Annotated in this window: 57 protein-coding genes and 4 tRNA genes (2 of these 61 only partly in view); 16 read left to right on the top strand and 45 right to left on the bottom strand. The window is 64.6% G+C overall.

The genetic code is table 11. The features are described 5' to 3' along the window. From secY to hrpB, 40 genes are all read right to left on the bottom strand, one after another. A protein-coding gene (gene secY / locus ACOOFO_RS05865; protein ID WP_420428892.1) for a preprotein translocase subunit SecY crosses the window boundary here: on the bottom strand, positions 1-739 show its 5' portion. The gene continues 617 nt to the left of window position 1, outside the view; only the first 739 of its 1,356 coding nucleotides appear in the window; it begins with the start codon at positions 737-739; the stop codon falls past the left edge of the window. Positions 740-778: 39 nt separating this feature from the next. Next, entirely contained in the window at positions 779-1,225 is a 447-nt protein-coding gene (rplO, locus tag ACOOFO_RS05860; RefSeq protein ID WP_420428890.1) for a 50S ribosomal protein L15, read from the bottom strand. Between the two features lie 42 nt (positions 1,226-1,267). Further along, positions 1,268-1,456, bottom strand: coding sequence for a 50S ribosomal protein L30 (gene rpmD, locus ACOOFO_RS05855; protein WP_420428888.1), 189 nt, complete (start codon positions 1,454-1,456; stop codon positions 1,268-1,270). After that, positions 1,449-1,985 carry a 30S ribosomal protein S5 gene (rpsE, locus tag ACOOFO_RS05850; RefSeq protein ID WP_420428886.1) on the bottom strand — a complete coding sequence of 179 codons (537 nt, stop codon included), beginning with the start codon at positions 1,983-1,985 and terminating at the stop codon, positions 1,449-1,451. The genes rpmD and rpsE overlap by 8 nt, the downstream gene beginning before the upstream one ends. A gap of 3 nt (positions 1,986-1,988) precedes the next feature. Next, the gene (gene rplR, locus ACOOFO_RS05845; protein ID WP_420428884.1) at positions 1,989-2,348 is read right to left on the bottom strand and encodes a 50S ribosomal protein L18; all 360 of its coding nucleotides are present in this window, start codon (positions 2,346-2,348) and stop codon (positions 1,989-1,991) included. A gap of 19 nt (positions 2,349-2,367) precedes the next feature. After that, the gene (rplF, locus tag ACOOFO_RS05840) at positions 2,368-2,898 is read right to left on the bottom strand and encodes a 50S ribosomal protein L6 (protein WP_420428882.1); all 531 of its coding nucleotides are present in this window, start codon (positions 2,896-2,898) and stop codon (positions 2,368-2,370) included. Between the two features lie 36 nt (positions 2,899-2,934). After that, positions 2,935-3,330, bottom strand: coding sequence for a 30S ribosomal protein S8 (gene rpsH / locus ACOOFO_RS05835; protein ID WP_420428880.1), 396 nt, complete (start codon positions 3,328-3,330; stop codon positions 2,935-2,937). 11 nt (positions 3,331-3,341) lie between these two features. Further along, positions 3,342-3,647, bottom strand: coding sequence for a 30S ribosomal protein S14 (gene rpsN / locus ACOOFO_RS05830; protein ID WP_420428878.1), 306 nt, complete (start codon positions 3,645-3,647; stop codon positions 3,342-3,344). An 11-nt stretch (positions 3,648-3,658) separates the two neighbouring features. Continuing rightward, complete coding sequence (rplE, locus tag ACOOFO_RS05825; protein WP_420429658.1) at positions 3,659-4,186, bottom strand: 50S ribosomal protein L5; 528 nt, start codon at positions 4,184-4,186, stop codon at positions 3,659-3,661. 28 nt (positions 4,187-4,214) lie between these two features. Then, on the bottom strand, positions 4,215-4,541 hold the full coding sequence (gene rplX / locus ACOOFO_RS05820) for a 50S ribosomal protein L24 (RefSeq protein WP_420428876.1): 327 nt from the start codon (positions 4,539-4,541) through the stop codon (positions 4,215-4,217). Between the two features lie 20 nt (positions 4,542-4,561). Then, the gene (gene rplN, locus ACOOFO_RS05815) at positions 4,562-4,927 is read right to left on the bottom strand and encodes a 50S ribosomal protein L14 (RefSeq protein ID WP_223057274.1); all 366 of its coding nucleotides are present in this window, start codon (positions 4,925-4,927) and stop codon (positions 4,562-4,564) included. 10 nt (positions 4,928-4,937) lie between these two features. Then, positions 4,938-5,228 carry a 30S ribosomal protein S17 gene (gene rpsQ / locus ACOOFO_RS05810; RefSeq protein WP_420428874.1) on the bottom strand — a complete coding sequence of 97 codons (291 nt, stop codon included), beginning with the start codon at positions 5,226-5,228 and terminating at the stop codon, positions 4,938-4,940. Positions 5,229-5,242: 14 nt separating this feature from the next. After that, a complete protein-coding gene (gene rpmC / locus ACOOFO_RS05805) occupies positions 5,243-5,443 on the bottom strand; it encodes a 50S ribosomal protein L29 (protein WP_420428872.1) in 201 nt (66 codons plus the stop codon). Further along, positions 5,443-5,856, bottom strand: coding sequence for a 50S ribosomal protein L16 (gene rplP / locus ACOOFO_RS05800; protein WP_420428870.1), 414 nt, complete (start codon positions 5,854-5,856; stop codon positions 5,443-5,445). Before rplP ends, rpmC begins: the two co-directional genes overlap by 1 nt. A 14-nt stretch (positions 5,857-5,870) precedes the next feature. Then, positions 5,871-6,548, bottom strand: a complete 678-nt coding sequence (rpsC, locus tag ACOOFO_RS05795) for a 30S ribosomal protein S3 (protein ID WP_223057278.1) — start codon at positions 6,546-6,548, stop codon at positions 5,871-5,873. A gap of 18 nt (positions 6,549-6,566) precedes the next feature. Next, positions 6,567-6,899 carry a 50S ribosomal protein L22 gene (rplV, locus tag ACOOFO_RS05790; RefSeq protein ID WP_223057279.1) on the bottom strand — a complete coding sequence of 111 codons (333 nt, stop codon included), beginning with the start codon at positions 6,897-6,899 and terminating at the stop codon, positions 6,567-6,569. A gap of 2 nt (positions 6,900-6,901) precedes the next feature. Beyond that, a complete protein-coding gene (rpsS, locus tag ACOOFO_RS05785) occupies positions 6,902-7,174 on the bottom strand; it encodes a 30S ribosomal protein S19 (RefSeq protein ID WP_043768393.1) in 273 nt (90 codons plus the stop codon). A 12-nt stretch (positions 7,175-7,186) separates the two neighbouring features. Beyond that, a complete protein-coding gene (rplB, locus tag ACOOFO_RS05780; protein ID WP_420428867.1) occupies positions 7,187-8,023 on the bottom strand; it encodes a 50S ribosomal protein L2 in 837 nt (278 codons plus the stop codon). Between the two features lie 11 nt (positions 8,024-8,034). Next, positions 8,035-8,334: a 50S ribosomal protein L23 gene (gene rplW, locus ACOOFO_RS05775; RefSeq protein ID WP_420428865.1), complete on the bottom strand. Its 300-nt coding sequence runs from the start codon at positions 8,332-8,334 to the stop codon at positions 8,035-8,037. Further along, entirely contained in the window at positions 8,331-8,933 is a 603-nt protein-coding gene (gene rplD / locus ACOOFO_RS05770; RefSeq protein ID WP_420428863.1) for a 50S ribosomal protein L4, read from the bottom strand. Before rplD ends, rplW begins: the two co-directional genes overlap by 4 nt. Before the next feature lie 22 nt (positions 8,934-8,955). Then, a complete protein-coding gene (rplC, locus tag ACOOFO_RS05765) occupies positions 8,956-9,594 on the bottom strand; it encodes a 50S ribosomal protein L3 (RefSeq protein ID WP_420428861.1) in 639 nt (212 codons plus the stop codon). Positions 9,595-9,614: 20 nt separating this feature from the next. Then, positions 9,615-9,932, bottom strand: coding sequence for a 30S ribosomal protein S10 (gene rpsJ, locus ACOOFO_RS05760; protein WP_043768409.1), 318 nt, complete (start codon positions 9,930-9,932; stop codon positions 9,615-9,617). 55 nt (positions 9,933-9,987) lie between these two features. Beyond that, on the bottom strand, positions 9,988-11,178 hold the full coding sequence (gene tuf / locus ACOOFO_RS05755; protein ID WP_420428843.1) for an elongation factor Tu: 1,191 nt from the start codon (positions 11,176-11,178) through the stop codon (positions 9,988-9,990). A gap of 64 nt (positions 11,179-11,242) precedes the next feature. Next, a complete protein-coding gene (gene fusA / locus ACOOFO_RS05750) occupies positions 11,243-13,345 on the bottom strand; it encodes an elongation factor G (protein WP_420428859.1) in 2,103 nt (700 codons plus the stop codon). Positions 13,346-13,390: 45 nt separating this feature from the next. Next, entirely contained in the window at positions 13,391-13,861 is a 471-nt protein-coding gene (gene rpsG / locus ACOOFO_RS05745) for a 30S ribosomal protein S7 (RefSeq protein WP_420428857.1), read from the bottom strand. 19 nt (positions 13,862-13,880) lie between these two features. Next, entirely contained in the window at positions 13,881-14,258 is a 378-nt protein-coding gene (rpsL, locus tag ACOOFO_RS05740) for a 30S ribosomal protein S12 (protein WP_223057754.1), read from the bottom strand. 150 nt (positions 14,259-14,408) lie between these two features. Continuing rightward, positions 14,409-18,662, bottom strand: a complete 4,254-nt coding sequence (rpoC, locus tag ACOOFO_RS05735; RefSeq protein ID WP_420428855.1) for a DNA-directed RNA polymerase subunit beta' — start codon at positions 18,660-18,662, stop codon at positions 14,409-14,411. A gap of 31 nt (positions 18,663-18,693) precedes the next feature. Continuing rightward, positions 18,694-22,854, bottom strand: a complete 4,161-nt coding sequence (rpoB, locus tag ACOOFO_RS05730) for a DNA-directed RNA polymerase subunit beta (RefSeq protein WP_420428853.1) — start codon at positions 22,852-22,854, stop codon at positions 18,694-18,696. Positions 22,855-23,328: 474 nt separating this feature from the next. Further along, positions 23,329-23,715, bottom strand: a complete 387-nt coding sequence (rplL, locus tag ACOOFO_RS05725) for a 50S ribosomal protein L7/L12 (RefSeq protein ID WP_420428851.1) — start codon at positions 23,713-23,715, stop codon at positions 23,329-23,331. 75 nt (positions 23,716-23,790) lie between these two features. After that, on the bottom strand, positions 23,791-24,318 hold the full coding sequence (gene rplJ, locus ACOOFO_RS05720; protein ID WP_223057748.1) for a 50S ribosomal protein L10: 528 nt from the start codon (positions 24,316-24,318) through the stop codon (positions 23,791-23,793). Positions 24,319-24,546: 228 nt separating this feature from the next. After that, positions 24,547-25,242, bottom strand: a complete 696-nt coding sequence (gene rplA / locus ACOOFO_RS05715) for a 50S ribosomal protein L1 (protein ID WP_420428849.1) — start codon at positions 25,240-25,242, stop codon at positions 24,547-24,549. Between the two features lie 3 nt (positions 25,243-25,245). Beyond that, positions 25,246-25,677 (bottom strand): 50S ribosomal protein L11, encoded by a 432-nt coding sequence (gene rplK / locus ACOOFO_RS05710; RefSeq protein ID WP_420428847.1) that lies wholly within the window; start codon positions 25,675-25,677, stop codon positions 25,246-25,248. Positions 25,678-25,835: 158 nt separating this feature from the next. Further along, the gene (nusG, locus tag ACOOFO_RS05705) at positions 25,836-26,369 is read right to left on the bottom strand and encodes a transcription termination/antitermination protein NusG (protein ID WP_223057745.1); all 534 of its coding nucleotides are present in this window, start codon (positions 26,367-26,369) and stop codon (positions 25,836-25,838) included. A 4-nt stretch (positions 26,370-26,373) separates the two neighbouring features. Continuing rightward, positions 26,374-26,751, bottom strand: a complete 378-nt coding sequence (gene secE / locus ACOOFO_RS05700; protein WP_420428845.1) for a preprotein translocase subunit SecE — start codon at positions 26,749-26,751, stop codon at positions 26,374-26,376. Between the two features lie 65 nt (positions 26,752-26,816). Next, positions 26,817-26,892: transfer RNA gene (locus tag ACOOFO_RS05695), tRNA-Trp, on the bottom strand. A gap of 97 nt (positions 26,893-26,989) precedes the next feature. Then, positions 26,990-28,180 carry an elongation factor Tu gene (gene tuf / locus ACOOFO_RS05690; protein WP_420428843.1) on the bottom strand — a complete coding sequence of 397 codons (1,191 nt, stop codon included), beginning with the start codon at positions 28,178-28,180 and terminating at the stop codon, positions 26,990-26,992. 1,160 nt (positions 28,181-29,340) lie between these two features. Further along, positions 29,341-29,416 (bottom strand) — tRNA-Thr (locus ACOOFO_RS05685). 160 nt (positions 29,417-29,576) lie between these two features. Next, a tRNA-Gly gene (locus tag ACOOFO_RS05680) sits at positions 29,577-29,650 on the bottom strand. Between the two features lie 206 nt (positions 29,651-29,856). Continuing rightward, positions 29,857-29,941 (bottom strand) — tRNA-Tyr (locus tag ACOOFO_RS05675). An 80-nt stretch (positions 29,942-30,021) separates the two neighbouring features. Further along, a complete protein-coding gene (hrpB, locus tag ACOOFO_RS05670) occupies positions 30,022-32,502 on the bottom strand; it encodes an ATP-dependent helicase HrpB (RefSeq protein WP_420428841.1) in 2,481 nt (826 codons plus the stop codon). Between the two features lie 56 nt (positions 32,503-32,558). Between hrpB and ACOOFO_RS05665 the strand changes: the two genes are divergently transcribed. The 4 genes from ACOOFO_RS05665 (at position 32,559) to ACOOFO_RS05650 (ending at position 35,428) form a co-directional block, all read left to right on the top strand. Next, positions 32,559-32,930, top strand: a complete 372-nt coding sequence (locus tag ACOOFO_RS05665) for a hypothetical protein (RefSeq protein WP_420428839.1) — start codon at positions 32,559-32,561, stop codon at positions 32,928-32,930. Beyond that, positions 32,930-33,367 (top strand): hypothetical protein, encoded by a 438-nt coding sequence (locus ACOOFO_RS05660; RefSeq protein ID WP_420428837.1) that lies wholly within the window; start codon positions 32,930-32,932, stop codon positions 33,365-33,367. Before ACOOFO_RS05665 ends, ACOOFO_RS05660 begins: the two co-directional genes overlap by 1 nt. Further along, positions 33,364-34,245, top strand: coding sequence for an acyl-CoA thioesterase II (gene tesB / locus ACOOFO_RS05655; RefSeq protein ID WP_420428835.1), 882 nt, complete (start codon positions 33,364-33,366; stop codon positions 34,243-34,245). The genes ACOOFO_RS05660 and tesB overlap by 4 nt, the downstream gene beginning before the upstream one ends. A gap of 205 nt (positions 34,246-34,450) precedes the next feature. Beyond that, entirely contained in the window at positions 34,451-35,428 is a 978-nt protein-coding gene (locus ACOOFO_RS05650) for an alpha/beta fold hydrolase (RefSeq protein ID WP_420428833.1), read from the top strand. 202 nt (positions 35,429-35,630) lie between these two features. On the opposite strand, the gene ACOOFO_RS05645 is transcribed toward ACOOFO_RS05650, so the two are convergent. Next, complete coding sequence (locus ACOOFO_RS05645) at positions 35,631-36,827, bottom strand: fatty acid desaturase (protein WP_420428831.1); 1,197 nt, start codon at positions 36,825-36,827, stop codon at positions 35,631-35,633. Positions 36,828-37,044: 217 nt separating this feature from the next. On the opposite strand from ACOOFO_RS05645, the gene ACOOFO_RS05640 reads away from it, so the two are divergent. From ACOOFO_RS05640 to ACOOFO_RS05610, 7 genes are read left to right on the top strand one after another with little or no spacing between them, the layout of a single operon-like run. After that, complete coding sequence (locus tag ACOOFO_RS05640) at positions 37,045-37,686, top strand: TetR/AcrR family transcriptional regulator (RefSeq protein WP_420428829.1); 642 nt, start codon at positions 37,045-37,047, stop codon at positions 37,684-37,686. Position 37,687: 1 nt separating this feature from the next. After that, entirely contained in the window at positions 37,688-39,136 is a 1,449-nt protein-coding gene (locus tag ACOOFO_RS05635; protein WP_420428827.1) for a TolC family protein, read from the top strand. Continuing rightward, complete coding sequence (locus ACOOFO_RS05630) at positions 39,123-40,193, top strand: efflux RND transporter periplasmic adaptor subunit (protein ID WP_420428825.1); 1,071 nt, start codon at positions 39,123-39,125, stop codon at positions 40,191-40,193. Before ACOOFO_RS05635 ends, ACOOFO_RS05630 begins: the two co-directional genes overlap by 14 nt. 11 nt (positions 40,194-40,204) lie before the next feature. After that, positions 40,205-43,282, top strand: a complete 3,078-nt coding sequence (locus tag ACOOFO_RS05625; protein ID WP_420428823.1) for an efflux RND transporter permease subunit — start codon at positions 40,205-40,207, stop codon at positions 43,280-43,282. Beyond that, positions 43,275-43,928 carry a class I SAM-dependent methyltransferase gene (locus ACOOFO_RS05620; RefSeq protein WP_420428821.1) on the top strand — a complete coding sequence of 218 codons (654 nt, stop codon included), beginning with the start codon at positions 43,275-43,277 and terminating at the stop codon, positions 43,926-43,928. The genes ACOOFO_RS05625 and ACOOFO_RS05620 overlap by 8 nt, the downstream gene beginning before the upstream one ends. Before the next feature lie 34 nt (positions 43,929-43,962). Continuing rightward, the gene (locus tag ACOOFO_RS05615; RefSeq protein ID WP_420428819.1) at positions 43,963-44,745 is read left to right on the top strand and encodes an ADP-ribosylglycohydrolase family protein; all 783 of its coding nucleotides are present in this window, start codon (positions 43,963-43,965) and stop codon (positions 44,743-44,745) included. Beyond that, positions 44,732-45,661, top strand: a complete 930-nt coding sequence (locus tag ACOOFO_RS05610) for an acetamidase/formamidase family protein (protein WP_420428817.1) — start codon at positions 44,732-44,734, stop codon at positions 45,659-45,661. The genes ACOOFO_RS05615 and ACOOFO_RS05610 overlap by 14 nt, the downstream gene beginning before the upstream one ends. Positions 45,662-45,898: 237 nt before the next feature. Here the strand turns inward: ACOOFO_RS05610 and ACOOFO_RS05605 are convergent, their stop codons facing one another. Then, complete coding sequence (locus tag ACOOFO_RS05605) at positions 45,899-46,549, bottom strand: lysoplasmalogenase family protein (RefSeq protein ID WP_420428815.1); 651 nt, start codon at positions 46,547-46,549, stop codon at positions 45,899-45,901. Between the two features lie 131 nt (positions 46,550-46,680). Between ACOOFO_RS05605 and ACOOFO_RS05600 the strand changes: the two genes are divergently transcribed. The 3 genes from ACOOFO_RS05600 to ACOOFO_RS05590 all read left to right on the top strand — a co-directional run bounded on the left by ACOOFO_RS05600 (position 46,681) and on the right by ACOOFO_RS05590 (position 49,237). Further along, positions 46,681-47,592, top strand: coding sequence for a hypothetical protein (locus tag ACOOFO_RS05600; RefSeq protein ID WP_420428813.1), 912 nt, complete (start codon positions 46,681-46,683; stop codon positions 47,590-47,592). Between the two features lie 5 nt (positions 47,593-47,597). After that, a complete protein-coding gene (locus ACOOFO_RS05595; RefSeq protein WP_420428811.1) occupies positions 47,598-48,260 on the top strand; it encodes a Fe2+-dependent dioxygenase in 663 nt (220 codons plus the stop codon). A 110-nt stretch (positions 48,261-48,370) separates the two neighbouring features. Further along, positions 48,371-49,237, top strand: a complete 867-nt coding sequence (locus tag ACOOFO_RS05590) for a pirin family protein (RefSeq protein ID WP_420428809.1) — start codon at positions 48,371-48,373, stop codon at positions 49,235-49,237. An 81-nt stretch (positions 49,238-49,318) separates the two neighbouring features. On the opposite strand, the gene ACOOFO_RS05585 is transcribed toward ACOOFO_RS05590, so the two are convergent. Both ACOOFO_RS05585 and ACOOFO_RS05580 read right to left on the bottom strand, forming a co-directional pair. Next, a complete protein-coding gene (locus tag ACOOFO_RS05585) occupies positions 49,319-49,762 on the bottom strand; it encodes a hypothetical protein (RefSeq protein WP_420428807.1) in 444 nt (147 codons plus the stop codon). Between the two features lie 53 nt (positions 49,763-49,815). Then, entirely contained in the window at positions 49,816-50,922 is a 1,107-nt protein-coding gene (locus tag ACOOFO_RS05580; RefSeq protein ID WP_420428805.1) for a mechanosensitive ion channel family protein, read from the bottom strand. A 137-nt stretch (positions 50,923-51,059) separates the two neighbouring features. Between ACOOFO_RS05580 and sbcB the strand changes: the two genes are divergently transcribed. Together sbcB and ACOOFO_RS05570 are read left to right on the top strand one after the other, a co-directional pair. Next, on the top strand, positions 51,060-52,496 hold the full coding sequence (gene sbcB / locus ACOOFO_RS05575; protein WP_420428803.1) for an exodeoxyribonuclease I: 1,437 nt from the start codon (positions 51,060-51,062) through the stop codon (positions 52,494-52,496). A gap of 91 nt (positions 52,497-52,587) precedes the next feature. Next, on the top strand, positions 52,588-54,489 hold the full coding sequence (locus ACOOFO_RS05570) for a propionyl-CoA synthetase (protein ID WP_420428801.1): 1,902 nt from the start codon (positions 52,588-52,590) through the stop codon (positions 54,487-54,489). Here the strand turns inward: ACOOFO_RS05570 and ACOOFO_RS05565 are convergent. Further along, on the bottom strand, positions 54,486-55,520 hold the 3' portion of the coding sequence (locus tag ACOOFO_RS05565) for an isovaleryl-CoA dehydrogenase (RefSeq protein ID WP_420428799.1). 129 nt of this gene lie beyond the right edge of the window; 1,035 of the gene's 1,164 nt are visible here — the last part of the coding sequence; its start codon lies off the right edge, out of view; it ends in the stop codon at positions 54,486-54,488. The genes ACOOFO_RS05570 and ACOOFO_RS05565 overlap by 4 nt on opposite strands.

Here is a 55,520-nt window from a genome sequence, read left to right as displayed (position 1 = left end):
GCCGCTGTGCGCGCTCCATGAAGACCACGAACCAGGTCACGATCACGGCGAGGAACATGATCACCAGCACCTGGAAGGCGCTCATCTCACCTTCACTCGTGAGCTGCGCGATGGAGCCCAGCGCCGACGGCAACCCGGCCACGATGCCCGCAAAGATCAGGATCGAGATGCCGTTGCCGATACCACGCTCCGTGACCTGCTCGCCCAGCCACATCAGGAACATCGTGCCCGTGGTCAGCGAAACCGCGGCCACAAAGATGAAACCAATGCCGGGATTGATGGCCACGCCCGAGTTCTGCAGCGCCACTGAGGCACCGATGGACTGGAATCCGGCCAGTACCAGCGTGCCGTAGCGCGTGTAGCGCGTGATCGTACGGCGGCCCTGCTCCCCTTCCTTGCGCAGCTCCTTGAGCTGCGGCACCACGGCCGACAGCAGCTGCATGATGATCGAGGCCGAGATGTAGGGCATGACGCCCAGCGCAAAGATCGACAAACGCTCCAGTGCACCACCCGAAAACATGTTGAACATGTCAAGAATGGAACCACGCTGCTGCTCGAACAGCGCCGCCATCTGGACGGGATCGATGCCCGGTACCGGAATGAAGGTGCCGATCCGGAATACCACAAGCGCACCGAGCACAAACAGCAGGCGCGAGCGCACCTCCCCCAACTTCGAGAGATCCGGCCTCATGCCGGGTGCGGCAGCGGCGCCTCCGGGCGTCTGTGGTTTACGTGCCATGGTCAGCGATTCGTCAATTCGGGGAAATCAGGGTGCGCTTCAGCCCGCGGGGGAGTCGGCAATGCTGCCGCCAGCTGCTTCGATGGCCTGCCGCGCGCCCTTGGTAGCGGCAACGCCATTCAGCGCGACCTTGCACGTCAGCGTGCCCGAGCTGATGACCTTCGCCCGCTTGGCGGTGCGAGCGACGATGCCGGCTTCCTTCAGTGCCGCCAGATCGATGCTGTCCAGACCACAGCTTTCCAGCTCGGACAGGCGCACTTCGGCGCAATCACCCGCCATCTTGGAGCGAAAGCCACGCTTGGGCAGGCGGCGCTGCAGCGGCATCTGGCCGCCTTCGAAGCCGACCTTGCTGTAACCACCGGAACGCGAATGCTGACCCTTGTGGCCGCGACCCGCGGTCTTGCCCAGGCCCGAGCCGATGCCACGGCCGACGCGCTTGCGCGCGTGCTTGGAGCCGGCAGCGGGTTTGATGTCGTTCAGCTTCATGTGACGTATTCCCTACACAGCGCGCCAGGGCGCGCAATGGATCTAGATGTCTTCGACGCGGAGCAGGAACTCGGCCTTGCGCACCATGCCGAGATTCTCAGGCGTGGCAAGCACTTCTCGGGTGTCCCCGATCTTGCGCAGGCCGAGCCCGTTGACATTGTTCTGGTGCTGCTTCTGACGACCCGCCAGTGAACGCACCAGGGTGACGCGAATCTTCTTGGCTTCAGACATGGGACGCAGCCTCCCGGCCCAGGATCTCTTCCACGGTCTTGCCACGCTTGGCCGCCACTTCTTCCGGCAGATGCATGTCGGACAGGGCGTTGATGGTGGCGCGCACGAGGTTGATCGGATTGCGCGAGCCGTAGCTCTTGGCCAGCACGTTCTGCACTCCGGCCACTTCGAAGACGGCGCGCATGGCACCGCCGGCAATGACACCGGTACCGCTCGATGCGGGCCGCACGATCACGCGGGTAGCACCATGGTTGCCTTCGATGGCGTGCTGCACGGTTTCGCCGGCGAGTGCGACGCTGACCATGGTCTTGCGGGCCCGCTCCATCGCCTTCTGAATGGCCACCGGCACTTCGCGCGCCTTGCCATAACCAAAGCCCACGCGACCCTGGCCATCGCCGACCACCGTCAAGGCGGTGAAGGCGAACTGCTTACCGCCCTTGACCGTCTTGGAGACGCGGTTGATCGTGATCAGCTTTTCCTGCAGATCACTACCCTGACCGCTGTCGTACTGGTTGTCCTGCTTGCTCATTGATTAAAACTCCAGACCGGCTTCACGGGCAGCATCGGCCAACGCCTTGACCCGACCGTGGTACTTGAATCCCGAACGGTCGAAGGCAACCGATGTAACACCGGCTTCCTTGGCGCGACGCGCGATTTCGGTGCCGACAATGGCTGCGGCGGCGATATTGCCGGTCGAGCCTTCGATGCGGGCGGCCACTTCCTTCTCGGTGGTTGCGGCACTGGCAACCGTACGCGCGGCATCGGGGGCGATGATCTGCGCATAGATGTGGCGCGGCGTGCGGTTGATGCAGAGACGGAACTGCCCCAGGTCACGAATCTTGGCTCGCGCCTTCCGCGCCCGACGCAGTCGACTGTCTTTCTTGGTTTGCATGGCAATAAGTCCTGAGGCGCTACTTCTTCTTGGCTTCCTTCATGACAACGCGCTCGCCTTCATAGCGAACACCCTTGCCCTTGTAAGGCTCCGGCGGGCGAATGGCCCGGATTTCCGCAGCCGCCTGGCCTACGGCCTGACGGTCCGCTCCCGTGAGTACGATCTCGGTCTGCGTCGGCGTCTGCGCCGATACGCCTTCCGGCAGCTGGTAATCCACGGGGTTCGAGTAGCCCAGCTGGAGGTTGATTTTGTTGCCCTGGGCGGCGGCTCGGTAACCAACGCCAATCAGCTGCAGCTTGCGCTGGAAGCCTTCGGTGACACCCACGACCATGTTGTTGAGGTTGGCACGCATGGTGCCCGCCATCGACGGATTCTTTTCCGCGCTGGCATCACTCACACGAACCTTGTCCCCTTCCTGCTCCAACTCGATCCCCGGGTACAGGGTCATATGCAGCGTGGCTTTGCTGCCTTTCACCGAGACGGCACTGCCGTCAATGGTGACTTCGACCCCCTTTGGGATCGTGACTGGCGCTTTGGCAACTCGAAACATGTTGCTGTTTCCTAGATAGCGGTGATGAACGTCGCCTTAGGCGACGTAACAGAGAACCTCGCCCCCGATGCCTTCCTCTCGTGCCTGGCGATCCGTGCGCAGGCCGCGCGAAGTCGACACGATGGCGACACCGAGTCCGCCCATGACACTGGGCAACTCGCTCTTGCCACGGAACATCCGCAGCGACGGCTTGCTGGCGCGCTCGAGACGCTCGATCACGGGCTTGCCACCGTAATACTTCAGGGTCACGGTAATCGTGGCCTGGGCACCTTCGCCGCTCATCGCCACATCCGTGATGTAGCCTTCGGACTTGAGGACTTCCGCCAGATGCAGCTTCAGCTTCGAGGCCGGCGCGCTGACCGTGCGCTTGCCTGCGGCCTGGCCGTTACGGATGCGGGTAAGAAAATCGCTGATGGGATCATTCATGCTCATGACAGATGCTCCTACCAGCTGGACTTCTTGAGACCCGGAATCTCGCCGTCCATGGCTGCCTTGCGCAGCACATTGCGGCCAAGACCGAACTTCCGGTAGACCCCGCGCGGACGACCAGTGATGGCACAGCGATTCTGGCCGCGACTCGGGCTGGAATCACGCGGCAGCTTCTGTAGCGCGACCACAGCGGCCATCTTGTCCTCGTAGCTCGCGGTCTCGCTGCTGATCGTCTGCTTGAGCGCTGCACGCTTGTTGGCGTATTTCGCGGCCAACTTGGCGCGCTTGCGCTCACGGTTAATCATGCTTTGCTTTGCCATGCGTCAAATGCCTACTTGCGGAAGGGGAAGCCGAAGGCGTCGAGCAACATCCGGCCTTCTTCGTTGGTCTTTGCGCTGGTCGTGAACGTGATGTTCATGCCGCGCATCTTGTCGATCTTGTCGTAGTCGATCTCGGGAAAGATGATCTGCTCATTGATCCCGAAATTGAAATTGCCCGATCCGTCGAAACCGCGTGCGGAGATACCGCGGAAGTCGCGCAGACGCGGCAGACCGATATGGATCAGTCGCTCAAGAAACTCGTACATGCGAGCGCCACGCAGCGTGACCTTGGTACCGATCGGAAACTCTTCACGAATATTGAAGCCCGCGATGGCCTTGCGTGCCTTGGTGATCACCGGCTTCTGACCGGCAATGGCAGTCAGGTCCGCCACGGCGTGTTCGAGCACCTTGCGATCGCGCACGGCCTCGCCCACACCCATGTTGAGCGTGATCTTCAGGAGCCGTGGCACGGCATTGATATTGCAGCCCAGCTGCTGCTGCAGTTCACCGCGCAACTTGTCGCGGTACAGCGCCTGCATGTTCGGGACGGGCTTGCTGGCGGCTTGCTCAGCCATCGACCACCTCACCATTGGATTTGAAATAACGCACCTTGCGGGCCGCATCGCCTTCGCCTTCCAGGCGGTAACCGATGCGGTCGCCCTTCTCGGCCTTGGCGTTCCACAGCATCACGTTGGAGATATGCAATGGCATCTCCTTGTCCACCACACCACCCGGTACCCCATTGTTCGGATCCGGCTTCTGGTGCTTCTTGACGACGTTGACGCCTTCCACCAGCACGCGGTCTTCACCGACGATCCGGCTGACGGTGCCGCGACGGCCCTTGTCCTTGCCAGCGATGACAATGACGTCATCACCCTTGCGAATTCGCTTCATGACTCGATCCTGCCTGACCGCTAGAGGACTTCCGGGGCGAGCGAGATAATCCGCATGTACTTCTCGCGGAGCTCGCGCGTCACCGGGCCAAAGATTCGGGTTCCGATGGGGTTGCCGTTGTTGTCCAGCAACACCGCAGCGTTGGTGTCGAAGCGGATGGCCGAACCGTCGGGCCGCCGCACTGGATGACGGGTGCGCACGATGACCGCCTTGTGCACGTCGCCCTTCTTCACCTTGCCGCGCGGAATGGCGTCTTTGACGGTGACCTTCACCACGTCGCCCACATGTGCGTAACGCCGGCCGGTAGAGCCGACGACGCGGATCACCTGGACCATCTTGGCGCCGCTGTTATCCGCTGCCAGAAGAGTGGATTCCTGTTGAATCATTGCTCGCTCCTCAGCTTGCCGCGGAAAGGACGGTGGCGCGTTCGACGACCTCGACGAGCGTGAACGCCTTGTGCCGCGAAATCGGGCGACAGGAGCGGATCGACACCAGGTCGCCCTCGCGGGCAAGGTTCTCGGCGTCGTGCACCTTGATCTTCGTCGACCGGCGAATGTACTTGTTGTACAGGCCGTGACGGATGCGACGCTCGATCTTCACGGTGGCGGTCTTGTCCATCTTGTCGGACACGACTACCCCGTAGAGGACGCGCTGCGCGCTGCTGTTTTCTTGCTTCTCTTCCGACATTGCTGTTCGTCCTGTTAGGCCTGCGCGCGACGCATGATGGTCTTCACGCGCGCGATGTTGCGGCGCACTTCACGCATGCGATGCGTTTGCGTGAGCTGGCCGGTGGCCGCCTGCATGCGGAGGTTGAACTGCTCCTTGCGGAGCGCCTCCAGCTCGGCGGTCAGCCCGGCGGCATCCTTGTTTGCGATGCTCTTGAGGTAATCGGTGCTTTTCATTACATGATCGTCCGGTTGACGAATTCAGTACGCACGGGGAGCTTGGCAGCAGCCAGACGGAAGGCCTCGCGGGCCACTTCCTCGGACACCCCTTCCATTTCATAGATCATGCGGCCCGGCTGAACCTTGGCAGCCCAGTACTCCACGTTGCCCTTGCCCTTACCCATACGGACTTCGAGCGGCTTGCTCGTCACCGGGGTGTCGGGGAAGACGCGGATCCAGATCTTGCCGCCACGCTTGACGTGACGGTTGATGGCACGACGCGCTGCTTCGATCTGACGGGCGGACAGCCGACCGTGCTCCATGCACTTCAGGCCGTATTCGCCGAAGGAGACCTTATTGCCACGCAGCGCCAGGCCACGGTTCTTGCCCTTTTGCTGCTTGCGGTACTTGGTTCGCTTGGGTTGCATCATGGCAGGCGTTCTCCTTAGCTGGCGGCTTCGGCCGGCTCAGCGGCGGCCTTGTCGGCTTCAAACTGCTCACCATTGAAGACCCACACCTTCACACCGATGATTCCGTATGTGGTGTGCGCTTCGGCCAGCCCATAATCAATGTTGGCGCGCAGGGTATGCAGCGGTACGCGACCTTCGCGGTACCACTCGGTGCGCGCAATCTCAGCGCCGTTGAGACGGCCGCTGACCTGAATCTTGATACCGCCAGCGCCAATGCGCATGGCGTTCTGCACCGAGCGCTTCATGGCACGACGGAACATGATGCGGCGCTCGAGCTGCTGGGCCACAGATTCCGCGATCAGATAGGCGTCGAGTTCCGGCTTGCGGATTTCCTCCACCGACACGTGCACGGCTTCTGCGCGCAGGCCCATCTTCTTGGCGACGTCCTGCTTCAGCTTCTCGATGTCTTCGCCCTTCTTGCCGATCACGATGCCCGGACGGGCGGTGTGAATCGTCAAACGTGCCGACTTCGACGGACGGTCGATCTGAATGCGCGACACCGAGGCCTTGGCCAGGCGCTTGCGCACGAATTCCCGCACTTCGATATCGGTAGCGAGTTGGTCGCGATAGACGTCGCGCTCAGCATACCAATTCGAGCGCCAGCTCGTCGTAATGCCGAGGCGAAAGCCGTTCGGATGAACCTTATGACCCATGAGCTCTAATCCTGCTTCTTATTGATCCGCGACCCGGACCGTGATGTGACTGGTGGGCTTGACGATCCGGTCTGCACGCCCCTTGGCGCGCGGCATCATGCGCTTGATCTGCGGTCCGGCATCCACCGTGATGGCCGACACGCGCAGCTCATCCACGTCCGCGCCGAAGTTGTTTTCGGCGTTGGCGATGGCGGATTCCAGCACCTTGCGGATCACCGCAGCGGCCTTCTTGTTCGAGAAGCGCAGGGTGGCGAGCGCCTGATCAACCGGCTTGCCGCGAATCTGGTCGGCAACGAGACGACCCTTCTGGGGAGAAAGCCGCGCATAGCGCAGCAGCGAATGCGTCTGCATGTCTATCGCGCCTTCTTGTCGGCGACGTGACCCTTGAAGGTGCGCGTCGGAGCAAACTCACCCAGCTTGTGGCCCACCATATTCTCGGTGACGAAGACCGGCATGTGCTGACGGCCGTTGTGCACCTGCATGGTCAGACCCACCATGTCCGGCGTCACCATCGAGCGGCGCGACCAGGTCTTGATCGGGCGCTTGACGCGCGAGGCCTGCGCCTCGTCAACCTTCTTGGCCAGGTGATGATCCACGAATGGTCCTTTCTTCAATGAACGTGGCATAGCTATACCTCGTTACTTCTTTTTCTTACCGCGCTTACGCACGATGAATGAGTCGGTGCGCTTGTTACGGCGCGTCTTGTAGCCCTTGGTCGGCTGCCCCCACGGGGACACCGGGTGCGGGTTGCCCTGCCCGGAACGACCTTCACCACCACCGTGCGGGTGATCGACCGGGTTCATGACCGTGCCGCGCACCGTGGGACGAATACCCTTCCAGCGCGTTGCACCGGCCTTGCCGAGCACGCGAAGGCTGTGTTCCGAATTGGCCACCTCGCCAACGACCGCACGGCACTCGCTGAGCACCTTGCGCATCTCGCCGGAGCGAAGCCGAAGGGTGACGTACTGCCCTTCCCTGGCAACCAGCTGCACCGCGGCGCCCGCCGAGCGGGCGATCTGCGCACCCTTGCCGGGCCGCATCTCGATGCAATGGATCGTGGTACCGACCGGAATGTTCCGCATCGGGAGGCAGCAGCCGGGCTTGACCGGTGCAGACTCGCCGCTGAAGACCTTGTCACCGACCTTCAAATTGCGGGGCGCAATGATATACCGACGCTCGCCATCCGCATAGACCAGCAGCGCAATATTTGCGCTCCGATTCGGGTCATGCTCAAGGCGTTCCACCGTGCCCGGGATGCCGTCCTTGGTGCGCTTGAAGTCGATGATGCGATAGTGCTGCTTGTGACCGCCGCCGCGATGACGCGTCGTGATGCGACCGGCATTATTGCGGCCACCGCTCTTCGACTCCTTCTCCACCAACGGCCCATGGGGACGCCCACGGTAAAGATCCTTGTTGACGACCTTTACCTGGTGACGACGTCCGTTTGACGTGGGTTTGCTCTTCTGGATCGCCATGCTGTCGGCTCCTAGTTCATCTGCCCGAGGAAGTCGATTTCACTTCCTTCGGCGAGCGTGACGTAGGCCTTCTTCCAGTCGGAACGACGGCCCATACTGCGCCCGAAGCGCTTCGTCTTGCCCTTGACATTCAATACGTTGACCTTGGTCACCTGGACGTCGAACAGCTTCTCGACAGCCTCGCGGATCTCCGGCTTGGTCGCGTCACGCGCTACCTTGAACACGACCTGGTTGTCGTTCTCGGCCACGCGGTTGGCCTTTTCCGAGATCAGCGGCGCCCGGATAATCTGATGCAAGCGATCCACATTCATGACAGCCACGCCTCGATCTTCTTGACGGCGGCCTCGGTCATGACCACCTTCTCGTGGGACAACAGGCTCACCGGATTGACCGCCTCGACGTCCACAACCCCCACCTTGTGCAGGTTGCGCGCCGCCAGGTGCAGCGACTCCGTGACGGCATCGGTCACAATCAGTACATCGGAGGCTTCCATCGCCTTCAACGCCTGAACCAACTCCTTGGTCTTGCCGCTGACCTCGAAGGAGGGCACCACAATGAGATGCTCGCTGCGCGTCAGCTCCGAGAAGATGCTGCGCATGGCGCCGCGATACATCTTGCGGTTCACCTTCTGCGCGTGATCACGCGGGCGCGCGGCAAAGGTCACACCGCCTCCACGCCAGATCGGGCTGCGGATGGTACCTGCACGCGCCCGCCCGGTGCCCTTCTGGCGCCACGGCTTCTTGCCGCCGCCGCGAACATCGGAGCGCGTCTTCTGTGCCTTGGTGCCAGAGCGTGCACCCGCCAGATAGGCGGTGACGACCTGGTGTACGAGCGCTTCATTGAAGTCTGCGGCAAAGACCGCGTCGTTCACCTGAAGGGCGTTGCCACCGTTCTTGACTGCCAGTTCCATGGTCTTACTTCCTTTCCTCGACCTAGCTGCGCTTGCTGGGTCGGACGACGACCGTACCGCCGCGTGCGCCGGGCACCGCGCCCTTGACGAGCAGCAGGTTGCGCTCGGCGTCGACGCGTACGACATCGAGATTGATGGAGGTCACGCGGCTGTTGCCCATCTGACCGGACATCTTCTTGCCCTTGAACACGCGACCCGGTGACTGGTTCTGACCGATCGAACCCGGGGAGCGATGCGACAGGGAGGCACCGTGGCTGGCACGACCGCCGCCAAAGCCCCAGCGCTTCACCGTACCGGCGAAACCCTTACCGATGCTGGTGCCGCGCACGTCCACCGACTTGACCTCGGCAAAGGCATCGACGCGAATTTCAGAACCGGGCACCAGGTCATCACCCTCACCCTCTTCCAGCCGCACTTCCCACAGGCCCTGGCCCGGCGCGACGCCGGCCGCCTTGAAGTGGCCCAGTTCGGCCTTGCTCAGGCGCTGCGGCTTGGCTTCACCACGGGTGATCTGGATGGCGCGGTAGCCGTCGTTCTCCAGGGTCTTGACCTGGGCGACGCGGTTCGGCGTGCACTCGATCACGGTTACCGGGATCGACGCACCGTTGTCGTCGAAAATCCGGGTCATGCCGCGCTTGATGCCAACGATTTCAATACTCATCTGTCTGGCTCCTCAGCGCGTTAACCGAGCTTGATCTGGACCTCGACACCCGCCGGAAGATCGAGCTTGGACAGTGCGTCCACGGTCTTCTCGGTGGGGTCGACGATCTGCATAAGCCGCTTGTGGGTACGGATCTCGTACTGATCACGGGCGTCCTTGTAGACGTGCGGCGATACGAGAATGGTGTACCGCTCACGACGGGTCGGTAGCGGAATCGGTCCGCGAACGAGTGCACCCGTGCGCTTTGCGGTTTCAACGATTTCACGCGCCGACCGGTCGATCAGACGATGATCGAAGGCTTTCAGCCGGATGCGTATCGATTGGCTAGCTGCGGCCATGCTTGCTGAACTCGGTTACGTTAAAGAACGGGAGGCTGAGGGCGTATGCCCGGCCTCAGGCGAGAATCTTCGCGACGACGCCGGCGCCGACGGTGCGGCCGCCTTCGCGGATCGCGAAGCGCAGGCCTTCTTCCATGGCGATCGGCGCAATCAGCTCAACCTTCAGGTTGACGTTGTCGCCCGGCATCACCATCTCGGTGCCGTCCGGCAGCGTGACGTTGCCCGTCACGTCCGTCGTCCGGAAGTAGAACTGCGGACGGTAGCCCGCAAAGAACGGCGTGTGACGGCCGCCCTCTTCCTTCTTGAGGATGTACACCTCGGATTCAAACTGGGTGTGCGGCGTGATGCTGCCCGGCTTGGCCAGCACCTGACCACGCTCGATGTCTTCGCGCTTCACACCACGCAGCAGCACACCGACGTTGTCGCCCGCTTCGCCCTGGTCCAGCAGCTTGCGGAACATCTCCACACCCGTGACCGTGGTCTTGGTGGTCTTCTTGATGCCGACGATCTCGACTTCTTCGCCGGTCTTGATCACGCCACGCTCCACACGACCCGTGGCCACGGTGCCGCGACCCGAAATCGAGAACACGTCTTCCACCGGCATCAGGAAGGCGCCGTCAATGGCACGCTCCGGCTCCGGAATGAAGGTGTCCATCGCTTCGATCAGCTTGGCAATGGCCTGCGCACCGAACTCGCCTTCGTCGCCTTCCAGCGCCTTCAGCGCCGAACCGGTAATGATCGGGGTGTCGTCGCCCGGGAAGTCGTACTGGCTCAGCAGATCACGCACTTCCATCTCAACCAGCTCAAGCAGCTCGGCGTCGTCCACCATGTCGGCCTTGTTCAGGAACACGACAATGTGCGGCACGCCCACCTGACGGGCCAGCAGAATGTGCTCACGCGTCTGCGGCATCGGGCCGTCAGCCGCCGACACCACCAGAATCGCGCCGTCCATCTGCGCCGCACCGGTGATCATGTTCTTCACATAGTCCGCGTGACCCGGGCAGTCCACGTGCGCGTAGTGACGCACCGCCGACTCATACTCCACGTGCGCCGTCGAAATCGTGATGCCACGCGCCTTCTCTTCCGGCGCCTTGTCAATCATGTCAAACGCCTGCGCTTCACCGCCATACAACCGGGCCTGACACACCGTCAACGCCGCCGTCAGCGTCGTCTTGCCGTGGTCAACGTGCCCAATCGTCCCCACATTCACGTGCGGCTTGGTGCGTTCAAATTTTGCCTTGGCCATTGTTCTTGCTTCCTAGGTACTGAATAACAGTCGATGGTGAATGACGATATGCGAGCGCCGCGACTTAGGCGGCAGCCTGCTTGATGAGCGCTGCCGCCACACTGGCCGGCGCCTCGTCGTACTTCTTGAATTCCATGGAGTAGGTCGCACGGCCCTGGCTCATCGAGCGCAGCGTCGTCGAGTATCCAAACATCTCGGACAGCGGCACTTCCGCCTCGATGATCTTGCCGGAGGGGCTGTCCTCGTTGCCCTGCACGAGGCCACGGCGCTTGGAAAGGTCACCCATGACGTCGCCCATGTAGTCTTCCGGCGTAACCACCTCGACCTTCATGATCGGCTCGAGGATGACCGGATCCGCCTTGCGTGCGCCGTCCTTGAAACCCATGGAAGCGGCGATCTTGAAGGCCATTTCGCTGGAGTCGACATCGTGGTAGGAGCCGTCGAAAAGCGTGACCTTGACGTCCACCATCGGGTAGCCGCCGAGCACGCCGTTACGCATCTGCTCCTGCACGCCCTTGTCGACCGAGTTGATGTAGTCCTTGGGAACCACACCACCCACGATGCTGTTGACGAACTTGTAGCCCTCGCCCGCTTCCTGCGGCTCGATACGCAGCCACACGTGCCCGTACTGACCGCGGCCACCCGACTGGCGAACGAACTTGCCTTCGGCTTCCACCTGGCTCTTGATCGTTTCGCGGTAGGCCACCTGCGGCTTGCCGATGTTGGCGTCCACACCGAATTCGCGCCGCAGGCGATCGATCAGCACTTCGAGGTGCAGCTCGCCCATGCCCGAGATGATGGTCTGGCCGGACTCTTCGTCGGTATGCACGCGGAAGGAAGGATCCTCGATTGCCAGCTTCTGCAGCGCGGTCGCCATCTTTTCCTGGTCGGCCTTGGTCTTGGGCTCCACCGCCTGGCTAATCACCGGCTCCGGGAACTCCATGCGCTCCAGCATGATCTGGTTATTCGGATCACACAGCGTGGTACCGGTGACGATGTGCGAAATGCCGACACAGGCGGCGATGTCGCCGGCGTGGACCGACTTCACCTCTTCCCGCTTGTTCGAGTGCATCTGCAGCAGACGACCAATGCGCTCCTTCTTGCCGGAGACCGGGTTGAACACGGAATCGCCGGCATTGAGCACGCCCGAGTAGACGCGGATGAAGGTGAGACTGCCGACATACTTGTCGGACATGATCTTGAAAGCCAGCGCAGCGAAGGGCTCGTCGTCGGAGGCCTTGCGTACCAGCTTCTTCTCGGCGTCGTTCGGGTCGGTACCTTCCACTGCCGGCACCTGGGTCGGGCTCGGCATGTAGCGGATGACCGCGTCCAGCATGAACTGCACGCCCTTGTTCTTGAAGGCCGTACCGCACATCATCGGCACGATGTCGCGCGACAGGGTCAGCGCGCGCAGTCCGTCGTACAGTTCCTCGTTCGAGAGCGCACCCTCGTTGAGGTACTTGTCCATCATTTCTTCACTGCTTTCGGCCACCGCCTCCAGCATGTGCTCGCGCCACTTCTCGGCCTCGTCCTTCAGGTTCTCCGGAATGTCACGCAGCTCATAGGTCATTCCCATGTCTTCCGCGTTCCAGTAGATGGCCTTCATGGTGATGAGGTCGACCACACCTTCAAAGTCTTCCTCGGCACCGATCGGAATGACGATCGGCACGGGGTTGGCCTTCAGGCGGGAGCGCATCTGCTCGACGACCTTGAAGAAGTCGGCACCGGTACGGTCCATCTTGTTGACGAAGCCCATGCGCGGCACGCGGTACTTGGTCGCCTGCCGCCAGACGGTTTCCGACTGCGGCTGCACGCCACCCACGGCGCAATAGACCATGACGGCACCGTCGAGCACGCGCATGGAGCGCTCCACTTCGATGGTGAAGTCCACGTGTCCAGGGGTATCGATGATGTTGACGCGGTGCTCGTCGAACTGCTTGTCCATGCCCTGCCAAAAACAGGTCGTGGCCGCCGACGTGATGGTGATGCCGCGCTCCTGCTCCTGCTCCATCCAGTCCATGGTCGCGGCGCCATCATGCACCTCGCCCATCTTGTGGGAGACACCGGTGTAGAACAGGACGCGCTCGGTCGTCGTCGTCTTTCCGGCATCAATATGCGCGGAAATACCGATGTTGCGATAGCGCTCAATGGGCGTATTGCGGGCCACGATGAATACCTCGACTAAATCTGTGCGGACAGTTCGGACAACGCGCTACCAGCGGAAGTGCGAGAAGGCCTTGTTGGCCTCCGCCATGCGGTGCGTGTCTTCGCGTTTCTTGACGGCGGCGCCGCGGCTTTCGGCCGCGTCCATGAGCTCACCGGCGAGGCGCTGGGCCATGCCCTGCTCGCCGCGCTTGCGGGTAGCGTCGATGATCCAGCGCATGGCCAGGGTGTTGCGACGCACGGTGCGGACTTCGACCGGCACCTGATAGGTCGCACCACCGACGCGGCGCGACTTGACCTCGACGGTCGGGCGCACGTTCTCGAGCGCCTGCTCGACCACCGGCAGCGGGTCATCAATGCCCTGCTTGGCCTGGACGATGTCGAGGGCACCGTAGACGATCTTCTCGGCCACGGAGCGCTTGCCCGAGAACATCAACATGTTGATGAACTTGGCGAGCAGTTCGGAATGGAATTTGGGGTCCGGGAGGACCTTGCGGGCTTCTGCACGACGGCGGCGCATGACGAACTCCTAGCTGCTCTTAGCTGGACTTGGGGCGCTTGGCGCCGTACTTGGAACGGCCCTGGCGGCGCTTGTCGATGCCGGCGCAATCAAGGGCGCCGCGCACGGTGTGATAACGCACACCCGGAAGGTCCTTCACACGCCCGCCACGGATGAGCACCACGGAGTGCTCCTGCAGGTTGTGGCCTTCGCCGCCGATGTAGGAAATCACCTCGTAACCATTGGTCAGGCGCACCTTGCACACCTTCCGCATGGCCGAGTTCGGCTTCTTCGGGGTGGTGGTATACACACGGGTACACACGCCGCGACGCTGCGGGCTCTTGCCCAGCGCGGGCACCTTGGACTGGGGCGCGCGGGTTGAACGGCCCTTGCGCACTAACTGATTGATCGTTGGCACGATGGTGACTTCCGACTTATGAAAGAGATGACGGGCCGGCGATTGCTTCAAGGCCGGCCCGTCAGGAAGGGCGCGCAATATAGTGGTCTGCAGCCTGACTGTCAACCGTGAAACCCGCCGCGCGGCGCCCTGCGCGGCGGGTAACCCGGCTTAGCTTTCGTCGTCCTGGCCGCCTTCTTCGTCGTCGCGTTCCGCGCTGGCGCTCTCAGCCGCTGCAGCGGCGCTGACGCCGCCTTCGGAGAAGTCCGCTGCACCGGCAGCGGGCATCTGCAGATCGGCCAGGAAGCTGCCGCCACGGGCCTTGCGGCGCTGTTCGTGGAAGGACAGCCCGGTTCCGGCCGGAATCAGACGACCGACGATGACGTTCTCCTTGAGGCCGCGCAGATCGTCGCGGGAACCGCGCACCGCAGCCTCGGTGAGGACGCGCGTGGTCTCCTGGAAGCTCGCCGCCGAGATGAAGGACTCGGTGGACAGGCTGGCCTTGGTGATGCCGAGGATCAGGCGCTCGTACTTGGCCGGACGGCGACCGTCCGCCTTCAGCTTGCGGTTGGCCTGCTCGACCGCGAACAGTTCGACCTGTTCGCCGTGCAGGAACTGCGAATCGCCCGAGTCGGTGATCTCCACCTTGCGCAGCATCTGGCGCACGATCGTCTCGATGTGCTTGTCGTTGATGCCCACGCCCTGCAGACGGTAGACGTCCTGGATCTCCTTGACGACGTGATTGGCCAGCGCCACCACCCCGCGCAGCCGCAGGATGTCGTGCTGACTCGGCTCGCCGTCGGTGATCTGCTCACCGCGCTCGACGTGCTCACCCTCAAACACCGAGATCTGCTGCCACTTCGGAATCAGCAGTTCCACCTCTTCACCGTCGTTCTGCACGATCTTGAGGCGCTGCTTGCCCTTGGTGGCGGTACCGAAGCGCACCGTACCGGTGGCCTCGGCCAGCACGGCCGGATCCTTCGGCTTGCGCGCCTCGAAGAGGTCGGCCACACGCGGCAGACCACCGGTGATGTCACGCGACTTCGAGGCCTCCTGCGGAATGCGGGCAATGATGTCGCCGATCTGCACCTGCTGACCGTCCTCCACCGTGACGACGGCACGCGCCGGCAGCGCATAGGCAACCGGAATATCCGTCTCGGGGAAGGTCAAGGCTTCGCCGTTATCGTCGAGCAGGACCACCGTCGGACGCTGCTCGCGCGAGCTGCGCGACTGCGTGTCCGACACCACCAGCGTGGACACGCCGGTAATCGGGTCTTCCTCGCGGTTGACGGTGGAGCCTTCCTCGAAGTCCTGGAAGCGGATGCGGCCGGCCAGCTCGGTGACGATGGGGTGCGTGTGCGGATCCCACTTGGCAAGACGGTTGCCCGGCTCGACCTTGTCGCCGTCCTGTACCTGGATCACGGCGCCATACGGAATCTTGTAGCGCTCGCGCTCGCGACCATCGCTGGCGATGATGCCGATCTCGCCGGAGCGCGATACCGCCACCAGATTGCCTTCCTGGTTCTTGACGGTCTTGACGTTATGCAGCTTGACGCTGCCGCCGGCACGGGTATCCGCACCGTCGGCGGCCACCGACCGCGACGCCGCACCACCGACGTGGAAGGTACGCATGGTGAGCTGGGTACCCGGCTCGCCGATGGACTGGGCGGCGATGACGCCGACCGATTCGCCGATGTTGACGCGGTGGCCACGCGCCAGGTCACGGCCGTAGCACTGACCGCAGATGCCGAAGCTCTGCTCGCAGGTGATCGGACTGCGCACCCAGACCTCGTCCACCGAGTGGGCTTCCAGCAGGTCGCACAGCTTCTCGTCCAGCATCGTGCCCTCGCTGATGAGCACGTCGTCGGTGCCGGGGATGTGCACGTCCTGCAGAAGGACGCGGCCGAGGACGCGGTCGCGAAGTGCCTCGAGCACATCGCCGCCTTCGACGATAGGCGTCATCAACAGGCCGTTCTCGGTGCCGCAGTCGTCGGCGGTGACCACCACGTCCTGCGACACATCGACCAGACGGCGCGTCAGGTAACCCGAGTTGGCCGTCTTCAAGGCCGTATCGGCCAGACCCTTACGTGCACCGTGCGTCGAGATGAAGTACTGCAGTACGTTCAGACCTTCGCGGAAGTTGGCGGTAATTGGCGTCTCAATGATGGAGCCGTCCGGCTTGGCCATCAGTCCACGCATACCGGCCAGCTGACGAATCTGCGCCTGCGAACCACGCGCGCCGGAGTCGGCCATCATGAACACCGAGTTGAAGCTCGGTTGCTCGACGGCGCTGCCGTCGGTGTCCGTGACGGTCTCGGTGCCGATACGCTTCATCATCGCCTTGGCGATGCTGTCGTTGGCACGCGACCAGACGTCCACGACGCGGTTGTAGCGCTCGCCGGCAGTGGTCAGACCCTGGGTGTATTCCTCGTTGATCTCCTTGACCTTGTCTTCCGCGTCCGAGAGGTACTCGTATTTCTCGTCCGGGATGATCATGTCGTCGATGCAGAAGGAGATCCCCGACTGCGTTGACTGGGAGAAGCCCATGTACATCAACTGGTCGGCGAAGACGACGGTGTCCTTGGTGCCACAGCGGCGGTAGACGAAGTCGATGACCTTGCCCACTTCCTTCTTGGTCAAGGTCTTGTTGATGACCGAGAAAGGCACGTTCTTGGGCAGAATTTCCGACAGCAGTGCGCGACCGGCCGTGGTATCGACGATGTGCCGCACCGGCTCGATGGAACCGTCTTCGTGCTCGATGAAGTCGTCGATGCGCACCTTGATGCGTGCCTGCAGGTCGAGGACGCCGCCGCTGTGCGCGCGGTGCACCTCGGCCACGTCGGCCAGCACCATGCCGTCACCCTTGGCGCCAATGCGCTCGCGCGTCACCCAGTACAGACCAAGGACGACGTCCTGGCTGGGCACGATGATGGGATCACCATTGGCCGGCGACAGGATGTTGTTCGACGACATCATCAACACGCGCGCTTCAAGCTGTGCTTCCAGCGACAGCGGCACGTGCACGGCCATCTGGTCGCCGTCGAAGTCGGCGTTGAAGGCGGTGCAGACCAGCGGATGCAGCTGGATGGCCTTGCCTTCGATCAATACCGGCTCGAAGGCCTGAATGCCGAGGCGGTGCAACGTGGGCGCGCGGTTGAGCAACACCGGGTGCTCCTTGATGCAATCCTCAAGGATGTCCCAGACCACGCCTTCCTCGCGCTCCACCATCTTCTTTGCCATCTTGATGGTGGTGGCGTGGCCCTGGCGCTGCAGCTGCGAGAAGACGAAGGGCTTGAACAGCTCCAGTGCCATCTTCTTGGGCAGACCGCACTGGTGCAGGCGAAGCGTCGGGCCAACCACGATGACCGAACGGCCGGAGTAGTCGACGCGCTTGCCGAGCAGGTTCTGGCGGAAGCGGCCCTGCTTGCCCTTGATCATGTCGGACAGCGACTTCAGCGGACGCTTGTTGGTGCCGGTGATGGCACGACCGCGACGGCCGTTGTCGAGCAGTGCGTCCACCGACTCCTGCAGCATGCGCTTTTCGTTGCGCACGATGATGTCCGGCGCATACAGCTCGAGCAGACGACGCAGGCGGTTGTTGCGGTTGATGACGCGGCGATACAGATCGTTGAGGTCCGATGTCGCGAAGCGGCCGCCATCCAGCGGCACCAGCGGACGCAGATCCGGCGGCAGCACCGGCAGCACCTGCAGGATCATCCACTCCGGCTTGTTGCCGGAAGCCAGGAAGGACTCGATCAGCTTGAGCCGCTTGCCGAGCTTCTTGATCTTGGTTTCCGAGTTGGTGGCGCCGATCTCCTCGCGCATGCGCATGGCTTCCTTGGGCAGGTCGATCTGCTTGAGCAGATCAAGCACCGCCTCGGCGCCCATGCGTGCATCGAACTCGTCGCCGTACTGCTCGACCGCGTCGAGATACTCGTCCTCGGTCAGCAGGGTGTACTTTTCAAGCGGCGTCAGACCAGGGTCGACCACGACGTGCGCTTCGAAGTACAGGATGCGCTCGATGGCGCGCAGCGGCATGTCCATGAGCAGGCCGATGCGTGACGGCAGCGACTTCAGGAACCAGATGTGGGCGACCGGCGCGGCGAGATCGATGTGCGCCATGCGCTCGCGGCGCACCTTGGCTACCGTGACCTCCACGCCGCACTTCTCGCAGACCACACCGCGGTGCTTGAGACGCTTGTACTTGCCGCACAGACACTCGTAATCCTTCACCGGGCCGAAGAGCTTGGCGCAGAACAGGCCGTCGCGTTCCGGCTTGAAGGTGCGGTAGTTGATGGTCTCCGGCTTCTTGACCTCGCCGAAGGACCAGGAACGGATCTGCTCCGGCGAAGCCAGGGAGATCTTGATGGCGTCGAAATCGTCGACTTCGTCGTTGTTGCGCAGCAGGTTGAGCAAGTCTTTCATTGCGTATCTCCGTTAATGGCGTACCCGGGACCTAGTCGCTCTGCACGAGCTCGATGTTGAGACCGATGGAACGGATCTCCTTGACGAGCACGTTGAAGGACTCGGGCATGCCGGCGACCATGCGGTGGTCGCCGTCGACGATGGCCTTGTACATCTTGGTGCGTCCGATCGTGTCGTCGGACTTGACGGTGAGCATCTCCTGCAGCGTGTAGGCGGCGCCGTAGGCTTCCAGCGCCCAGACCTCCATCTCGCCGAAGCGCTGACCACCGAACTGCGCCTTGCCGCCCAGTGGCTGCTGGGTGACCAGCGAGTACGGGCCGGTGGAACGCGCGTGCATCTTGTCGTCGATGAGGTGGTTGAGCTTGAGCATATACATGTAGCCCACCGTCACCGGACGCGCCAGCGGCTCACCACTGCGGCCGTCGGTCAGATGCGCCTGCCCGCTCTCGGGCAGACCGGCCAGCTTCAGCAAACGCTTGATCTCGGCCTCGGAGGCACCGTCGAACACTGGCGTGGCGGTGGGCACACCACCACGCAGATTCTTCGCGAGGTTGATGATCTCCTCGTCGGTGAAGCTTTCGAGGTCGATCTTGTCGATACCGTCGCTGGACTTGTTGTAGATCTCGTCGAGGAAGCTGCGCAGCTCGGCAATGGCCTTCTGCTGCTCCAGCATCTCCTGGATCTGCTTGCCGAGGCCGCGCGCGGCCCAGCCCAGGTGGGTTTCCAGCAGCTGACCGATATTCATGCGCGACGGCACGCCCAGCGGGTTGAGCACGACGTCCACCGGCGTGCCGTCTTCCATGTGCGGCATGTCTTCGATCGGCACGATCTGGGAAATCACACCCTTGTTGCCGTGGCGACCAGCCATCTTGTCACCGGGCTGGATGCGACGCTTCACCGCCATGTAGACCTTGACGGTCTTGAGCACACCGGGAGCCAGCTCGTCGCCCTGCTCGATCTTGGTCTTCTTCGACTCGAAGCGCTTGTCGAACTCGGCCTTCATGTCCTTGAGCTGACGCGCCGCGGTTTCCAGCGAGGTCTGCGCGTCTTCGTCACGCAGGCGGATTTCGAACCAGCGCTCGCGCTCCACCGAATCCAGGTACTCGCGTGTGACCTCGGCGCCCTTCTTGAGCTTGTTCGGGCCGCCGTCGGCGACCTGGCCGACCAGCACGCGGCCGAGGCGCTCGAAGATGTCGTCTTCGAAGATGCGCAGCTCGTCGTTGAGGTCCTTGCGGACCTGTTCCTTCTCGGCTTCCTCGATGTCCTTGGCGCGCTTGTCCTTCTCCACGCCCTCGCGGGTGAAGACGCGCACGTCGATGACGGTGCCGTCCATGCCGGCCGGCACGCGCAGCGAGGTGTCCTTCACGTCGGAAGCCTTCTCGCCGAAGATCGCGCGCAGCAGCTTCTCTTCCGGCGTCAGCTGCGTCTCGCCCTTGGGCGTGACCTTGCCGACCAGGATATCGCCCGCCTTGACCTCGGCACCGATGTAGACGATGCCGGATTCGTCAAGTTTGCGCAGCGCCGCCTCGTTGACGTTCGGGATGTCCGCCGAGATTTCTTCCGAGCCGAGCTTGGTTTCGCGCGCGACGCAGTTGAGCTCTTCGATATGCACAGTGGTGAAGCGGTCTTCCGCGACCACGCGCTCGGACACCAGGATGGAGTCCTCGAAGTTGTAGCCGTTCCACGGCATGAAGGCGACCAGCATGTTCTGGCCCAGCGCCAGTTCACCGATGTCGGTGCTCGGGCCGTCCGCGATCACGTCGCCGCGGGCGACGATGTCGCCCGGCTTCACGATCGGCTTCTGGTTCATGCAGGTGTTCTGGTTGGAACGCGTGTACTTGACCAGGTTGTAGATGTCGACACCCGCTTCACCGGCGACGGCTTCGTCGTCGTTGACGCGGATGACCACGCGCGCAGCGTCCACCTTGTCGACGCGACCACCGCGGCGGGCCTGGATGGCGTTGCCGGAGTCCACGGCCACGCGCTTCTCGATCCCGGTGCCGACCAGCGGCTTGTCCGCCTTCAGCGTCGGCACGGCCTGACGCTGCATGTTGGCGCCCATGAGCGCGCGGTTGGCGTCATCGTGCTCCAGGAAGGGCACCAGCGCCGCGGCCACGGACACGATCTGACGCGGCGAGATGTCCATGTACTGGACCTCGCTCGGCGGCAGCATCGAGAACTCGTTGCGCGTACGCACCGAGATCAGGTCGTTGACGAAACGGCCTTCGGCATCGAGCACCGAGTTCGCCTGGGCGATGGTGTAGCGGCCCTCTTCAATGGCGGAGAGATACTCGATCTCGTCGGTGACACGGCTATCGACCACCTTGCGGTACGGCGTTTCGAGAAAGCCGTATTCGTTGGTGCGCGCATAGACCGCCAGCGAGTTGATCAGGCCGATGTTTGGGCCTTCCGGCGTCTCGATGGGGCAGATGCGGCCGTAGTGCGTCGGGTGCACGTCGCGCACTTCGAAGCCGGCACGCTCGCGGGTCAGGCCGCCCGGGCCCAGTGCCGACACACGGCGCTTGTGCGTGACCTCGGAGAGCGGGTTGTTCTGATCCATGAACTGCGAAAGCTGCGAGGAGCCGAAGAACTCCTTGACCGCCGCCGACACCGGCTTGGCGTTGATCAGATCCTGCGGCGTCAGGTTCTCGGCCTCGGCCAGCGCCAGGCGCTCGCGCACGGCACGCTCGACGCGCACCAGACCGGTACGGAAGACGTTCTCCGCCATCTCGCCCACCGAACGAATGCGGCGGTTGCCGAGGTGGTCGATGTCGTCGGTGACGCCTTCGCCATTGCGAATGGCGACGATTTCCTTCATGACATCGACGATGTCCGAATGGTCTTCGCCGAATTCGTTGAACAGCTTGGCGGCTTCCTCGTCCTTGTCCAGATCGAGGCTGGAGAAGTAGCGGCCGTCATAGAGCACGGCCGGGCCGTCCACCGCGTCACGGCGCAGGCGGCGGTTGAACTTCATGCGCCCGACGGCGGACAGGTCGTAGCGCTCGTAGGTGAAGAACAGATTGTGGAACAGTGCCTCGGCCGCGTCCTTGGTGGGCGGCTCGCCGGGACGCATCATGCGATAGATCTCGACCAGAGCCTCCAGACGGGTGCGGGTGGCGTCGATGTTCAGCGTCGTCGAGATGTACGGACCCTTGTCGAAATCGTTGACATAGAGCGTGTGCAGCGTCTCGATGCCGGCTTCGCGCAGGACCGCCAGGGTCTCTTCGGTGATCTCGGTATTGGCCGCCGCCACGATCTCACCGTCGTCGGAGACGATGTCGCGGGCGATGACCTTGCCCAGCAGATAGGCATCCGGCACGAACAGCTTGTCGATGCCGGCCTGACCGATCAGGCGAATGTGACGGGCGGTGATGCGCTTGCCCGTTTCGACGATGACGTTGCCTTCACTGTCGGCGATGTCGAAGGAGGCCGTCTCACCCTTCAGTCGCTCCGGCACCAGTTCCAGCTCGGCGCCCTCGCGGGTCAAGTGATAGATGTTCTGTTCGTGGAAGGTTTCCAGCATCCACTGGTTGTCGTAGCCCAGCGCGCGCAGCAGGATGGTCGCCGGCAGCTTGCGGCGACGGTCAATGCGGACGTAGAGGTTGTCCTTCGGGTCGAATTCGAAGTCGAGCCAGGACCCGCGGTAGGGAATGACGCGCGCGGTGTACAGCAGCTTGCCCGAGCTGTGCGTCTTGCCACGGTCGTGATCGAAGAACACGCCTGGCGAGCGATGCAGCTGGGACACGATGACACGCTCGGTGCCATTGATGATGAAGGTGCCGTTCTCGGTCATGAGCGGCAACTCGCCCATGTACACCTCCTGCTCGCGCACTTCCTTGACGCGCTTTTCTTTCGACTCCTTGTCGTAGATGACAAGGCGGCACTTCACGCGCAGCGGGGCGGAGTAGTTGAGGCCGCGGATGCGGCACTCCTTCTCATCGAAGACCGGCTCGCCCAGACGATAGGAAAGGTATTCCAGCGCCGCAGCACCGGAATAGCTCTGCATCGGGAACACCGAGTTGAAGGCCGCGTGCAGCCCCATGTCAAGGCGCTTCGAGGGCGCTTGCTCGGCCTGCAGGAACCCGCGATAGGAGTCGATCTGCGTGGCCAGCAGGAAGGGGATCGGCAAGGTGTCTTCGCGCTTGCGGAAGTTCTTGCGGATACGCTTTTTCTCGGTAAAAGAGTAGGTCATGGGCTATACCTGCTGCTGCGTAATCACGAACGGCGAATCACTGCCGAGGCGGCGGTGAACGACGAGGCTCGGGCCTGGCGCGCTGAGTCGGCGCAACACGCCCGAAACTCGGAAACCGGACAGGCAAAAACAGCCGGACGCAGAACACCCGGCTGACAAGACAACGGACTGCTGCATTGCGTACCAATCAATGCGTGCGGTCACCTGCAATACGTGCTCGCGCCGGAAGGGCGCAGAGCCTGAATAGAATCGCCTCTTCCCGTTGGGAAGCGAGCGAGGACGACCCGCCGTCATGGCAGGCCTGGCCAGACACGACACCAACCGTCAGCCCACAACCGCTGCGACGTTCCGCGGCGACACGGTGAAGCGACCTGTACGAATTGGAATCCATGTTCGGCAATACAGTTCCCAAAGTGCGTCGTATCCGGAATGACCGCCAGCGCGACTGCGCTGGCGGTCCCAGCCGGGTACGAGTTACTTGATCTCGACCTTGGCGCCGGCGTCTTCGAGCTTCTTCTTGATCTCTTCGGCTTCCGCCTTCGGGATATCCTGCTTGAGCTCGTTCGGCGCGCCTTCCACCATCTCCTTGGCTTCCTTCAGGCCAAGACCGGTGACTTCGCGGACCGCCTTAATGACGCCCACCTTGTTGTCGCCGAAGGAGGCGAGCACCACGGTGAATTCGGTCTGCTCTTCGGCAGCGCCAGCGTCGCCGCCAGCGGCGGCCGGACCAGCGGCAGCGGCCGCAACCGGCGCCGCGGCGGTGACGCCGAACTTCTCTTCCATTGCCTTGACGAGCTCGACGATGTCCATGACGGACTTTTCGGCGATGGCGTCGATGATTTCTTCGTTGGACAGTGCCATGGGTGTACCTCAAAAAATGTCGAAAGTGTGGAAAAGCCGATAAAACGTTGGTTTGCAGCGGAAAGCCAGGACGGATCAGGCAGCCTGCTTGGACTCGCCGACCGCGGACAGCGTGCGCACGAACTTGGCCGTGGGCTCGTTGAGCAGTCGAACGAAATTGCCGATGGGCGCCTTCATCGTGCCCATCAGCATCGCAAGCGCCTCTTCCCGTGTCGGGAGTGAGGCGAGTCGATCCAGGTCCGCAGGACCGTAGGCGGTACCGCCCACAGCTACGGTCTTCACGACCAGCTTCGGATGCGTCTTGGCGAAGTCCTTGATGACGCGGGCGACCGAACCCGGATCCTCGAGCGAGAAACCGAGCATGATCGGACCCACCAGCGACGGCGACAGACACTCGAATTCCGTGCCCTCGACCGCGCGCTTGGCCAGCGTGTTCTTGACGACGTGGAGATAGATATCTCCTTCACGCGCCTTGGCACGCAGGTCGTCCAGCTGACCGGCAGTGAGACCGATGTACTCGGCGGCCACTGCCGAATGCGCCTTCTTTGCGACTTCGTTGACTTCCGCTACCAGGGCCTTCTTCTGATGCAGCCTAATTGCCATATAGTCAATGCTCCTGGTGGCACAACAACATGGAACGCGGTGTGACCCGTGTTCCGCCTGTACGGCGCACCCCTTGCGGGGTGTTCACCATCTGCGTAGGCCGCCTTGCGACATTTAATCCACCCGGTGTGACCCGGTCGGCACCTACGGTCTTGGACGATGCGGCTTCCGCCACACAGTCAAGATTGAATGGCGCGCAGGGGCGACCGCCCCTGCGCGCGGTTGTATTTACTCGGGCAGCGAGGACAGCTCGACCGGCACGCCCGGACCCATCGTCGTGGACAGCGTCACCTTGCGGATAAAGGTGCCCTTCGACGTGGCCGGCTTGGCCTTGCGGATATCTCGCAGTACCGCTGCGATGTTCTCGCGCAGCTGGTCGGCCGAAAAATCCGCCGCCCCAACCGGGCAGTGGACGACGCCGCCCTTGTCGGTACGGAACTTCGCCATACCGGCCTTGGCATTGCTGACCGCGGTGCCGATCTCGGGGGTCACCGTGCCAGTCTTCGGGTTCGGCATGAGGCCACGCGGACCCAGCAACTGACCCAGCGCACCCACCACGCGCATGGCGGCAGGCTCGGCGATCACGACCTGATAGTTCAGGTCTCCGCCCTTCATCTTCTCGGCGAGGTCTTCCATGCCGACGGCATCCGCACCGGCGGCCTGGGCCTCTTCGGCCTTGGCGCCCTGGGCAAAGACGGCAACGCGCACGTCCTTGCCAGAGCCATGCGGCAGCACGGTCGAACCACGCACGTTCTGGTCCGACTTACGCGGGTCGACGCCCAGATTGATGGCGATGTCGACCGACTCGCGGAACTTGGCCGTGGCGAGTTCCGCCAGCAGGCTCAAGGCCTCGTCCAGAGTGTAGTGCTTGCCCGGGTCGACCTTCTCGGCGAAGGCCTTCTTACGCTTCGTGATATGCGCCATGACTTAGGCCTCCTCGACGTCGACGCCCATGGAACGGGCGGAGCCAGCAATCGTCCGAACCGCCGCATCCATGTCGGCTGCATTGAGGTCGGGCCACTTGGTACGGGCAATCTCCTCGAGCTGCTCGCGCGTGATCTTGCCTACCTTCTTGGTATTGGGCGTGCCGCTGCCCGACTTCAGGTTGAGAGCCTTCTTGATGAGCACGCCGGCCGGCGGCGTCTTGGTCACGAAGGTGAAGGAACGATCCGAATAGACCGTGATCACGACCGGCGTCGGCAGGCCCGGCTCGATGTTCTGCGTCGAGGCGTTGAAAGCCTTGCAGAACTCCATGATGTTCACGCCCTGCTGACCGAGCGCCGGACCGACGGGCGGTGAGGGGTTGGCTTTGCCTGCAGGAATCTGCAGCTTGATATAGCCCTGTACTTTCTTGGCCATGTTGTGTCCTCAGTTGGGTGCGAACGCCTTGCGGCTCCCCTGAATGTCAAGCCCCGAGCTGGGGCCCGCTTGTCCCGCTATGCGCCTTCCGCGCGGCCGACGCCCGCCGCTGCCTGCAGTGGGCGCCGGGTGGTGGCGGCCTACGCCGCCCGTATTGCCTAGCCCTTCTCGACCTGGGAAAACTCCAGCTCGACCGGTGTGGAACGACCGAAGATGAGCACGGCCACACGCAGCCGGCTCTTCTCGTAGTTGACTTCCTCCACCACACCGTTGAAGTCGGCGAAGGGTCCATCGATGACGCGCACCGTCTCGCCCGGTTCGAACATCGTCTTCGGGCGCGGCTTCTCCACCGACTCCTCAACGCGATTCAGGATGGTGTTGGCTTCCTTCTCGGAAATGGGGGCCGGTCGATCCGGCGTCCCGCCGATGAAGCCCAGAACCTTGGGGGTGGACTTCACCAGGTGCCAGGCTTCTTCGTCCATATCGATCTGAACGAGCACGTAGCCTGGGAAGAACTTGCGCTCCGTGGTGCGCTTGACGCCATCGCGCATCTCCACAACTTCTTCGGTAGGCACCAGGATGTCGCCGAAGCGATCCTGCAGTCCCTCGCGCTGGATGCGCTCCAGAAGCGCACGCTTGACGTGATTCTCGTACTGAGAATAGGCGTGGACGACGTACCACCTCATAGCCATGGTCTCAACCCCGCCCGGTCAGCAATTTGACGGCCCACAGGAGGAAGGAATCCAACCCCCAAAGGAACAGCGACACGATGAGCACAACCACCGCAATCAATAGCGTGGTCTGCACGCTTTCCTGCCGCGTAGGGAAAGTCGTCTTGCGCATCTCGATGCGCGCACCCACCAGGTAGCCCCAGGCGGAACGACCATTGGCGGTCTGATAGAACAGCCCGGCAGCCACCGCGACCGACGCCACCACGATGCCAGCTCGGATCGCGACGTTATATTGCGGCTCGAGCAGATAGAAGGCGGCGACGCCGCCGACGACTGCCGCGAGCGCGGCCAGCATCCAGAGGGTGTCCAGGCTACCGCCGGATGCTTGGTTGGAATTGCTCATGGATCAGCGCTTGTAAGAAGTCGGTTTTGACGATGGCGACGCGGTTCCGATGAAAGACAACGAGCTGGCAGGGCAGGAGGGACTCGAACCCCCAACCTGCGGTTTTGGAGACCGCTGCTCTACCAATTGAGCTACTACCCTAGAAACAGCGCTCGTTACCCTACGACCGCGACCACGACAAACACGGGGCGCGCATTCTACGCGCGCCCCGCGGAAAAGCAAAGCCCGAAGATGCCCCTCAGGCGAGAATCTTCGCGACGACGCCGGCGCCGACGGTGCGGCCGCCTTCGCGGATCGCGAAGCGCAGGCCTTCTTCCATGGCGATCGGCGCAATCAGCTCAACCTTCAGGTTGACGTTGTCGCCCGGCATCACCATCTCGGTGCCGTCCGGCAGCGTGACGTTGCCCGTCACGTCCGTCGTCCGGAAGTAGAACTGCGGACGGTAGCCCGCAAAGAACGGCGTGTGACGGCCGCCCTCTTCCTTCTTGAGGATGTACACCTCGGATTCGAACTGCGTGTGCGGCGTAATGCTGCCCGGCTTGGCCAGTACCTGGCCACGCTCGATGTCTTCGCGCTTCACACCACGCAGCAGCACACCCACGTTGTCGCCCGCTTCGCCCTGGTCCAGCAGCTTGCGGAACATTTCAACGCCGGTCACCGTGGTCTTGGTGGTCTTCTTAATGCCAACGATCTCGACTTCTTCGCCGGTCTTGATCACGCCACGCTCCACACGACCCGTGGCTACGGTGCCGCGACCCGAAATCGAGAACACGTCTTCCACCGGCATCAAGAAGGCGCCGTCAATGGCACGCTCCGGCTCCGGAATGAAGGTGTCCATCGCTTCGATCAGCTTGGCAATGGCCTGCGCACCGAACTCGCCTTCGTCGCCTTCCAGCGCCTTCAGCGCCGAACCGGTAATGATCGGGGTGTCGTCGCCCGGGAAGTCGTACTGGCTCAGCAGATCACGCACTTCCATCTCAACCAGCTCAAGCAGCTCGGCGTCGTCCACCATGTCGGCCTTGTTCAGGAACACGACAATGTGCGGCACGCCCACCTGACGGGCCAGCAGAATGTGCTCACGCGTCTGCGGCATCGGGCCGTCAGCCGCCGACACCACCAGAATCGCGCCGTCCATCTGCGCCGCACCGGTGATCATGTTCTTCACATAGTCCGCGTGACCCGGGCAGTCCACGTGCGCGTAGTGACGCACCGCCGACTCATACTCCACGTGCGCCGTCGAAATCGTGATGCCACGCGCCTTCTCTTCCGGCGCCTTGTCAATCATGTCAAACGCCTGCGCTTCACCGCCATACAACCGGGCCTGACACACCGTCAACGCCGCCGTCAGCGTCGTCTTGCCGTGGTCAACGTGCCCAATCGTCCCCACATTCACGTGCGGCTTGGTGCGTTCAAATTTTGCCTTGGCCATACTCCAACCCAGTTATATTGCGTGTCAGTGAAATTCGAAATGTCCGCCAATCGCGCCCCAATACCCCCCGGCGGGACTGGCAAGCGCGCGATATTAAAGGCCTGGACGCGTGCTCTGCAAGCACGAAGGTGAGCGGCCGCGGGATGTATCCCGGCACTGCACCCAGGATTCGTGACCCCCTGGCCCGTCTCCGCCTCGCTCCTTCTTTTGCAGCCGCTAGAACCGAACCAGCGCGGGCTGGCTTCGCGCATCCGTGCTGTTGCGGATGTCTCGAATCAGGTTGCCCGCTTGATGCGCCTCAATGAAGTGAGCGCATGACACCACCACAACGCTCCGCGCAATCTCTTCTCATGCAGCGATCGCCGCCGTCACTAGGCTCGGCTCCTGCCTCGCCAAGTGACCCGGCCCAGGACTTTGGACTGTGCTTCCTGCTCCGCCCAAAGTCCTGGGCGCACTTCCCTGCGCGCCCGTCGGGCACTGCGCGCCCGACCCATGGCCCGGGCGTTCGCCGTGCTGCGACTTGCCACTGGCAAGTCGGTCACGGCTGAATGCACTACGCAAGACAAGCGCCCTGCGAAAACACTTCTCGTGCAGCGATCGCCGCAGTCACTAGGCTCGGCTCCTGCCTCGCCAAGTGACCCGGCCCGGGCCTTCCATGGCCCGGGCGTTCGCGCCACTGCGAGCTGCCACTGGCAGCTCGGTCGGCGCTCACCCCCCAGAATCGAACTGCGTCACTGATGGTCGCCAGTTCGATTGCGTTCCAACGAAAAGAGCCTCGCAGCTTGTGGCTTTGGCGCTCTCTTTTGATTTTGGTGCCCTCCGGCCCGGCCTACGGCCGGGCGTTCGCGCCACTGCGAGCTGCCACTGGCAGCTCGGTCGGCGCTCACCCACCAGAATCGAACTGCGTCACTGATGGTCGCCAGTTCGATTGCGTTCCAACGAAAAGAGCCTCGCAGCTTGTGGCTTTGGCGCTCTCTTTTGATTTTGGTGCCCTCCGGCCCGGCCTACGGCCGGGCGTTCGCGCCACTGCGAGCTGCCACTGGCAGCTCGGTCGGCGCTCACCCACCAGAATCGAACTGCGTCACTGATGGTCGCCAGTTCGATTGCGTTCCAATGAAAAGAGCGCCGCAGCTTGTGGCTTTGGCGCTCTCTTTTGATTTTGGTGCCCACCGCCAGAATCGAACTGGCGACCTCACCCTTACCAAGGGTGTGCTCTACCGACTGAGCTAGGTGGGCGTCTTGTCGCTAATAGTAGCGTGTCAGCATCGTGACCGCAGTCACTAGACTCGGCTCCTGCCTCATCAAGTGACCCGGGCCGTGCCGTCCTGGCCCGGCCGCTGAAGGACATGCCTTCAGCCCGACTGAGCTAGGTGGGCAAGTTGTAACAACTCCACAATGGAGCGGGTGATGGGAATCGAACCCACATAACCAGCTTGGAAGGCTGGGGCTCTACCATTGAGCTACACCCGCATAATCGCGAATAGTAGCTATTCTGCCGCTTGGCCGCAGTCACTAGATTCGGCTCCTGCCTCATCAAGTGACCCGGGCTGGACCGTCCTGGTCCAGCCGCCGAAGCGCATGGCTTCGGCCCATTGAGCTACACCCGCATATTCGCGAATAGTAGCCATTCTGCCGCTTGGCCGCACCGGACACTGGTGCATGCGACCGGGAAAAGATGGTGGAGGGGGTAGGATTCGAACCTACGAAGGCTAAGCCAGCAGATTTACAGTCTGCCCTCGTTGACCGCTTGAGTACCCCTCCATTCGGCAACGTGTTTGGCGCCACCGGGACGCCGCGCGATGCGCGAAGGGCGCGTATTGTCGTTTTGCCTCAGCGCCGCGTCAAGCTGTACCGCGTCTTTTGGTGTGCATGCTCGCTTGGGTGGCGAGCGGGTCCTCGGGCCAGGGGTGCTTCGGGTAGCGTCCGCGCAGGTCCTTGGCCACCTCGCGATAGCCGTTTTGCCAGAAGGACGCCAGATCCTGGGTGATCTGCAGCGGACGCCCTGCGGGCGACAGCAGATGGATGCGTACCGGCACCGCCCCGTCATTGACCGTGGGATGCGTGGACATGCCGAACAGGGCCTGCAGCTTCACAGCCAGGACGGGGGGTTCGGCGTCGCCACTGTACTGCAGGCGAATGCGATGCCCGGTCGGCACTTGCAGGACGGCCGGCGCCAGCCGCTCGAGCGCGGGCCATTGATGCGCGTCGACCGCACTGCGTATGAGCTGCTCCATATCCAGGGTCCGCAGATCGCTGGCGCGGGTCATCCCGGCCAACCAGGGCGCGAGCCATTCATCGAGATCGCCTGACAGGCTGGCATCGTCCAGCGCGGGCCAATCCCCGCCGCGCCAGGCGCGAAGGCTCCCAATGCGCGCCTGCAGGTCGCGGGCCGTATCCGACCAGGGAAGCACCGCCAGCCCCTGATCGGCCACCCATTCCAGCAGCAGCTCCGCTGTAGGGGCCGGTGGGAGTCGTGCCATGGAACGGCGCGACACGATGATGGCACCCAACTGGGTGCGGTACTCGCCCACTACTGCGCCACGCGCGGTGTCCCAACCCAGGTATTCCACCTCGACCAAGCGCCCGCAGTGTCCGGCTTCTACATCCGCCCGTGCCAGCGGCACTGCCAGTCGTGCCTGGCGCGGTGTGCCGGGCAACCAATGCGCGACGGCCGCCCACTCAGCCGTGCCAACCTGCGCTGCGTCGACTTCGACCTCACCCCCATCTGCGCACAGAAATCGGGAGCTGTCGGCATGGCGTCGCTGCGCGACGCGCTCTGGAAAGGCGCTCGCGATGAGCGGGGCAAGCTGCTCCGGATCAACCCGCGCTGGCGCCCCGTCCAGACGCGTTTGCAGCGCCTGCGCCAGATCGCGGGCCACGCGACGGACCGGAGCATGGGCTGGCAGGCTCGCGAGCTGCGCCCACCGTCGTTCAAGCGGCTCGTCGCCCAGCTGATCGGTATCGAGCAGGGCGGCCAGCCAGATGGCGCACTGACGCGAGGTGGACCCCTCGGCGCGCAGCAACATGGCGGCCGTTCGCACCCCCAGCGGCAACGCATTCATGGCCTGCCCAAGAGGCGTGACAGCCGCCGTCTCGGTATCCAGCGCGCCAAGGCGCTGCAGCAAGCTCTCGGCGCGCTGCACGGCGACGTCCGGCGGCGGGTCGAGTAGCCGCAGGGCACGCGCCATACCGCGACCCCAGCACTCGGCGCGTAACACAAAGGCGGAGAGATCCGCGCGCAACACTTCTGGCGTATCGAAGGCGGGCAGACGTGCGTGCTGGTCCGTCGACCATAGGCGCAGGCAGTGCCCGCTTTCGACGCGCCCGGCGCGACCGGCGCGCTGGTCGGCGGCAGCGCGTGACACGCGCTCGGTCACCAGACGGTCGCTACCGGCGCCGGGGTCGAAGCGCGCCAGACGGTGCCAACCGCTATCGATCACCGTACGCACGCCCTCGACGGTCACGCTGGTCTGGGCAATGGGGGTTGCCAGAATGACCTTGCGCTGCGAGGCGGGCCGTAGCGCTGCATCCTGGTCCTCGGCGCGCACGCTGCTGTGCAGCACGTGCAACTCCGCCGGTACTGCCGCAAGACGATCAGCCACGGCGCGGATTTCCCGCATCCCTGGCAGGAAAACGAGCACATCGCCGTCGCGCTGCGCGCAGCTGTCGTGCACGGCACGAGCCACCCCGTCCGCGAAGGCGCGCCATTCGGTCACCGGGCTTGCGGGCAGGGATTGATGTTCAATCTCCACCGGGTACATCCGCCCCTCGGCGTGAATGATCTCGACGCCACCCAGCAGCTCGGCCACCGGCTCTGCCTGCAGCGTAGCCGACATCACCAGCAACCCGAGATCGGGGCGCAGGCTGTCGCGCACATCGAGCAGCATTCCGAGCAGGGTGTCGGCATCGGCGCTGCGCTCGTGAAATTCGTCGAGCACAACGCAACGCACCTCCCGCAGTTCCGGATCCTGAGCCAGGCGCCGCAGCAAAACGCCTTCGGTCATGACGACAATCTGCGTCCGCGCGGAGCATTGCCGGTCCCAGCGCACCTGATACCCAACCTGCTCGCCGACCGCTTCGCCCACCAACTCAGCCATACGCCGGGCCGCCGCGCGTGCCGCCACCTGACGTGGCGTCACCACGATGATGCGCTCGCCCGAGGCCAGCAAGCTCCGCAACAGCAGCGGGATCAGCGTGGTCTTGCCGCTGCCCGGCGGCGCACAGAGCACCGCGCCGCCCTGAGCTACGGCGGCACATACGGCCTCCGCGACCTCGGCAACCGGCAGCCGAGACTGGGCTTCAGCCAGTCGCACGGCCGTCACCCCGCTCTGTCCTTGCGCATAATTTGTGCACCCGCACGCCATCGAAGGCCGACCGCATGCTGCTTACTGCCATCATTCTTCTCGCCATCAATCTCCTGCTGCTGTGCTGGCTGGCCGTCCGCCAGATCCACGCCCAGCGCGCGCTTCGTACCCTTCGCATGGATACCCAGGAACTCGCCCCATTGCACGCGGAACTCGGTCCGCAACTGCGCAAGGAACTGGCAGAAGCCCGCAGCCGCGTGCTCAGCGTGGAAATCCTGAACCCGCTGGAAGTCGCTGCCAAGGAGTCCTGGGTTGCCGGACAGTTTGGCGCACTGGCGCCCGCGCTCATCCAGCGCGAAGTCTATCGCCAAGCCCGCGACATTCTGGAAGCGCAACTGCGCGAGTACGGCATCGAGCCGCGCGTGCGCCTGCTGGGAGGCCGCTGATGCTGACTGGCGCCCTTGTCTTGGCCGTGCTCTGTGCCGGCGGCGGACTGTGGCTGGCACAGCTGCGCTTCGCACAGGATCACGACATCCGTGAATTGAGCCGCGACATCGCCGCCGCTGCCGCCCGCTACACCGAGGCGCAGCGCATGCTGATGCAGCGTCGTCGAATCGGCGCCGTCCAGCAACTGGCGGAAACAGCCGTCGACGGCACCACCCGCACGGTACAGGGCCTGCACCGCGGCATCGCGAGCATTCCCTTCGAAATCCTGGAGCGCATTCCGGAAACCCGGGCCACCACGCGCATCGTGCGCGAGGTGCATGACGTGACATCGGATACCGTCTACGGCGGCATCCGTGGCATCAACCGTCTGCTCGGCAAAGGACTGCGGCGCGGCATCCGCGCGGACTCCTCCCACGACAACGGTGACGAACAATGACCAACAAGGCACTGGCGGACCTGGTTTCCCTTCTCGATCTGGAGCAGCTCGAGGTCAATATCTTTCGCGGCGAGTCACGCGACCTTGGCGGCAAGAGCGTATTTGGTGGACAGGTCATCGGCCAGGCCTTGATGGCCGGCTCGCGCACGGTGGAAGATGCCAGCCCACACTCCCTGCACGCCTATTTCCTGCGTCCCGGCGACATGAGCCAGTCGATCGTCTACGACGTCGACCGGGTACGGGACGGGCGCACCTTCTCGGCGCGGCGGGTACAGGCCATTCAGAACGGGCAGCCCATCCTGTCCCTGATTGCCAGCTTCCAGCGCCCGGAGCAGGGCTCGGAACACCAGAAGACCATGCCGAATGTGCCGCATCCCGAGTCGCTGGAGAGTCAGGACACGCTGCGCAATCGATGGCTGGACGCCCATCCGGAGGTCCCGGAGCGCCTGCGCCGGGCGGTGCTGAGGCAGTTGGCCATCGAGTTCCGCCCGGTGGAACCGATGGATGTCTTCGCGCCCGAACCGCGCGAAGCCGAGCAGCACATCTGGTTCCGTGCGGCGGACCAGCTGCCGGACGACCCTCTGCTGCATCGCTGCGTGCTGGCCTACGCCTCGGACTTCAATCTCCTGTCCACGGCGCTCCTGCCACACGGCCAGAGCTACTTGTCGCCCAACATGGTGGTGGCCTCCATTGACCACGCCATCTGGTTCCATCGCGACCTACGTGCCGACGAATGGCTGCTGTACAGCATGGATTCGCCCACCAGCCAGGCGAGCCGAGGCCTGTCGCGCGGCGAGATCTTCTCGCACACCGGTGAACTCGTGGCCAGCGTGGTCCAGGAGAGCCTGATGCGCGATGTCGGTGCTGGGACCGGTTAGCGGCTTCGCGCCGCCGCTCATCGACGCCGACGCGCCGGACGCAATGGCCTGAGGCACATTGCACGTGCCGGCGCAGTTCTCCCTCCTCCCTCGCCGGCGTGTGCTGCGACTCGCGAACGCCCCACCCTCCGGGGCGTTCGTTTTTTGCGCTTGGTGCAGGCCGCTCGCACGCTATCCTTGGCGTTTTCGACCCTAAGGACCCGCAATGCCTTCCCTCACGCGCTTCGGATACTACGCTGGCGCTGTCCTGCTGCTGCTGGTGATCGCCGTCATGGTCTTCGCCCCGCGTACGGCCACCGAATTCGCCATCCAGTTCGAACGCCGCATGGCCAGCTTGGAAGAGCACCGCGTGGAAGCCGCAGGCTTCACCATCCCCTACCTGGAGACCGGCGAAGGCCCAACCCTCGTGCTGCTGCATGGCTTCACCGCCAACAAGGACAACTTCACCCGCATCGCACGCTACCTGAATCGCGATTTCCATCTCATCATCCCGGATCTTCCCGGTTTCGGCGAAGCCAGTGCGCCCGCCGACGCGCGCTACGATGCCGACGCGCAGATCCCCCGCCTGCTCGCTTTCCTCGACGCGCTCGAGCTTGAGGGGCCGGTGCATCTGGGCGGCAGTTCGATGGGCGGTTTCCTGGCCGCGCGCCTTGCCCTCGCCGCCCCCGAACGGGTGGCTTCGCTATGGTTGCTGGCACCCGGCGGGCTGGTTGGAGAGACCACCAGCGACATCTGGAAAACCTATGAGGAAACAGGCCGCAACCCACTGCTGCCGCAGTCGGTCGACGATTACGACCGGACCATGGAAGCAGTCTTCCACGAGCCACCCACGGTGCCCTGGTTTGTGCGTGACACCCTGGCCGAGCGCACCGTGGCGCGCTACGAGCATTACGCCGGCATCCTGCAGCAGCTGCGCGCCGACGCACCCCTCAATGCGCGGGTAGCCGAGATCGACACGCCCACCCTGCTGGTCTGGGGAATGCAGGATCAGGTACTGCACCCCTCAGGCGCAAAGGCATGGACCAGTGCCCATCCGGATACCCGCTTCGTACCCATGGAAGATGTTGGTCATCTACCGATGCTGGAAGCCCCTGAACGCACAGCCGAGGCCTATAAGGCCTTCTACCGCGAGCGCTTTGCATCCAGCGACAAAGCAGCCAGCGGATCGATGGCGAAAAACTGAGCCTGCGCTGCGCGCAGCTGCGAACAACCGAGGTATCGGCCGCTCGCGTTTGCAGGGAATGGCCTCGCCTAAGCCCGAATAGACGCAATGCGGCGCGCGCGTTGCGCGCCGGTATACCCTGCGCCAGCCTTGCGGCGGACGGACTCCCTGAGGATCGGCAGCCGCCCCCGCGGCGAGATCAATGCCCCTGCCGGGGGCTGGCTCAGGCGGCGGCCTTGTGACCGGCGGCGGCGCGTGCCAACTGACGCGCCACGACGCCCACCCGCTGACGCTGCTCGCGCAGCGAAGTCGCCAGGCTCCACTCCAGCTCGTGCACGCGCGTGCTGAGCTCGGAGCGCTCCCAGCGGTGCGAGATCTCCTGGCGCGCCATCTGGATGCGCTGCTGCTGGCAACGGGCCCAGGCCGACACCGTATCGCGCAGCGCATCCGCCTCCTGTTCGAGCAGTCGGCGCAGGTGGGCAAGCCGCGTGTCCTCGGCAAGCGCGACGGTGTCCGCCCGCGCCTGAGCATGCTCCAGCTGCGTCTCCAACAGGGCACGCTGGATCTTGAATTCGGGGACCCGCTTCAGATCCGACGCCAGTCCGACACGGGCCGCACCCGCGATCAACCATTTGGTGGGGTCGAACTGCCACCAGCGGATGCCGTTGCGGTAATCCCACTGAAACAGGTGGTGAAAGTTGTGATAGCCCTCGCCGAAGGTCAGTAGCGCGATGAAGCCGTTGTCACGCGCCGTGTTGGCGCGCGTGAAGGGACGCTTGCCCCAGTAGTGCGCCAGCGAGTTGATGAAGAAGGTGATCTGGTGCACCAGCACCAGGCGGAGGGCGCCGGCAATGAGCAGGCCGCCGATGATGTCGCCATGCAGGGCGCCGATCAGCCCCGGAACCAGCAGATTCATGCCAACCGCCAGCGGCACGTAATAGCGGTGCTGGAAGGCCACCAGAGGATCCGCCTCCAGATCCCGCGCGCCGCTGGTATCGATGTCGCCGCTCGGATAGTCGCGCAGCATCCAGCCCATGTGCGCGAACCAGAAGCCGCGCTTGATGGAGTACGGGTCCGATTCGGTGTCGTCGACATGGCGATGATGCACGCGATGCATCGATGCCCATACCAGGATGCTGTTCTGCAGCGCCATGCCGCCAAAGAGCATCAGGAACCAGCGCAGCGGCCCGCGCGCGCGGTAACTGCGATGCGCCCAATAGCGGTGGTAGCCGGCCGTGATCGAGATGCCCGTCAGCCAGAACAGTCCGAAGGCCCAGGCGTACAGCCAGGGACTCGGGTCGGCGGAGAGGATGTACAGCGGCGCCACGATCAATCCCAGCGGGATGGTCAACGCGAACATGATGACGGCGGGCCAGTTCAACGGCGCGGCGGACCAGGAAGCTTTGGAAGACGAAGACATGTAGCGCTTACACCCAGATGCAGAAAGAAGCCGATGGCGGCGGATGATACGTCAGCCTGCCAGCCGAAGCGATGTGCGCCCGCCCCGCACCGACCGGCGCAGCCACTCGCACGACGAAGCTCCCTTGTTGCTCCGCATCGGTGACGGCGCTGCCTGCGCGAGGACCAAAACAAGACAAGCGTTGACTCATTGACAATTCGTCAATTACTTTACATGCATGCAACCAAGCCAACAGCGACGGGAAGAAGAGAAACAGCGACGGCACGACGAGATTCTCGACGCCGCCGAGCGGGTCTTTTGCGAACGCGGCTTCGATAGCGCCACCATGGATGATGTGGCGCTGGGTGCCCGGGTCTCGCGTGCGCTGGTCTATGTCTACTTTCGCGACAAGCGCGCGCTGCACCTCGCCATCTGTCGCCGTGCCCTTACCCAATTGCGCACCCTGTTCCAGGAAGCGGTACAGCGCCACGACCGTGGCCGCGATCAGCTGCTCGCCATCGGACGGGCCTATATGGAATTCGCGCGTTCCTATCCCGCCTACTTCCAGGCCCTGTCGCGCTTCGAGGCCACGGAAGCCGGTGATGCCGGAGACGACGACACGGCCCATACCGAGACCCTGGCGGTGGGCCGCAGCGTGCACGAGGTCACCGTCGGCGCCATCGAACAGGGCATGCGCGACGGCAGTCTGCGCGCCGACATCGACAACCCCATGCAGATCGCGATGACCATGTGGGGTTTCACCCACGGCGTCCTGCAGATCGCCCAGCACAAAGGATCGGTCGTGCAGGACGGAGGCATCGCCATCGATGCCTTTGTCGACGATGCCCTCGAACTCGCGGTCCGTTCCGTGGAGGCCTGACATGAAGCGCCAAATTGCCCGCTTGTGTGCGCTGCTGCTGGCTGTCTGCGTGCTCTGCACGCAGGCACTCGCGGCACCCGCGGAGGACCCTCAACTGCAGCGCTACATTCGCGAAGCGTTGATGTCGAATCCGGCGATGGAGGCCAGCATGCAGCGCCTGCTGGCGCAGCGTCTGCGCGCCGACGCCACGCGCGCACAGCGCCTGCCCAGTCTTGGCGTGGAAGCACGCTTCACCCGCGCCCTGGGCGGCCGCGTCATCGAATTCCCCACCGGCGACCTGTTCAACCCGGTCTATGCCACGCTCAATCAATTGCTGCAGGAGCAGGGTCAGCAGCCCGCCTTCCCGACCGATCTCGAGAATCGCGAGATTCCCTTCCTGCGTCCGCAGGAGCAGGAAACCAAGCTGACCCTGCGGGCACCGCTGTTCGCACCTGAACTGACGGCGGCCATCGCCGCGCGCGCCGCGCAGAGCGAGTCGGCGCAGGCACGGCTGGAAGCCACCGCGCGCATGCTCGTGCGCGAGGTGAAACGCGCCTACTACGGTGCCGCTCAGGCCGAAGCCGCGGAGGGCATTCTCGAAGCCAGCCTCGGCCTGCTGGAGGAGGATCTGCGCATCGCACGCGTCATGCAGCGCGAAGGGTCCGCCACCCGGGACCGCGTTCTGCGCGCCCGGGCGGAAATGCTGGCAGTGGAACAGCGTCTGGATGCCGCGCGGGCCGAAACCCGGCAGGCGCGGCGCCAACTGGCGCGGCTGCTCGACCGCAATACGCCCGACACCTTGGTCTTGCCGGATGGCCAGCGCTACGCCGACGGCGATCCGGCTGCTTCCGGCGCGCCTGTGCGCGATGGCACGGCCAGCGTCCAGGGACGTCCGGAACTGCGGGAACTGGATGCCGGCATCCGTGCGGCACGGGCACAAGCCGAGGCCGAGGCCGCGCAGTTGCTGCCGGAAGTCTTGCTGGCGGGCGACTACGGCATCCAGGGCGAGAACTACGCCATCGAAGACGACAGCGAGTTCGGCACGCTGTCGGTGGTGATGCGCTGGAACCTGTTCGATTTCGGCGTCCGCCGCGATACGCGCGATGCCGCCCAGGCCGAGGCAGCGCGGCTGCGCGCCGAGCGCCGCGACCTGGAGCGCCAGCTAAACATTGCACTGGAACATGCCCGGGACGCGCTGCAGGTCAGTCGACGCGCGGTCGACACGGCGCGGGCGCGGGTGGAAGCTGCCGAGGCCGCTTTCGCCATCGCCGAGCGCAAGCGCGCCGAGGCCAGCCTGTCCCAGGTCGCCTTCATCGACGCCCAGCGCGCCCTCACCGAGGCCCGGCTGAATGCCGTGATCACCCGTTTCGCCCTGCAGGATCAGCGTGCCGAAGTCGAATTCGTCAGCGCCAGCTACCCCCTGCCGGCCTTGCCCATTGCCTCCGCCGAGACTCCCGATGCCACGCCATAGCTCCGCAATCCTCATCCCGGCCTGGGCCGCGGGCCTGTTGGGCCTGACGCTGCTGCTGGGCGCCTGCGCGCAGGAAGAAAGCGCTCAGGCAGAGCCGCCCCCGCCGCGTGCCGTCCGCGCCGTGCAACCGGAACCCGCTCCGGCCTTCCCGGACATTCGCGTGACCGGTCGCCTGGAACTGCGCGATGAACAGCGCCTTGCCTTCCGCGTGCCGGGCATCGTCGAAAAGGTGGCCGTGCGTGCCGGCGACCGCGTCACGCAGGGGCAGCTGCTGGCCCGTCTCGACACGACCGAAGTCGACGCTGCTGTGGAACAAGCCGAGGCCGCAGCCGACAAGGCCTTGCGCGACCTGGAGCGCGGGCGTCGCCTGCGCGCGGAGAGCGTCATCACCCAGCAGCAGCTGGACGACCTGGAAACGGCCTATGAAGTCGCTCGGGCGCAGCTGCGCAGTGCCCGCTTCAATCAGCGCCACGCCGTGATTCGCGCCCCGGCCGATGGCGTCGTGCTGCGCCGCCTGGTGGAAGACAACGAAACCGTCGCCGGCGGACAACCCGTGCTGGCCGTGGGCAATGTCGGCGGCGGCTTCGTGCTCGCAGCCTCCCTGCCCGACCGCGAGGCCTTGCGCGTGGGCGTGGGCGACAGCGCCCATGTCACCCTGTCCGCCTATCCCGACATCACCCTGTCCGGCGCGGTGTCCGAGATTGGCCGTCAGGCCGACCCGCGCACCGGCACCTTCGATATTGACATCGCGCTGGACGCGGAGCAGGCACCACAGCTCGCCAGTGGATTGCTGGCAAGCGCCCGCATTCGCACGGTGGAACGCGATGACACCCACAGCAGCATCCCGCTCGCCGCATTGGTCGAAAAACGCAGCCAAGGCGCGCTTATCTTCCGGCTAAGCGACGATGCGCAGCGTGTCATGGCGCAAACGGTGCGCGTGCGTTGGTTTGGCGACGGCCGCGCGGTCCTGGAGGACCCACTGCCGGAGGATGCCCGCATCGTCACCGCCGGGGCTGGTTTCCTGCGTGACGGCGAAGCCGTTCGCCTGCTCGACTAGAGCACGTCCCCATGCGCCTGACCGAATTTTCCGTCCGCAATCCCGCCTTCATGCTGGTGGCCTTCGCGCTGCTCAGCGCGATCGGCGTCACCAGTTGGCAGCAGATCCCGCGCACCGAGGATCCTGTCTTCGACATTTCGGCCTACCGCGTCATTGCGGTCTACCCCGGTGCCGACGCGCTGGAAGTGGAACGCCAGCTGGTGGAGCCCATCGAGGACGCCCTCAAGGCGGTCGATGACGTCAAGGTCATCGCCGGTACCGCCGACGACTCATTGGGCACCGTACGCGCCGAATTCTTCGTCGGCGTCGATACCGATCGCACCTTCGATGCCATCAACCGCGAGATCGACCTGCTGCGCCCGGATTTCCCCGAAGGCGTGGCGCGGGTGGAGGTCGAGCGCATCAATCCGGGCCTGGTGAACATCGTGCAGCTCGGTCTGGTCTCGGAAACGGCGACCTGGGCGACCCTGGAGAACAGCGCCGAGGACTTGAAGGACCGTCTGGAAAGCATCGACGCCATCAAGGACGTGGAGATCCAGGGTCTGCCCGAGCGCGAACTGCGCGTGGAGCTGGACTTCGCGCGCCTGGCCGAGACCGGCATTGCTGCTTTGCAGGTGCATCAGGCGGTGGCCGGCCGCGCGCGCAATGTGCCGGGCGGCTCGGTCGATGCCGGCGAGCGTCGCCTCAACCTGCGCAGCAGTGGCGACATCGAAAGCCTGGAGGAACTCCGCAATACCGTCATCGTCTCCGACGGCAACCGCATGGTGCGCGTGGGCGATGTGGCGGAGGTGCGCTGGGACTTCGGCCCCGAGCGGCACACCGCCCGGCTGGACGGCGAGCGTGCCGTGTACGTAGTGGCCAACCAGCGCGAACGGCGTAGCGCCATCGATACCCGTGCCCTGATCTGGGACGCCTTGGACGCCTTCGAGGCCGAACTGCCGGGCGACGTCGAGCTGGTTCGCGCCTTCGATCAGTCGCGCAATGTGGCGGCGCGTATTGGCCGTCTGACCAAGGACTTCCTGATTGCCTTGATCGCCGTCTCCTTCACGCTGCTGCCACTCGGCCTGCGTTCGGCCGGCCTGGTCATGGTGTCGATTCCGCTGTCGCTGGCGATGGGGCTGTCCGCGCTGTACTTCACCGGCTACACGCTGAACCAGCTCTCCATCGCCGGCTTCGTGGTGGCGCTCGGACTGCTGGTGGACGACTCCATCGTGGTCACCGAAAACATCGCCCGCTATCTGCGCCTGGGCCATGACCGCGCCGAAGCGGCGCTGCTGGCCACGCGGCAGATCACGCTGGCGGTGCTGGGCAGCACGGCCACTCTGCTGTTCGCCTTCCTTCCCCTGCTGGCCCTGCCCGGCGAATCCGGCAACTTCATCCGCGGCCTGCCGCTGGCGGTGACCTTCACCGTAACGGCATCGCTCATCGTCGCGCTCACCATCATTCCCTTTCTTGCCAGCCGTACGCTGCCGCGTACCGCGGACAGCGAAGGCAACATCATCCTGCGCACCGTCATGCGCTTCATCCACGGTGTCTATCGGCCGCTGCTCAAGGGGGCACTGCGCTTTCGCTGGCTGACACTGGGCCTCAGTCTGGTGGCGGTACTGGCCACCGTCGCGCTGGTGCCGCCTGCGGTCGGACTGGCCATGTTCCCGAAGGCGGATACGCCGCAGGCACTGGTCCAGATCAGCCTGCCGGACGGCAGCAATCGCGAGGCCACCGATCGGGTGCTGCGCGAGATCGAGACCATCCTGCTCGAACAGGAAGAGGTCGACCACGTCATGGCCAACCTCGGTCGTGGCAACCCGCAGATCTACTACAACATCTTCCAACGCGAAGTGGCGCCGAACTACGCCGAGATATTCCTGCAATTGAAGCGCTTCGACGGCGAAAGCACGCCGCTGTTCTACGCGCGCCTGCGCGACCGCTTCGAGGACATTGCCGGCGCCGATATCGTCCTGCGCGAATTCGAGAACGGGCCGCCCACGGAAGCCCCCATCGCGCTGCGCGTGCTGGGCCGTGACCTCGACACCTTGCGCATGCTGGCGGCGCAGGTCGAGGACATCATGCGCGACACCCCGGGCGTGCGCGACATCGTGAACTCGCAGCGACGAACCCGGCTCGATCTGGCGCTGAACCCGGACGAGCAGCGCCTCGGCCTGCTCGGTGTGGATGCATTGACGCTGGATACCACCACCCGCATTGCCCTCTCCGGGCTGCCGGCGGGCACGGTGTACAACGCGCGCGGCGACGACTATCCGATCATCGTGCGCGGCCCCATGGAGACCACCGCCCAGCTCGACACCCTGGATGATCTGCACGTGCCCAATGCCCAGGGCGCCCAGATTCCATTGCAGCAGCTGGCGCGCATCGAACTGGCGAGTTCACCAGCACGCATCGAGCGCGAGCAGCGCAGCCGTGCGGCGCTGGTTACGGCCTTCACCGAGCCCGGCTACAACACCGAAACCCTGACCTGGGACATCGTCGAGCGCATTCGTGCTCTCGACTGGCCCGCCGGCTACACCCTGGACATTGCGGGCGAGGTCGAGAGCCGCCAGGAAGCCTTTGGCGGCCTTGGAACGGCCATACTTATCGCGGTCTTCGGCATCCTCGCTGTGCTGATCTTGGAATTCGGCAGTTTCCGCAGCATGCTGATCGTGGCCGGCGTGGTGCCCCTGGGCATCATGGGCGGGCTGCTGGCATTGCTGCTGACCAACAATCCGATCAGCTTCACGGCGATGATTGGATTCATTGCGCTCATCGGCATCGAGATCAAGAACTCCATCCTGCTGGTGGACTTCACCAACCTGCTCCGCCGCCAGGGCAAAGAGTTGCGCGAAGCGGTCATCGAAGCCGGCGAGATTCGCTTCCTGCCCATTCTGCTCACGACATCCACCGCCGTGGCCGGCCTGCTCGCCCTGGCGCTGGCGGACTCTGCGCTGTACTCGCCGCTGGCCTGGGTCATCATCGGTGGGCTGATCAGTTCCACCCTGATCGGGCGACTGGTCACGCCGGTGATGTACACGCTGCTGCCGCCTCCGATCACGCTGCATGCCGACGCAGAGGGACCGTCTCCCGCCCATGTTTGACGACAGCGCCTGCCCGCTCTGCGGGCAGGCGGCCGTGCGGCACCTGAGTTGCGTTCGCGGCGTCGACTTCGGACAGTGCGGTCACTGCGGCCTGATGCAACGCGATCCCGCGCAGTGGCCCGATGCCCAGAGCGAACGCGCCTACTATCAACTGCATCGCAATGCGCCCGATGACTCCGGTTACCGCCGCTTCCTGCAGCCACTCTTCGATGCCCTGCAACGGCGCCTGGCGACAGCCGCGCGCGGTCTGGATTTCGGCTGCGGCGATGGCTCGGCCCTGGCCGCCATGCTGCGTGAAGCCGGTCATGCGGTGGCGCTGTACGACCCGATCTACGCGCCGGACCGCGCCTGCCTCACCCATCGCTACGACTTCATCACTGCCAGCGAGGTCTTCGAGCATCTGCATCGCCCTGCCGAGACACTTGCGCAGCTGAACCGCCTGCTGCGTCCGGGCGGCTGGCTGGGGGTCATGACCGGCACCCCGCCCCGCGCTCCGGAAGACCTGCCGCAGTGGCACTACCTGCGCGACCCGACCCACGTCCTGTTCTATTCCCAGCGCACCATGGCGTGGATCGCCTCCCAGTTTGGCTGGCGTGTGGAAATGCCGGCGCGGCACGTCACCCTGTTTTACAAGCCGGAAGGCTGAGATACCCTGAAGCGCCCTGCGACGCGGAGGCGACATGCTCGGAGCCATTGCCGGAGACATGATCGGCTCGGTTTACGAGGCGGCACCGATCAAGCACGAGGACTTCCCGCTCTGGGATCCGCATTGCCGTGCCACGGACGATAGCGTCCTGACCATTGCCATCGCCGACGCCACCATGCGCGACGCCGACTACCGCGCCGCCCTGTTGCGTTGGGGGCATCGCTATCCGCACGCCGGCTACGGCGCCGGCTTTGCGCAGTGGCTGCGTGCACCGCATGCCCCCCTTGGCAGTTTCGGCAACGGCGCGGCCATGCGGGTCTCCGCCATCGGTTGGCTGTACGACGAGGAGCCCGCGGTTCTGGAGGCCGCGCGGGACAGCGCGCTGCCGACGCACGCCCATCCCGAAGGCATCCGTGGTGCACAGGCCGTGGCGCTGGCGGTGTTTCTGGCACGCCGCGGGATCACCCGCGAGGATCTGCGCCTGCGGCTGCGCCTGAGCTTTGGCTATGACCTGGATCGCAGCCTGGACGACATCCGGCCGCACTATGGCTTCGATGCCAGCTGCCCCGGATCGGTACCCGAGGCCATCATCGCCTTCCTCGCATCGAGCGACGTCGAGGACGCCATCCGCAAGGCCATCAGTCTGGGCGGCGATGCCGATACCCAGGCCTGCATCGCCGGCGCCATCGCCGAGGCTTATTACGGCGAGATCCCGCCACGCATCCTGCGTCCCATGCGTGATCGCCTGCCGGTCGACATGCGTGAGGTCGTCAGCCGCTTCGAGCAGTGCCGGGGAGCAGTGCGTGCACCAGCATAGTCTCCACCACCATGCTCGCCATCTGGGCTGGGATCGGGCCACCACGCCCGCCCTCACGCTGGCCCCCGGTGACCGGGTGGACGTGCACTGTGCCGATGCCTCGGGCGGACAGATCACCCCCGACGCCCCGGTCGACGCCGTCGCCGGCCTGTCGGCGGAGCGCGCCAACCCGCTCAGCGGCCCGCTCTATGTCGACGGCGCCGAGCCCGGCGACGCGCTGGCCATCGACATTCTCGACATTCATCCCTCGGGCTGGGGCTGGACGGCCATCATTCCGGGCTTCGGCCTGCTCGCCGAAGACTTCCCCAGCCCGCATCTGATCGTCTCGCGACACGACGCGCAGGTGGCGGAATTCCTGCCCGGGGTGCGCATTCCGGTCCGCCCCTTCATCGGCACCATCGGCGTGGCACCGGTCGAGCACGGTACACACGCCGTCATCCCGCCCTATCGCACCGGCGGCAACATGGATTGTCGGGATCTGATTCCAGGGGCGCGCCTGTGGTTGCCGGTCGCGGTTCCGGGGGCGCTGCTGTCGCTGGGCGATACCCACGTCGCCCAGGGCGACGGCGAAGTCTGCGGTACGGCCGTCGAAGCGCCCATGGACGTTCAACTGCAGATCACGCTGCACAAGGGCAAGGGCCCACCCAGCCCCATGCTGGATGTCCCGGCGACCCCGCTCCGCAACGAGCATCAACGCGGTTTCTGCGTCACCACGGGCATCGGACCGGACCTGATGACCGCGGCCTGTGATGCAGTACGTCATCTGGTGGACACCCTGTGCTCACGCCATCACATGCGGCCGGAAGACGCCTACTGCCTGATCAGCGTGGCCGCCGATCTGCATATCAGCGAAATCGTCGATGCGCCGCACTGGATGGTGTCGGCCTATTTCCCGAACGCGGTCATTGCGTACTGAACCCGGCGGCGCGCGCAGCGCGCGCCTGTCATGCACGCGTCAATGCAGGGTCACCACGCTGCAATCCCGGCGCATTACGGTCCGATGTGATTGCGTGAAGTGGCCAGCCCGCTGGCCGCCATCACTGCACCAGGCCTTCGCTCCGCCCCCAGGCCGGATGGGGCGAACCTGGGCAACAGGTCCGCGTTGTAGTTCCTTGGCCCCGCTCCCGCGGGGCCCATTCTTTTGCAAGGCTGGCTAGATCACTACAGCGGATGCCACGCTGGCCGCTAGGGTCATTTGCGACGCGAAGTACAAAGGCATGCCGACAAGACGGTTGACCGGGGAGGCACGCACGAAGCGTTCGCGCGCCATGGCCACGTCCGAAGCGGCGAAACCCAAGGCGCCGAGCGCGAGCAACGCAGAGGCCCCCGCCCAGCAGGCACTGACTGCGGTCACGAGCATGACACCGATGACGCCAAAGTAGGTCAGTACAGCCGTGCGCAGGTCCTCGGAGACATGCGGCAACAGCCAGAAGGCGAGCGCGATGCCCATCGCCACCGTAGCGGCGGCGGTCAGTGCGGCAGCACCACCGTGCAGTGGCAGCGCCGCAAAGGCGATGACATAGGCAACGTGGCCCAGCAGAAAGAGGTTGAGCGCGCCTAGGAAAGCCCGCGCGTGCCAACGTGGGATCAACAGAGCGTCCCCCACCGCGCCCAGGCACAGCCCAACGAGCAGGGTCCGGCCATAGGTGGACTCCCAGGCCCCCCAATACAGTGCGGCCAAGACGAAACTGATGGCTGCCAAGGGCTTGCCCAGCCACTGGAAGACGCTACGCCCGGACGATTCACCGTAGAGCGCCAGCCCCACCCCCAGCGCACAGCTTGCACACAACCAGAGCGCCGTCATGGGCGGCCCCCCTTTCTGCCCTTGGTGACGCCCATGGTAGCTGGACCACCCCAGCGCCTGCGTCGTGACACGCTTTACGCGCTGCACGCGATCCATTGACAATGCGGCGCATTCTCAACGAGATAATCACGATGACCAAAGACGCGCCCCGCTCCACAGCGAGTACCGCCCCCGACCGGTTTCGGCTGCAACCGATCTACCGTCTCGGCATCGCCGCCCTGAGCGGCAGCGTGGCCTTAGGCACCACGGGCCCGGCTCTTGCGAGCGCGGACACTGCAGTGCAGAAGGCTCCGATGCACCTGGCTCAGGCCACGGAAGGTGTCGGCAAAGCGATGGGTGAAGGTGAAGGTGAAGGTGAAGGAGAAGGAGAAGGCCGCAAGGCCTCCATCCTGCGCGACGACAGCGTGTACCTGGCGCGGCTGGGTCTGATCCGCGGCCACCTCACGATCGGGGTGGACCTCTACCGCAACGGGCACCGCGAAGCCGCTGCCACGCACATGAAGCATCCGGCCGACGAACTCTATGCCGGTCTCAAGCCCGCCCTGGAGGTGCGCGGCGCACCTGGATTCGCCGAGGCGTTGCAGCAGCTCGCCGCGCAGGTCGAGACAGGTGCTGAGATCGGCGCGGTGGAGGATGCCTTTGCCGCTGTGGAAGACGGTCTGGATGCCGCCGCAGCCGCCGTGCCGGTGGCGCAGCGTGCGGATGCCAAGACCCGCTTCGGCGTCATCATCCAGCTGCTGCGCGCGGCCGCTCAGGAGTATGCCGTGGCGCTGGATGACGGCCGAGTGGTCAATGCCCACGAATACCAGGATGCACTCGGCTTCGTGCGCGTGGCGCGCGCCGAGCTCGACGCGCTGAGCGCCAATGATCAGCAGATGCAGCGCGCCGGCGTTGCCTCGGCGGTCGAGGTGGCGCGCACGCAACTCGACCGTATCTCCGGATTGTGGACCGACTTGGTGCCCCCGCCCAAGCTGGACCGCGATCCAGGTCGCCTGTTTGGAGCCACCGCGCGGATCGAACTCGCCGCCAGCGCCATCCAGTAGCCGCGATGCTTGCCGTCGGCGGTGTTCTCGATGCGCATGCCCTGGAAGCCATCCACGAGGTGCTAGCGGGCGATGCACCCTTCATTGATGGCGGACACTCCGCACGCGGTGGCGCCCGCGCCGTCAAGCACAACGAGCAGCTTGCACCAGACAGTGCTCCGTCGCTTGCCATTGCCGGCATGATCGAGCAGCGCTTGCGCGCCCACCCCGTAGTGCAGGCCTATGCCCGCCCCCGCCGCTTCGCCCGCATCCAGGTAAGCCGTCATCGCAGCGGCATGGGCTATGGACTGCACGTCGACGATGCGCGCATCGAAGGGGTACGCACCGACCTGTCCTTCACCTGTTTCCTGTCCGCGCCGGAGGATTACCAAGGCGGCGCACTCTGCGTGCAGGAGCCCGGCGGCGAGCGCTGCGTCAAACTCGCTGCCGGCGACTGTTTGCTCTACCCCGCCTCGACACTGCATCGCGTCGAGCCGGTGAGCGAAGGTGAGCGCCTGGTGGCGGTGGGCTGGATTGCCAGCGAGGTGCGCGATGCCGGAGCGCGCGCGATTCTGTACGAACTGGATCAGGCGCTAGCGTCACTGCATGACGGCGTCGAGCGTGAGCAAGTGGCTTTGACACTGCACCACATCCGCGGCCAGTTGCAGCGCCGCTGGATGGACCGATAGGGGCCACCGTCTAGCACCTTCAGAATGCTTGAAGGTGAACGCCAATGCATTTCGCTTGAATGGGGCGGCACGGGCGGCATGATAGGAAGGTTCCAATAAGGAGAAAGCCCATGGCCGCACCGCAACACCGCTCCCTGCTTCGCCGCATTCCCGGCCAGGACGCCTCGGACGGCGCCGGTGTGCGCCTCAAGCGCAGCATCGGCAGCACGCCTGCCCTGCGTCTGGACCCCTTTCTGATGCTGGATGCCTTCCGCACGGACAATCCGGACGACTACATCGCTGGCTTCCCGGCGCACCCGCACCGCGGCTTTGAAACGGTGACCTACATGCTGGACGGCCACATGCAGCATCGTGACCACATGGGCAACACCGGCGACCTGGGTCCAGGCAGTGTGCAGTGGATGACGGCCGGTCGCGGCATCATCCACTCGGAAATGCCCATGCAGCGCGACGGGCGCATGCGCGGCTTTCAGCTGTGGATCAATCTGCCCGCCGCTCTCAAGATGCAGCCACCCGCCTACCGCGATATTCCGGCCGACGCCATCCCCCACGCCGAGCCGGCCGCAGGTGTTCAGCTGCGCTGCATCGCCGGGCATCTGGAGGGCGAAGGCTGGCGCCTCTCCGGCGCCGTCAATGCCTCAGGAGAGGCAGCCACTGACCCGCTGTTCTGCGACCTGTGGCTCGCGCCGCACGCGGACATCACGCTCCCGATTGCGGAGCAGCACGCCGCCTTCCTCTATCTCGATGAAGGTGCGGCGAAGGTTGGGGATGCACCCCTGGAACTGGACTGCGCCCACGTGCTGGGCGAGGGACGCTCGGTCCGCGTCTCTGGCGGTGCCGAAGGCGGCCGATGTCTGCTGATTGCCGGCAAGCCGCTGCACGAGCCGGTGGTGCAATACGGCCCCTTTGTCATGAACACCCGTGAAGAAATCGAGCAGGCGCTCGACGACTACCGCCGGGGTACGCTCGCTGCCTGAGCGGCCACGGCAGCCAACCGGCCGCTGACCATGGCAGAGCGGGTGCCGCCACCGGCGACACCCGCTGCCTTCGGTCCAGCTTTACTGCGCGTCGGCAGCGCCGCCGGCGCGCATCCTCGCGCGGGCCTGGGCACGCAGTTCATTGCGTGCTTCGGGCGACATGCGCTCCCAGCGCTGCATCAACTGTGCGCGATCCTGTTCGCGCTCCTCGCGCATGATGGCGCGAACAGACGCGCGCTCTTCGGTGCTCATCGACTGCCAGAGTTCGCGGCCAGCATGGGCGCGCGCCTCGAGTTCGGCGTCGCTGAGCGCCTCCGCCTCCTGGCGCACGCTCTGCCGCTTGGCGTCGTCGCGAGCGCGCAGGCTGTCACCCGGCTCCTCGTGGCTTTGCGCCTCGGTGCGCATCTGCACCTCGGTATTGGTACCGAGCTTGATGCCGCCCCAATGGGCGGCCTTGCCGGTCTGCGCGCCGACACCCAGGGGAAGGGTCAGAGCGGTCACGGCGATCCACGTTTGCAGACGCATGATGAACCTCCTTTGCGTCAATGTGGCTCCACCGTGAAATCACGGGAGTGAATTCACCCTGAACTGAGATCGGGCCCGGCGATGTGTCCGCTCAACCCCGCCGGGACACTGCCCACATGCACGGTCTGCGTTGGGAAAGCGAACTCGATGCCGTACGCCCGGAAGCGCTCGACGATGCCCATATTCACCGCATGCTGCAGATCCATGAAACGGATATAGGTGGGATCAAGCACCCAGTAGACCGCTTCGAAATTGAGGGAAGAAGGCCCGAACTGGGCAAAATGCGCACGTTCAAAGCGCAGACCGTCCTGCGCGCTGATGGCCTCGCGGATCAGCTCCGGCACGCGCTCGATCAGCGCCGTCTCGGTGTGATAGACGATACCCACACGTAGCACCGCACGACGCTCCTGCAGCCGTTGGAAATTCTGAAGCCGGGCCTTGAGCAGATCAGAATTGGAGAAGACCAGCTGTTCGCCGCCGAGGCTGCGCAGTCGCGTGGTCTTCAGGCCGATGTGCTCCACGGTCCCCATATGGCTGTCGACCATGATGAAATCGCCCAGCACGAAGGGCTTGTCGACCACGATGGAAAGCGAGGCAAAGAGGTCGCCCAGGATGTTCTGCACCGCCAGCGCCACCGCAATGCCACCGACACCGAGGCCCGCGACCAGCGCGGTGACATTGACCCCGAGATTGTCGAGGGCGAGCAGCAACAGCATGGCCCACATGATGCCCTTGGCCACGAATTTGACGGCCCGCAGCGTGGTCGCGGCGGCCATATCCGATTCGCGCGCACGCGCCTCGGAGCGCGCCGCCCAGAACTCGATCAGGGCACTGAGATAGAGCCCCAGCTGGACGAAGCCGGCGATGACCGCTGCCCCGCGCAGCACCGTCATGAGAGTCGCCGGTAGCACCAGGTAATGCGCGGCAATGGCCAGCGAGATCACCAGGATCAAAAGCTGATTGCTGCGCAGCACGGCGGCGACCAGCGAGTCATCGACCGGCGTATGGGTGCGCTCGGCAAGCACTCGCAGGCGGGCGTCGACCACCCACTTGATCGCCGCCACGACGACATTGATCGACAGTGCGATAGCCAGCGCAATCAGCCAGTCGATCAGAGGATTGCCATAGACCGGGCTAGTGAGCCATTCATTGATTGCCATGGCGCGAAGGATACGGCATGCAGGCGGGGGTCTTGCAGCAGCCAGGCATGCAATCCGCTGCCGTGCGGCAAGGGCTCGGCCCACGCCATGCAGGAATGTCCGATAGAGTGCCGCGCCAGGATTCGCCGGTACATACGATGACGGACACCACCTTCTACTGGCACGACTACGAAAGCTTTGGTGCGGAGCCGCGGCGCGACCGACCGGCCCAGTTTGCCGGTCAGCGCACGACCCTGGACCTGGAGCCCGTCGGCGACCCACTGGTGACCTACTGCCAACCGATCACCGATCTGCTGCCGCATCCGGAGGCTTGCCTCATCACCGGCATCACGCCCCAGCAGGCGCAAGCGGAAGGCCTCCCGGAGCCCCAGTTCATTGCCCGCATCGTGGAAGAACTCGGCCGGCCTGGCACTTGCGGCGTGGGCTACAACAGTCTGCGTTTCGACGACGAACTGACGCGCCACGCGCTCTGGCGCAATTTCCACGACCCCTACGCGCGCGAATGGCGCGACGGCTGTTCGCGCTGGGATCTGATCGACGCTGTCCGGCTGGTCTACGCCCTGCGTCCGGAGGACATCGTCTGGCCAAGCCGAGACGACGGCGCCCCCAGCTTCCGGCTGGAGCAGCTCGCCGAGGCCAATGGCCTGGTCAAGACGCGCGCGCACGACGCGCTGTCCGATGTGCACACCACGATCGCGCTCGCCCGGCTGCTCAAGACACGCAAACCCAAGCTCTTCGACTACGTCTTCCAGCATCGCGACAAGCGCTCCGCGCGCGCCCTACTCGACCCGGATGCACCGCAGATGGTGCTGCACGTCTCGCAGCGCTTCCCGGCCGCCACGGGCTGCATCAGCCCGGTACTGCCGATTGCCGTCCATCCCACCAACAACAACGCGGTGATCTGCTTCGATCTGCGTCATGACCCCGCGGATCTGCTGCAGCTGCCCCCCGATGAGCTCTTTGACCGGCTGTTCACCCCGGTCGAGGACCTGCCCGACGATGTGCAGCGCCTACCGCTAAAGGGCGTCAAGCTCAACCACTGCCCCGTGCTTGCCCCGGTCAGCACACTGAAAGGGGTCGACCTCAAGCGCCTCGCCCTCGACATGACGCGCTGCGAAGCACACGCCCGGACGCTGATGCAGCACATGGATGCGGTGCGCGACACCGTCACCGAGCTGTTCTCCGCGCAGGACTTTGCGCCCAGCGCGGACCCGGAACAGGGGCTCTACGACGGCTTCGTGGGGGATGGGGATCGCCGGCGCTGTGAGGAGATCCGCCAGCTCGATGGCGAGGGTCTGCGCGCCATCGGTACGCCCTTCGCGGACGACCGGCTCAACATCCTGCTGCAGCGCTACCGTGCCCGTCATTTCCCGGACAGCCTGAGCACGGAAGAGGCGCAGGCCTGGGCGCAATGGCGCGAAAATCGGCTGCTGTTTGCCCCCGACGGCGGGCTGACCCTGGACGACTACGATCAGCTCATCCAGGCCCTGCAGGTGCAGCGCACCGATGACGCCAGCCGGCAGGTGCTGGATACACTGGCCGACTGGGGTGCACACCTGCGCCAGGGCGGATGACTGCCGTGGAAGCGCCTACGCCTTTCGGCGCATGGCAATGCGAACAGCGGCGCCGCACACTGCACATAGATCAATAATCAGAGGAGACCACATGGCCAACGGCGATTACTCACGCGAACACGCGCGCTCCATGGACGATCCATCCGGCTTCTGGGCGGAGAAGGCCGAGGCACTGGTCTGGGACCGAAAATGGGATCAGGTGCTGAGCCATGAGGACCCCGACGGTGCCCCGCGCTGGTTTGTTGGCGGGCGCCTGAACACCTGCTACAACGCGGTCGACCGTCACGTTGACGCTGGCCGAGGCGACGCGATTGCACTGATCCACGACAGCCCGGTCACCGGCCAGACGCGACGCCTCAGCTTTTCGGAACTGCGCGAGGCCACGGCACGCCTGGCTGGCGCGCTGCGCGCCCGCGGCGTCGAGGCAGGCGACCGCGTGGTCATCTACATGCCCATGGTGGCGGAGGCTGCCATCGCCATGCTGGCCTGCGCGCGCATTGGCGCGGTGCATTCCGTCGTCTTTGGCGGCTTCGCCGCGCCGGAACTCGCCAAGCGCATCGACGATGCCAAACCGAAATTGATCCTGACGGCGTCCTGCGGCATTGAGGGCAGCCGCGTCATCCCCTACAAGCCCTTGCTGGACGCCGCCATCGCCGCCAGTCACAGTGCGCCCCAAGCCTGCATTCTGCTGCAACGGCCACAGTGCACTGCCGAATTGACGCCGGGCCGGGATACCGACTGGGCCGAGGCCGTGGCCGCCGCCGCGCCCGCCGACTGTGTGCCGGTCGAGGCGACCGATCCGCTTTATGTGCTCTATACCTCGGGCACCACCGGCAAGCCCAAGGGCGTGGTGCGCGACAACGGCGGACACGCCGTGGCCATGCACTATTCCATGAAGGCCGTCTACAACATGGACGCCGGCGAGGTCTTCTGGGCGGCCTCCGACGTGGGCTGGGTCGTGGGCCATTCCTACATTGTCTACGCCCCGCTGCTGGCCGGCTGTACCACGGTCCTATACGAAGGCAAGCCGGTGGGTACACCCGATGCCGGCGCCTTCTGGCGTGTCTGTGCCGAGCACGGCGTCAAGACGCTGTTCACCGCGCCCACCGCCTTCCGCGCGATCAAGAAGGAAGACCCCAAGGGCGAGCATCTGCAGCGCTATGACCTCTCCCACTTCGAGGCTCTGTACCTGGCGGGCGAACGCTGCGATCCGGACACCATCGCCTGGGCGGCCGGTCTGCTCAAGGTGCCCGTGGTGGACCACTGGTGGCAGACCGAGACGGGCTGGCCTGTGGCCGCAGTGTGTCGCGGTATCGAGGAAGGCACCGTACGTTCCGGCGCCGCCGGTCTGCCGGTGCCCGGCTTCGATATCCGCGTGCTCGACGACGACGGCCAGCCGGTACCGGCTGACGGCATTGGCAACATCGTCATCAAGCAGCCACTGCCGCCGGGCACCCTGCCCACTCTTTGGAACAACGAGGATGGCTTCCGCGAGCACTATCTGAGCCGCTACCGCGGCCATTACCTCACCGGCGATGCCGGCAAGATCGATCCGGATGGCTACGTCTGGGTGATGTCGCGCATCGACGACATCATCAATGTGGCCGGCCACCGCTTGTCCACCGGCGCCATGGAAGAGGTGCTGGCCGGGCATCCGGCGGTGGCCGAATGCGCCGTGATCGCCGTGGAGGATACCACCAAGGGACAGCTACCGGTGGGCATGGTGGTGCTGAAGGCCGGCGTGTCGCAGGACCACGACAATCTCATCGCCGAGCTGATCCAGCGCGTGCGCGACGAGATCGGGGCGGTGGCCGCCTTCAAGCGCGCCTACGTCGTGCAGCGACTGCCCAAGACCCGCTCCGGCAAGGTGCTGCGCAAGACCATGCGCGCCATTGCCAATGGCGAGTCTCCCAGCGTGCCGGCCACCATTGACGACCCGGCGATTCTGGACGAGATCCGCGAGGCTCTCGGCGCGCCGGTGGGAAGCGCCTAGCGCGTTTCCTCGAACAATTCGCGGCCGATGAGCATGCGGCGGATCTCCGAGGTGCCGGCGCCAATCTCGTAGAGCTTGGCGTCGCGCCACAGACGCCCGGTGGCGTACTCGTTGATGTAGCCGTTGCCGCCCAGGGCCTGGATCGCCTGACCGGTGGCCCAGGTTGCCTTTTCGGCCGCGTACAGGATGGCGCCGGCGGCGTCCTTGCGGGTGGTCTCACCGCGGTCGCAGGCGCGCGCCACGGCGTAGACGTAGGAACGGCAGACGGAGGTGCCGACGTACATGTCCGCGAGCTTGGCCTGCATGAGCTGGAACTCGCCGATCGGCTGATCGAACTGCCGACGTTCGTGCACATAGGGCACGACGATATCCAGTGCCGCCTGCATCAGGCCGATGGCGCCGCCTGCCAGCACGACGCGCTCGTAGTCGAGGCCGGACATCAACACGTTGACGCCCTTGCCTTCCGCACCCAGCACGTTCTCGGCCGGCACTTCGCAGCCATCGAAGACCAGTTCGCAGGTGTTGGAGCCACGCATGCCCAGCTTGTCCAGCTTCTGCGCGGTACGGAAACCGGGCATGCCCTTCTCGATGATGAAGGCGGTGATGCCGCGCGGGCCGGCCTCGGGATCGGTCTTGGCGTAGACGATCAGGGTATCGGCGTCCGGACCGTTGGTGATCCACATCTTGTTGCCGGTGAGCACGTAGTGGTCGCCTTTGCGATCGGCGCGCAGCTTCATGCTGACCACATCCGAGCCGGCACCGGGTTCGCTCATCGCCAGCGCGCCGACGTGCTCGCCGCTGATCAGCTTGGGCAGATACTTCTGCTTCTGCGCCTCCGATCCGTTCTTGTCGAGCTGATTGACGCACAGATTGGAATGCGCGCCATAGGACAGGCCGATGCTGCCCGAGGCGCGCGAAATCTCCTCCATCGCCACGACGTGGGCCAGGTAGCCCATATTCATGCCGCCATAGGCTTCCGAGGCGGTCATGCCGAGCACCCCCAGTTCCCCGAGTTTCGGCCACAGTGCGCG

Origin of the sequence: Algiphilus sp., assembly GCF_965216485.1 — a bacterium.
In the GTDB taxonomy this organism is placed as follows: Bacteria; Pseudomonadota; Gammaproteobacteria; order Nevskiales; family Nevskiaceae; genus Algiphilus.
This window is presented reverse-complemented; position numbering and strand designations above follow the sequence as displayed.

Excerpts from the sequence above, each read along its gene's own strand:
- rplO (WP_420428890.1), bottom strand. The coding sequence starts at position 1,225 with ATGAAGCTGAACGACATCAAACCCGCTGCCGGCTCCAAGCACGCGCGC.
- rpmD (WP_420428888.1), bottom strand. The coding sequence starts at position 1,456 with ATGTCTGAAGCCAAGAAGATTCGCGTCACCCTGGTGCGTTCACTGGCG.
- rpsE (WP_420428886.1), bottom strand. The coding sequence starts at position 1,985 with ATGAGCAAGCAGGACAACCAGTACGACAGCGGTCAGGGTAGTGATCTG.
- rplR (WP_420428884.1), bottom strand. The coding sequence starts at position 2,348 with ATGCAAACCAAGAAAGACAGTCGACTGCGTCGGGCGCGGAAGGCGCGA.
- rplF (WP_420428882.1), bottom strand. The coding sequence starts at position 2,898 with ATGTTTCGAGTTGCCAAAGCGCCAGTCACGATCCCAAAGGGGGTCGAA.
- rpsH (WP_420428880.1), bottom strand. The coding sequence starts at position 3,330 with ATGAGCATGAATGATCCCATCAGCGATTTTCTTACCCGCATCCGTAAC.
- rpsN (WP_420428878.1), bottom strand. The coding sequence starts at position 3,647 with ATGGCAAAGCAAAGCATGATTAACCGTGAGCGCAAGCGCGCCAAGTTG.
- rplE (WP_420429658.1), bottom strand. The coding sequence starts at position 4,186 with ATGCAGGCGCTGTACCGCGACAAGTTGCGCGGTGAACTGCAGCAGCAG.
- rplX (WP_420428876.1), bottom strand. The coding sequence starts at position 4,541 with ATGAAGCGAATTCGCAAGGGTGATGACGTCATTGTCATCGCTGGCAAG.
- rplN (WP_223057274.1), bottom strand. The coding sequence starts at position 4,927 with ATGATTCAACAGGAATCCACTCTTCTGGCAGCGGATAACAGCGGCGCC.
- rpsQ (WP_420428874.1), bottom strand. The coding sequence starts at position 5,228 with ATGTCGGAAGAGAAGCAAGAAAACAGCAGCGCGCAGCGCGTCCTCTAC.
- rpmC (WP_420428872.1), bottom strand. The coding sequence starts at position 5,443 with ATGAAAAGCACCGATTACCTCAAGAGCATCGCAAACAAGGATGCCGCC.
- rplP (WP_420428870.1), bottom strand. The coding sequence starts at position 5,856 with ATGATGCAACCCAAGCGAACCAAGTACCGCAAGCAGCAAAAGGGCAAG.
- rpsC (WP_223057278.1), bottom strand. The coding sequence starts at position 6,548 with ATGGGTCATAAGGTTCATCCGAACGGCTTTCGCCTCGGCATTACGACG.
- rplV (WP_223057279.1), bottom strand. The coding sequence starts at position 6,899 with ATGCAGACGCATTCGCTGCTGCGCTATGCGCGGCTTTCTCCCCAGAAG.
- rpsS (WP_043768393.1), bottom strand. The coding sequence starts at position 7,174 with ATGCCACGTTCATTGAAGAAAGGACCATTCGTGGATCATCACCTGGCC.
- rplB (WP_420428867.1), bottom strand. The coding sequence starts at position 8,023 with ATGGCGATCCAGAAGAGCAAACCCACGTCAAACGGACGTCGTCACCAG.
- rplW (WP_420428865.1), bottom strand. The coding sequence starts at position 8,334 with ATGAATGTGGATCGCTTGCATCAGATTATCCGGGCGCCGCTGATCTCG.
- rplD (WP_420428863.1), bottom strand. The coding sequence starts at position 8,933 with ATGGAACTGGCAGTCAAGAACGGTGGCAACGCCCTTCAGGTGAACGAC.
- rplC (WP_420428861.1), bottom strand. The coding sequence starts at position 9,594 with ATGAGTATTGAAATCGTTGGCATCAAGCGCGGCATGACCCGGATTTTC.
- rpsJ (WP_043768409.1), bottom strand. The coding sequence starts at position 9,932 with ATGGCCGCAGCTAGCCAATCGATACGCATCCGGCTGAAAGCCTTCGAT.
- tuf (WP_420428843.1), bottom strand. The coding sequence starts at position 11,178 with ATGGCCAAGGCAAAATTTGAACGCACCAAGCCGCACGTGAATGTGGGG.
- rpsG (WP_420428857.1), bottom strand. The coding sequence starts at position 13,861 with ATGCGCCGCCGTCGTGCAGAAGCCCGCAAGGTCCTCCCGGACCCCAAA.
- rpoC (WP_420428855.1), bottom strand. The coding sequence starts at position 18,662 with ATGAAAGACTTGCTCAACCTGCTGCGCAACAACGACGAAGTCGACGAT.
- rpoB (WP_420428853.1), bottom strand. The coding sequence starts at position 22,854 with ATGACCTACTCTTTTACCGAGAAAAAGCGTATCCGCAAGAACTTCCGC.
- rplL (WP_420428851.1), bottom strand. The coding sequence starts at position 23,715 with ATGGCACTGTCCAACGAAGAAATCATCGACGCCATCGCCGAAAAGTCC.
- rplJ (WP_223057748.1), bottom strand. The coding sequence starts at position 24,318 with ATGGCAATTAGGCTGCATCAGAAGAAGGCCCTGGTAGCGGAAGTCAAC.
- rplA (WP_420428849.1), bottom strand. The coding sequence starts at position 25,242 with ATGGCGCATATCACGAAGCGTAAGAAGGCCTTCGCCGAGAAGGTCGAC.
- rplK (WP_420428847.1), bottom strand. The coding sequence starts at position 25,677 with ATGGCCAAGAAAGTACAGGGCTATATCAAGCTGCAGATTCCTGCAGGC.
- nusG (WP_223057745.1), bottom strand. The coding sequence starts at position 26,369 with ATGGCTATGAGGTGGTACGTCGTCCACGCCTATTCTCAGTACGAGAAT.
- secE (WP_420428845.1), bottom strand. The coding sequence starts at position 26,751 with ATGAGCAATTCCAACCAAGCATCCGGCGGTAGCCTGGACACCCTCTGG.
- tuf (WP_420428843.1), bottom strand. The coding sequence starts at position 28,180 with ATGGCCAAGGCAAAATTTGAACGCACCAAGCCGCACGTGAATGTGGGG.
- ACOOFO_RS05665 (WP_420428839.1), top strand. The coding sequence starts at position 32,559 with ATGCTGCTTACTGCCATCATTCTTCTCGCCATCAATCTCCTGCTGCTG.
- ACOOFO_RS05660 (WP_420428837.1), top strand. The coding sequence starts at position 32,930 with ATGCTGACTGGCGCCCTTGTCTTGGCCGTGCTCTGTGCCGGCGGCGGA.
- tesB (WP_420428835.1), top strand. The coding sequence starts at position 33,364 with ATGACCAACAAGGCACTGGCGGACCTGGTTTCCCTTCTCGATCTGGAG.
- ACOOFO_RS05650 (WP_420428833.1), top strand. The coding sequence starts at position 34,451 with ATGCCTTCCCTCACGCGCTTCGGATACTACGCTGGCGCTGTCCTGCTG.
- ACOOFO_RS05645 (WP_420428831.1), bottom strand. The coding sequence starts at position 36,827 with ATGTCTTCGTCTTCCAAAGCTTCCTGGTCCGCCGCGCCGTTGAACTGG.
- ACOOFO_RS05640 (WP_420428829.1), top strand. The coding sequence starts at position 37,045 with ATGCAACCAAGCCAACAGCGACGGGAAGAAGAGAAACAGCGACGGCAC.
- ACOOFO_RS05635 (WP_420428827.1), top strand. The coding sequence starts at position 37,688 with ATGAAGCGCCAAATTGCCCGCTTGTGTGCGCTGCTGCTGGCTGTCTGC.
- ACOOFO_RS05630 (WP_420428825.1), top strand. The coding sequence starts at position 39,123 with ATGCCACGCCATAGCTCCGCAATCCTCATCCCGGCCTGGGCCGCGGGC.
- ACOOFO_RS05625 (WP_420428823.1), top strand. The coding sequence starts at position 40,205 with ATGCGCCTGACCGAATTTTCCGTCCGCAATCCCGCCTTCATGCTGGTG.
- ACOOFO_RS05620 (WP_420428821.1), top strand. The coding sequence starts at position 43,275 with ATGTTTGACGACAGCGCCTGCCCGCTCTGCGGGCAGGCGGCCGTGCGG.
- ACOOFO_RS05615 (WP_420428819.1), top strand. The coding sequence starts at position 43,963 with ATGCTCGGAGCCATTGCCGGAGACATGATCGGCTCGGTTTACGAGGCG.
- ACOOFO_RS05605 (WP_420428815.1), bottom strand. The coding sequence starts at position 46,549 with ATGACGGCGCTCTGGTTGTGTGCAAGCTGTGCGCTGGGGGTGGGGCTG.
- ACOOFO_RS05600 (WP_420428813.1), top strand. The coding sequence starts at position 46,681 with ATGACCAAAGACGCGCCCCGCTCCACAGCGAGTACCGCCCCCGACCGG.
- ACOOFO_RS05595 (WP_420428811.1), top strand. The coding sequence starts at position 47,598 with ATGCTTGCCGTCGGCGGTGTTCTCGATGCGCATGCCCTGGAAGCCATC.
- ACOOFO_RS05590 (WP_420428809.1), top strand. The coding sequence starts at position 48,371 with ATGGCCGCACCGCAACACCGCTCCCTGCTTCGCCGCATTCCCGGCCAG.
- ACOOFO_RS05585 (WP_420428807.1), bottom strand. The coding sequence starts at position 49,762 with ATGCGTCTGCAAACGTGGATCGCCGTGACCGCTCTGACCCTTCCCCTG.
- ACOOFO_RS05580 (WP_420428805.1), bottom strand. The coding sequence starts at position 50,922 with ATGGCAATCAATGAATGGCTCACTAGCCCGGTCTATGGCAATCCTCTG.
- sbcB (WP_420428803.1), top strand. The coding sequence starts at position 51,060 with ATGACGGACACCACCTTCTACTGGCACGACTACGAAAGCTTTGGTGCG.
- ACOOFO_RS05570 (WP_420428801.1), top strand. The coding sequence starts at position 52,588 with ATGGCCAACGGCGATTACTCACGCGAACACGCGCGCTCCATGGACGAT.